The 57,671-nt window shown below is 71.6% G+C and carries 45 protein-coding genes and 1 pseudogene (2 of these 46 only partly in view); 20 read left to right on the top strand and 26 right to left on the bottom strand.

Going from position 1 to position 57,671, the window contains the following annotated elements; translation table 11 throughout:
* From QSK30_RS19055 to QSK30_RS19070, 4 genes are all read left to right on the top strand, one after another.
* Positions 1 to 1,131, top strand: partial view of a class I SAM-dependent methyltransferase gene (locus QSK30_RS19055; RefSeq protein ID WP_285504524.1) — the 3' portion only. Its footprint begins 192 nt before the window's first position; only the last 1,131 of its 1,323 coding nucleotides appear in the window; the start codon falls outside the window, past its left edge; the stop codon is at positions 1,129 to 1,131.
* A complete protein-coding gene (locus QSK30_RS19060) occupies positions 1,128 to 1,913 on the top strand; it encodes a DUF1295 domain-containing protein (RefSeq protein ID WP_285504525.1) in 786 nt (261 codons plus the stop codon). The genes QSK30_RS19055 and QSK30_RS19060 overlap by 4 nt, the downstream gene beginning before the upstream one ends.
* Positions 1,910 to 2,374 carry a peroxiredoxin gene (locus QSK30_RS19065; protein ID WP_285504526.1) on the top strand — a complete coding sequence of 155 codons (465 nt, stop codon included), beginning with the start codon at positions 1,910 to 1,912 and terminating at the stop codon, positions 2,372 to 2,374. The genes QSK30_RS19060 and QSK30_RS19065 overlap by 4 nt, the downstream gene beginning before the upstream one ends.
* A 76-nt stretch (positions 2,375 to 2,450) precedes the next feature.
* Positions 2,451 to 3,080, top strand: a complete 630-nt coding sequence (locus QSK30_RS19070) for a hypothetical protein (RefSeq protein ID WP_285504528.1) — start codon at positions 2,451 to 2,453, stop codon at positions 3,078 to 3,080.
* Positions 3,081 to 3,306: 226 nt separating this feature from the next.
* Here QSK30_RS19070 and QSK30_RS19075 read toward each other — a convergent pair whose 3' ends face one another.
* From QSK30_RS19075 to QSK30_RS19105, 7 genes are all read right to left on the bottom strand, one after another.
* A complete protein-coding gene (locus QSK30_RS19075; protein ID WP_502871852.1) occupies positions 3,307 to 4,032 on the bottom strand; it encodes a peptidylprolyl isomerase in 726 nt (241 codons plus the stop codon).
* A gap of 107 nt (positions 4,033 to 4,139) precedes the next feature.
* Entirely contained in the window at positions 4,140 to 5,444 is a 1,305-nt protein-coding gene (locus QSK30_RS19080) for an LCP family protein (protein WP_285504529.1), read from the bottom strand.
* A 164-nt stretch (positions 5,445 to 5,608) separates the two neighbouring features.
* Positions 5,609 to 6,676, bottom strand: a complete 1,068-nt coding sequence (locus QSK30_RS19085; RefSeq protein WP_285504530.1) for a hypothetical protein — start codon at positions 6,674 to 6,676, stop codon at positions 5,609 to 5,611.
* Between the two features lie 334 nt (positions 6,677 to 7,010).
* The gene (locus QSK30_RS19090; RefSeq protein ID WP_502871853.1) at positions 7,011 to 8,267 is read right to left on the bottom strand and encodes a class I SAM-dependent methyltransferase; all 1,257 of its coding nucleotides are present in this window, start codon (positions 8,265 to 8,267) and stop codon (positions 7,011 to 7,013) included.
* Complete coding sequence (locus QSK30_RS19095) at positions 8,264 to 8,986, bottom strand: DUF1365 domain-containing protein (RefSeq protein WP_285504531.1); 723 nt, start codon at positions 8,984 to 8,986, stop codon at positions 8,264 to 8,266. The genes QSK30_RS19090 and QSK30_RS19095 overlap by 4 nt, the downstream gene beginning before the upstream one ends.
* Positions 8,983 to 10,257 carry an NAD(P)/FAD-dependent oxidoreductase gene (locus tag QSK30_RS19100; protein WP_285504533.1) on the bottom strand — a complete coding sequence of 425 codons (1,275 nt, stop codon included), beginning with the start codon at positions 10,255 to 10,257 and terminating at the stop codon, positions 8,983 to 8,985. The genes QSK30_RS19095 and QSK30_RS19100 overlap by 4 nt, the downstream gene beginning before the upstream one ends.
* 10 nt (positions 10,258 to 10,267) lie before the next feature.
* Positions 10,268 to 10,978, bottom strand: coding sequence for an alpha/beta hydrolase (locus QSK30_RS19105; protein WP_285504534.1), 711 nt, complete (start codon positions 10,976 to 10,978; stop codon positions 10,268 to 10,270).
* A 78-nt stretch (positions 10,979 to 11,056) separates the two neighbouring features.
* On the opposite strand from QSK30_RS19105, the gene QSK30_RS19110 reads away from it, so the two are divergent.
* The 3 genes from QSK30_RS19110 to QSK30_RS19120 are packed head-to-tail and all read left to right on the top strand — an operon-like array spanning position 11,057 to position 13,197.
* Positions 11,057 to 11,881, top strand: a complete 825-nt coding sequence (locus tag QSK30_RS19110) for an alpha/beta fold hydrolase (RefSeq protein WP_285504536.1) — start codon at positions 11,057 to 11,059, stop codon at positions 11,879 to 11,881.
* A gap of 19 nt (positions 11,882 to 11,900) precedes the next feature.
* On the top strand, positions 11,901 to 12,449 hold the full coding sequence (locus tag QSK30_RS19115) for a nucleotidyltransferase family protein (RefSeq protein WP_285504537.1): 549 nt from the start codon (positions 11,901 to 11,903) through the stop codon (positions 12,447 to 12,449).
* 22 nt (positions 12,450 to 12,471) lie between these two features.
* On the top strand, positions 12,472 to 13,197 hold the full coding sequence (locus QSK30_RS19120; protein ID WP_285504539.1) for a sugar isomerase domain-containing protein: 726 nt from the start codon (positions 12,472 to 12,474) through the stop codon (positions 13,195 to 13,197).
* Between the two features lie 92 nt (positions 13,198 to 13,289).
* Here the strand turns inward: QSK30_RS19120 and QSK30_RS19125 are convergent, their stop codons facing one another.
* A complete protein-coding gene (locus tag QSK30_RS19125; protein WP_285504540.1) occupies positions 13,290 to 13,988 on the bottom strand; it encodes an ABC transporter permease in 699 nt (232 codons plus the stop codon).
* The gene (locus tag QSK30_RS19130; protein WP_285504542.1) at positions 13,985 to 14,902 is read right to left on the bottom strand and encodes an ABC transporter ATP-binding protein; all 918 of its coding nucleotides are present in this window, start codon (positions 14,900 to 14,902) and stop codon (positions 13,985 to 13,987) included. Before QSK30_RS19130 ends, QSK30_RS19125 begins: the two co-directional genes overlap by 4 nt.
* A 151-nt stretch (positions 14,903 to 15,053) precedes the next feature.
* Between QSK30_RS19130 and QSK30_RS19135 the strand changes: the two genes are divergently transcribed.
* Both QSK30_RS19135 and QSK30_RS19140 read left to right on the top strand, forming a co-directional pair.
* Positions 15,054 to 16,205 (top strand): sensor histidine kinase, encoded by a 1,152-nt coding sequence (locus QSK30_RS19135; protein ID WP_285504544.1) that lies wholly within the window; start codon positions 15,054 to 15,056, stop codon positions 16,203 to 16,205.
* Entirely contained in the window at positions 16,202 to 16,798 is a 597-nt protein-coding gene (locus QSK30_RS19140) for a response regulator transcription factor (protein ID WP_285504545.1), read from the top strand. Before QSK30_RS19135 ends, QSK30_RS19140 begins: the two co-directional genes overlap by 4 nt.
* Positions 16,799 to 17,497: 699 nt before the next feature.
* Here QSK30_RS19140 and QSK30_RS19145 read toward each other — a convergent pair.
* Positions 17,498 to 18,691 carry a serine hydrolase domain-containing protein gene (locus tag QSK30_RS19145; RefSeq protein ID WP_285504547.1) on the bottom strand — a complete coding sequence of 398 codons (1,194 nt, stop codon included), beginning with the start codon at positions 18,689 to 18,691 and terminating at the stop codon, positions 17,498 to 17,500.
* Between the two features lie 401 nt (positions 18,692 to 19,092).
* Here QSK30_RS19145 and QSK30_RS19150 point away from each other — a divergent pair, with 401 nt between their 5' ends.
* Genes QSK30_RS19150 through QSK30_RS19175 form a run of 6 tightly spaced genes read left to right on the top strand, consistent with a single transcriptional unit; the run spans position 19,093 to position 26,338 of the window.
* Positions 19,093 to 20,763: an ABC transporter substrate-binding protein gene (locus QSK30_RS19150; RefSeq protein ID WP_285504549.1), complete on the top strand. Its 1,671-nt coding sequence runs from the start codon at positions 19,093 to 19,095 to the stop codon at positions 20,761 to 20,763.
* A 5-nt stretch (positions 20,764 to 20,768) separates the two neighbouring features.
* Entirely contained in the window at positions 20,769 to 21,725 is a 957-nt protein-coding gene (locus tag QSK30_RS19155; protein WP_285504550.1) for an ABC transporter permease, read from the top strand.
* A complete protein-coding gene (locus QSK30_RS19160; RefSeq protein WP_285504552.1) occupies positions 21,722 to 22,582 on the top strand; it encodes an ABC transporter permease in 861 nt (286 codons plus the stop codon). Before QSK30_RS19155 ends, QSK30_RS19160 begins: the two co-directional genes overlap by 4 nt.
* Positions 22,579 to 23,568, top strand: coding sequence for an ABC transporter ATP-binding protein (locus QSK30_RS19165; protein ID WP_285504553.1), 990 nt, complete (start codon positions 22,579 to 22,581; stop codon positions 23,566 to 23,568). The genes QSK30_RS19160 and QSK30_RS19165 overlap by 4 nt, the downstream gene beginning before the upstream one ends.
* Entirely contained in the window at positions 23,565 to 24,563 is a 999-nt protein-coding gene (locus QSK30_RS19170; protein ID WP_285504555.1) for an ABC transporter ATP-binding protein, read from the top strand. Before QSK30_RS19165 ends, QSK30_RS19170 begins: the two co-directional genes overlap by 4 nt.
* Positions 24,560 to 26,338: a gamma-glutamyltransferase family protein gene (locus tag QSK30_RS19175; RefSeq protein WP_285504557.1), complete on the top strand. Its 1,779-nt coding sequence runs from the start codon at positions 24,560 to 24,562 to the stop codon at positions 26,336 to 26,338. Before QSK30_RS19170 ends, QSK30_RS19175 begins: the two co-directional genes overlap by 4 nt.
* 16 nt (positions 26,339 to 26,354) lie before the next feature.
* Here QSK30_RS19175 and QSK30_RS19180 read toward each other — a convergent pair whose 3' ends face one another.
* Positions 26,355 to 27,017 carry a GntR family transcriptional regulator gene (locus QSK30_RS19180; RefSeq protein ID WP_285504559.1) on the bottom strand — a complete coding sequence of 221 codons (663 nt, stop codon included), beginning with the start codon at positions 27,015 to 27,017 and terminating at the stop codon, positions 26,355 to 26,357.
* Between the two features lie 58 nt (positions 27,018 to 27,075).
* On the opposite strand from QSK30_RS19180, the gene QSK30_RS19185 reads away from it, so the two are divergent.
* The 4 genes and pseudogenes from QSK30_RS19185 (at position 27,076) to QSK30_RS19195 (ending at position 28,696) form a co-directional block, all read left to right on the top strand.
* Positions 27,076 to 27,777, top strand: a complete 702-nt coding sequence (locus QSK30_RS19185; RefSeq protein ID WP_285504561.1) for a DUF1275 family protein — start codon at positions 27,076 to 27,078, stop codon at positions 27,775 to 27,777.
* A gap of 84 nt (positions 27,778 to 27,861) precedes the next feature.
* On the top strand, positions 27,862 to 28,053 hold the full coding sequence (locus QSK30_RS19190) for a hypothetical protein (protein WP_285504563.1): 192 nt from the start codon (positions 27,862 to 27,864) through the stop codon (positions 28,051 to 28,053).
* 90 nt (positions 28,054 to 28,143) lie between these two features.
* Positions 28,144 to 28,458 (top strand): annotated as a pseudogene (locus QSK30_RS36925) (transposase); the annotation flags it as partial.
* 25 nt (positions 28,459 to 28,483) lie between these two features.
* Positions 28,484 to 28,696: a hypothetical protein gene (locus tag QSK30_RS19195; protein ID WP_285504564.1), complete on the top strand. Its 213-nt coding sequence runs from the start codon at positions 28,484 to 28,486 to the stop codon at positions 28,694 to 28,696.
* Between the two features lie 618 nt (positions 28,697 to 29,314).
* On the opposite strand, the gene QSK30_RS19200 is transcribed toward QSK30_RS19195, so the two are convergent.
* The 5 genes from QSK30_RS19200 to QSK30_RS19220 all read right to left on the bottom strand — a co-directional run bounded on the left by QSK30_RS19200 (position 29,315) and on the right by QSK30_RS19220 (position 33,070).
* On the bottom strand, positions 29,315 to 30,073 hold the full coding sequence (locus tag QSK30_RS19200; protein ID WP_285504566.1) for an FAD:protein FMN transferase: 759 nt from the start codon (positions 30,071 to 30,073) through the stop codon (positions 29,315 to 29,317).
* Positions 30,070 to 30,489, bottom strand: a complete 420-nt coding sequence (locus QSK30_RS19205; RefSeq protein ID WP_285504568.1) for an FMN-binding protein — start codon at positions 30,487 to 30,489, stop codon at positions 30,070 to 30,072. Before QSK30_RS19205 ends, QSK30_RS19200 begins: the two co-directional genes overlap by 4 nt.
* Before the next feature lie 4 nt (positions 30,490 to 30,493).
* Entirely contained in the window at positions 30,494 to 31,888 is a 1,395-nt protein-coding gene (locus QSK30_RS19210) for a ferredoxin reductase family protein (RefSeq protein WP_285504570.1), read from the bottom strand.
* Positions 31,885 to 32,241 (bottom strand): hypothetical protein, encoded by a 357-nt coding sequence (locus tag QSK30_RS19215; protein WP_285504571.1) that lies wholly within the window; start codon positions 32,239 to 32,241, stop codon positions 31,885 to 31,887. Before QSK30_RS19215 ends, QSK30_RS19210 begins: the two co-directional genes overlap by 4 nt.
* A 481-nt stretch (positions 32,242 to 32,722) precedes the next feature.
* Positions 32,723 to 33,070 (bottom strand): winged helix-turn-helix transcriptional regulator, encoded by a 348-nt coding sequence (locus QSK30_RS19220; protein WP_285504573.1) that lies wholly within the window; start codon positions 33,068 to 33,070, stop codon positions 32,723 to 32,725.
* 53 nt (positions 33,071 to 33,123) lie between these two features.
* On the opposite strand from QSK30_RS19220, the gene QSK30_RS19225 reads away from it, so the two are divergent.
* Entirely contained in the window at positions 33,124 to 33,876 is a 753-nt protein-coding gene (locus tag QSK30_RS19225) for a group II truncated hemoglobin (protein WP_285504574.1), read from the top strand.
* A gap of 401 nt (positions 33,877 to 34,277) precedes the next feature.
* Here QSK30_RS19225 and QSK30_RS19230 read toward each other — a convergent pair whose 3' ends face one another.
* From QSK30_RS19230 to QSK30_RS19275, 10 genes are all read right to left on the bottom strand, one after another.
* On the bottom strand, positions 34,278 to 34,745 hold the full coding sequence (locus QSK30_RS19230; protein ID WP_285504576.1) for a response regulator: 468 nt from the start codon (positions 34,743 to 34,745) through the stop codon (positions 34,278 to 34,280).
* A gap of 795 nt (positions 34,746 to 35,540) precedes the next feature.
* The gene (locus QSK30_RS19235) at positions 35,541 to 35,819 is read right to left on the bottom strand and encodes a hypothetical protein (protein ID WP_285504577.1); all 279 of its coding nucleotides are present in this window, start codon (positions 35,817 to 35,819) and stop codon (positions 35,541 to 35,543) included.
* 199 nt (positions 35,820 to 36,018) lie between these two features.
* Complete coding sequence (locus tag QSK30_RS19240; RefSeq protein ID WP_285504579.1) at positions 36,019 to 36,318, bottom strand: hypothetical protein; 300 nt, start codon at positions 36,316 to 36,318, stop codon at positions 36,019 to 36,021.
* 460 nt (positions 36,319 to 36,778) lie between these two features.
* Complete coding sequence (locus QSK30_RS19245) at positions 36,779 to 37,126, bottom strand: hypothetical protein (protein ID WP_285504581.1); 348 nt, start codon at positions 37,124 to 37,126, stop codon at positions 36,779 to 36,781.
* A 155-nt stretch (positions 37,127 to 37,281) separates the two neighbouring features.
* Positions 37,282 to 37,812, bottom strand: coding sequence for a hypothetical protein (locus tag QSK30_RS19250; RefSeq protein WP_285504583.1), 531 nt, complete (start codon positions 37,810 to 37,812; stop codon positions 37,282 to 37,284).
* 122 nt (positions 37,813 to 37,934) lie between these two features.
* On the bottom strand, positions 37,935 to 38,366 hold the full coding sequence (locus QSK30_RS19255; RefSeq protein WP_285504584.1) for a DUF6042 family protein: 432 nt from the start codon (positions 38,364 to 38,366) through the stop codon (positions 37,935 to 37,937).
* A gap of 219 nt (positions 38,367 to 38,585) precedes the next feature.
* Positions 38,586 to 40,292 (bottom strand): hypothetical protein, encoded by a 1,707-nt coding sequence (locus QSK30_RS19260; protein ID WP_285504586.1) that lies wholly within the window; start codon positions 40,290 to 40,292, stop codon positions 38,586 to 38,588.
* A gap of 596 nt (positions 40,293 to 40,888) precedes the next feature.
* Positions 40,889 to 41,875, bottom strand: a complete 987-nt coding sequence (locus QSK30_RS19265) for a 3-oxoacyl-ACP synthase (RefSeq protein ID WP_285504588.1) — start codon at positions 41,873 to 41,875, stop codon at positions 40,889 to 40,891.
* Positions 41,872 to 48,663, bottom strand: a complete 6,792-nt coding sequence (locus QSK30_RS19270) for a non-ribosomal peptide synthetase (RefSeq protein WP_285504590.1) — start codon at positions 48,661 to 48,663, stop codon at positions 41,872 to 41,874. The genes QSK30_RS19265 and QSK30_RS19270 overlap by 4 nt, the downstream gene beginning before the upstream one ends.
* Before the next feature lie 18 nt (positions 48,664 to 48,681).
* Positions 48,682 to 57,671, bottom strand: partial view of a non-ribosomal peptide synthetase gene (locus tag QSK30_RS19275; protein WP_285504592.1) — the 3' portion only. It continues 97 nt past the right edge of the window; only the last 8,990 of its 9,087 coding nucleotides appear in the window; its start codon lies beyond the right edge, outside the window — the gene reads right to left on this strand; its stop codon occupies positions 48,682 to 48,684.

Genomic DNA, 57,671 nt, shown 5'->3' on the forward strand with positions numbered 1-57,671 from the left:
CTGCTGTGGGACCCGAACGAGCTGGGCCTGGCGCGCGCGTACGTCAGCGGCGACCTCGACGTCGAGGGCGACCTGGGCGAGGCGTTGGCCCTGTTCTGGGAGCTGACCAGGGAGAACAAGATCAGCCGCCCGAAGCTGGCCCTGCGGGACAAGGCGGGGCTCTTCGCCAAGGCCGTCCGGCTCGGCGTGGTCGGCCCACGACCGCGGCCACCCGCCGAGGAGGCGCGGCTGTCCGGCCAGGAGCACACCAAGGCCCGCGACCGCGCCGCCATCGCGCACCACTACGACCTGTCCAACGCCTTCTACGAGCGCGTGCTCGACCCGCAGATGGCTTACTCGTGCGGCTACTGGACCTCCGCGGATCCCGAGTACACCGTCGAGGACGCCCAGCGCGACAAGCTCGACCTGGTGTGCGCCAAGCTCGGCCTGCGGCCCGGGATGCGGATGCTCGACGCGGGCTGCGGGTGGGGCTCGCTCTCGGTGCACGCGGCGAAGTACTACGGCGTGCACGTCACCGGCATCACCCTGTCCAAGGAGCAGCGCAAGTTCATCCTCGACCGGGTGAAGGCCGAGGGCCTCACCGACCAGGTCGAGGTGCGGCTGCAGGACTACCGCGAGCTCGACGACCCGCCGTTCGACGCCATCGGCACCCTGGAGATGGGCGAGCACGTGGGCGCGGGCAACTACCCGGTGTACGCGGCGACGCTGTACCGGATGCTCAAGCCCGAGGGCCGCCTGCTGCTGCAGCAGATGTCACGCGGCGCGGTCGCCCAGGGCGGCGGGGCGTTCATCGAGACCTACATCGCCCCGGACATGAACATGCGCCCGGTCGGCCAGACCATCGACCTGCTGACCGACGCCGGGCTCGAGGTCCGCGACGTCGAGGCGCTGCGCGAGCACTACGTGTGGACCATCGAGGCCTGGGCGCGCACGCTCGAGCGCAACCGCGACGAGCTGGTCGCGCTGGCGGGCGAGCAGCAGTTCCGGGTGTGGCGGCTCTACATGGTGGGCAGCGCGGGCGCGTTCCGGGAGAACCGGATGGGCGTCGACCAGATCCTCGCGGTCCGACCGACCGCGACCGGTTCGTCCGGCCTGCCGCGCACCCGCGCCGAACTGCTGGAGAAGGCGTGAGCCTGCTGCTCAACCTGGCGGCCACCCTGGTGGCGGTCGTGGTGGTGCTCGCCATCACCTTCGCGATCAGCGTGCGGCGCGGCAAGTTCGACACCATCGACACGGTGTGGGGCCTGGGCTTCGCGGTCATCGCGATCGTCACCTTTGCACTGTCCACAGGAGACTTGGCGGTCCGCCTGGTCGCGACGGTGCTGCCGGTCGTGTGGGGCGTCCGGTTGGCCGTGCACCTGCACCGGCGCAACCGGGGCAAGCCGGAGGACCGGCGCTACGTCAAGATCCTCGCCGACGCCAAGGGCAGCCCGCTGGCGCACATGGCCCGGGTCGTGTTCCTCCCCCAGGGCGCGATCATGTGGTTCGTGTCGCTGCCGGTGCAGGTGGCGCAGTACTCGACGTTCGGACCGATCGCCTACGCGGGTATCGCGGTGTGGCTGACCGGCTTCGTCTTCGAGTCGGTGGGTGACTGGCAGCTCAGCCGGTTCAGCGCCGACCCGGCGAACAAGGGCACGGTCCTCGACACTGGCCTGTGGCGCTACACCCGCCACCCCAACTACTTCGGCGACGCCTGTGTGTGGTGGGGGCTCTACCTGGTCGCTTGCTCGTCGTGGCTGGGCGCGGCCACCGTCCTGTCGCCGGTGCTGATGACCTTCATGCTGGCCAAGGGCACCGGCAAACCCCTGACCGAGAAGCACCTGTCGTCGAGCCGTCCCGGCTACGCCGACTACGTGGCGCGGACCAGCGGGTTCTTCCCGCTGCCGCCGAGGAAACGAGGAGCACCCGCATGAAGCCAGGAGACCACGTCGAGGACTTCACCCTCAAGGACGAGACGGGCGCCGACCGCAGCCTGTCCGAGTTCTTGGCGACCGGCCCGGTCGTGCTGTTCTTCTACCCGGCCGCGATGACCGGCGGCTGCACTGCGGAGAGCTGCCACTTCCGCGACCTGGCGGCGGAGTTCGCCGCGGTCGGCGCCCACCGGATCGGCATCAGCCCGGACGCGGTGGACAAGCAGGCGCAGTTCTCCACGATGCACTCGTTCGACTACCCGCTCCTGTCGGACCCCGACGGCGCGGTGGCCAAGAAGTTCGAGGTGCGGCGCAAGTTCGGCCCGCTGCTGACCAAGCGCAAGACCTTCGTCATCGACACCGACGGCACCGTGCTCGAGGCGGTCAAGAGCGAGCTGCGCTTCAACGTGCACGCCGACCGCGCGCTGGAAGTGTTGCGGGAGAAGCAGTCCAAGACGGCTTAGGCCCACGGCCTGCCGGGTGCCCAGGCGCCCCGGCAGGCCGCTAGTCTGCGCGCGTTCCCCGAGTCTGGAGGATGTCGTGTCGGACAGCTTCATGGTCGCCGCCCGGATCGAGCTGAGCCGGGCGGCCTTCGACGTCTGGCTCAGCTCGGTGCCCGGCCCCGAGGTGATCACCAACCCCGACCGGATGTTCGACGGCTGGTACTGGGACGGCGACCAGCCCGCGGCCTGGTCGGACCTGCCCACCGGCCGGACACCACGCGAGTTCTTCGCCGACCAGGTCGACGCCGCCGACTCCGGCACGGCCACCCTGCTCCGCTATCGCGACGGCGCCCTGGAGGCGTACCTGTTCTTCCTCGGCTACGACAAGGAAAGCGTGCACACGGCCCTGCTGATGCTCGCGGGCGCGGGCGTGCACGCCGCCGCGGAGCAGACCGTCCTGTTCTGGGCGGAGACCAGCGGCAGCCTGCTCACGCCGGACGGGGCGTGGCTGTCGGTGCTGTCGGCCGGCCGGGACGGGGCGCGCTTCGTGCGCGAGCGGGATCTGACGGGAGTGGTCGCGAGCCTGCGTCCCGTCGAGCAGGGCTTCTTCGACCTCGTGGACCGGCTCGCGGAGGAAGAGGAAGAGCACGACCCGGACGAGCCGTTCCCCGCCCGCGCCGCCCACGACCCCGGCTACCTCGACCCGGCGGTCCTGGCAACATCCTGAGCCCCGCCGCATCGGCCGCCCGCTCCAGGGAACGAACCACCCCGCCGGCGACGGGGAGTAACGCCACCAGCACCGCTTCGCCTGTGACCGGTATCGGCCGGTCTGGCCGCTTGTCGCCACTCATCCGGTCAAGTCCTGACAACGCGGAAGTGCCAGGGGTGTGGGTTCCCGGGACAGACAAGGGGCCGCGTCCCGGTGCGGAACGCGGCCCCCTTGGCGGTGTGGGTCAGCAGGCCACGCGGACCCGGAGGATCTTGGTAGTCTTCACCGGGGTGCCGTCGACCGGTGCCGGGTCCTCGGCCGTGGGCACGATGCCCGCCGCGGCGACCTTGTCCAGGGTCGCCAGGCCCGCGGTGTCCACGCTGCCGAACACCGTGTAGTTGGCCAGCAGCCGGGAATCGCCGTATACCAGGAAGAACTGGCTCCCGTTGGTGGCCGGGCCCGCGTTCGCCATGGCCAGCAGGCCGCGGGCGTAGAGCTTGCGGGTGCCGGTGGTGTCGCCCGGCCACGGCGGCAGGTCGGTCGGCAGCTCGTCCTTGTACTTGTAGCCGGGGCCGCCCTCGCCGTTGCCCTTGGGGTCGCCGCACTGCAGGACCTTGAGGGTCGGGTAGGCGGTCAGCCGGTGGCAGGTGGTCAGGTCGTAGAACCGGTGCTCGGCCAGGTGCAGGAAGCTCTGCACCGTGCACGGCGCCTTCGCGCGGTCGAGGGTGAGCCCGATGCGGCCCTGGGACGTGGGCAGCTCCACCTTCACCGTGCCGCGGTTCGGGGTGTGCCGGGGATCGCGGGGCAGGCCGACCGGCCGGGCCGCCGGGTCCTCGGGGGTCTCCGTGTACTGGCACGGGCCCTTCGTCACCTTCGGCGGGTTGTCGGCGGACGCGACGCCCGGGACGGCGACCGCGGCACCGGCGACCAGCGCGGCGGTGACCAAACCCCGGATGAGCAGGGACTTCACTGTTCCTCCTTGCCGGCGACCGGGTCTCGGTCGCCGACGGCGAGACTAGGGCAACAGCGCGTCACCACACCAGGTCCGGGCAGGCCACCGCCGTGCCGCCGAACGGTCTACTTGGGCGCCGCGACGATCACGTCCGCGGGCACCGCGACGTCGGTACGCAGGGCGTCGAAGAGCCGCTTGGCCTTCGCGTCGTCCCACACGATCACCGAGCCGATGTTTTTCACAGACTTGGCGCCACCGAACGGGACCGTGGTGGTGGTCAGCCCGTCGCCCGCGCCCATGGCCAGCGCGAGGCTGGGCAGGTTGTGCAGGTGGTCGCCCTCGTCGACGGTGACCGCGGCGGGCGCGGCACCCAGCAGCGGGAACAGCCGGAACGGGTTGACCAGGGTGCCGAAGCTGGTGGCCTTGTCGGTGAGCGCGCCGATGAACTCGCGCTGGCGGATCACCCGGTCGAGATCGGCCCGCGGCCCCTTGCGGGTGCGGACGTAACCGAGCGCGTTGGCGCCGTCGAGCTCCTGGCAACCGGCCTGGAGGTTGATGCCCGCGAGCGGATCGTCGATCGGGTTGGGCAGGCACATCTCGACCCCGCCGACGGCGTCGACCACGTCGGCGAAGCCGCCGAAGCCGATCTCCACGTAGTGGTCCAGGCGCAGCCCGGTGTTGAGCTCCACGGTCTTGGCCAGCAGCGGCGCGCCACCGAAGGCGAAGGAGGCGTTGAGCTTGTTCTTGCCCTTGCCCGGGATGTCCACGTAGGAGTCGCGCAGCAGCGAGACCAGGGTGGGCTTGGTGCTGTTGTCCGGCAGGTGCATCAGCATGATCGTGTCGGTGCGCTTGCCCTTGGCGTCACCGGTGGCCAGCCGCGCCTCGTCCTCGGCGGAGAGGTCCTCGCGGCTGTCGGAGCCGACGATCAGCCAGTTGGTGCCCGAGCCCGCGGCGGGCCTGCCCTCGTAGTCGGTGAGGGCGGCGACCCGGTTCAGCGAGGTCTCCAGGTAGATCCACAGACCGGCCACCAGACCCACGATGACGATGAGGACGGTCAGCGCGATCCGCTTGCCCCGGCGCTTGCGGCGCGGCGGCGGCGGACCGCCGAAACCGCGCGGGTCCCGCGGATCGCCCTGGCGCGGGTCGCGCTGCCGGGGGTCGTTGGCCCGGGGGTCGTTGGCCCGGGGGTCGCCGTGCCGGAACTCGCCTTGCCGCGGGTCACCTTGCCGAGGGTCACCTTGCCGAGGATCACCGCGACGCGGATCGCCCTGCCGGGGGTCGCCGCGACGGGGATCGCCCTGCCGGGGACCGCCCTGCCGGGGGTCGTTGGGCCGCTGGTCCCGCGACCGGCCGAACTGCTCCTGGTGCGGCTGCGCCATCTTCCGCGTCGGGTTGTACCCGGGCCGCTCGGGACCCTGTCCGTAGCTCATCCGAGTCCCCCAGCCTGACGCCTCACGAACACCGTGTCCCTCCACCGGGCCTGCTCCCGGATTGTCCCACTCCACCGGAAAGGACGCGGCACCACGGATCAGGTTGCCACGCCACCACCGCCCGCGGTCACAAGTTGATCAAGCGAGACCCCGGGCACATCCCGTCACGTGCCGGACTCGCCCACTCGCGCGCCAGACAGTACACGCGCCACCCTGGCTGTCGGAGCACTCACGAATGACGCTTCCCACGAGAACCCCGGGTGGCGCCCCAGCCGGGCCGGGACGAAAACTCTCGGACGCATCTCGGAATCATTTCTGACAGCACTGAAACACAGTCGAAGCGTGCAATCGCCAGCACCCATCACCATGCCCTTGAGATTCAGGAGAACTCGACCCACGAGTTCGACCGCGTTGAACACGATCGCAGCTTCCCGCACCACAGCCCGATCGAAGTTCACATTACCCAGACTGCGCCCGTCGGACGTCTGACAGAAAATGCTGCCACCGAAGTAGACTCGGCCGCCCTCGAACACACTGCCCCTGAAGAACAGGTTGAAATTGTTGAAGACACTGCCTCCCCAGTGGACCACAGCAGCGAACCTGGCCTGGTCGAAACACATGATGCCACCGTCACATCGCGCCTGGAAGAATGAAACGTCCCCCTCGAACGTGCAGTTTTCGAAACCGAACCACCCGTAGTTCCTACCCTCCGGCCTGCGATGCATCCCCGTGAAGACCGCATCGGAAAAGTTCACCTCGCCCCTGAAGTTCCCCCCGGCGAGACTGAACTGGTCGAAGGTGCCACCCCTGAAGTCGAAATCCATACCGGACCAACTCGCCGGATCGTCCGGATCGACCGTGTGCGCGCGGATCAGGTCGAAGATGGTCGCGCGGACGAGCGATTCGTCGTCGTGCCCGGCCGACGACCTGTACGGGGTCCGCAGGTAAGCGCAGAGCAGATCGACGCACATCTCCCTCGCCTCGCCCCAGTCATCGGCGAGACGACCCATCGCGTACACACCCGCCAAGCGCACCGCGCCCCGCTCGTGGCCCAGTTGAACCGCGGCATCCTGATAGCGCTTGTTGAACTGCTCGGCATCCGCGCGGAAGCTCGACGCCTCGTCGATCCGCTGCTTGCGATACGCATACACCACGGCGAACACGCCTGCCGCCAAGGTTCCCACCGTGACGGTAGTCCTGGCGAGGTCGTAGAGCCGCTCCGGCGTGACCACACCAGCGCGCAATGGGAGTAGCCGAACCCCGGAAAGCCATCCCAACAAGATACCGATAGCGACAACACACACTACGAAAAGCGCAAGTGCGAGCAGCGCGGTTAACAACAGACCTGGCAACCTCGGCGTGTAGTGTCCGCCACGACCGGATCGATTTCGTTTTGCCGTCGCGGTTCCGGCTCCGCGCCCTCCGTACCCCATGGCGCGAGACTATCGAGCCATTCGCCGCCCTTGGCGCGGACTCGACTGCCGATACCCGTTCGCACCAATGCCGGTATGGGGTTCGCGCGCTTGGTCGCCGAGCTGTGGCGACCAAGCGCGCTCTATGACGTGGTCAGCGGCCGATGGACAGCTGGCGCACGCCCAGGTAGCCGGAGCGGAAGCCGGCCTCGCAGTAGCCGAGGTAGAACTCCCACATGCGGCGGAACGTCTCGTCGAAGCCGAGCGCCGACACCGCGGGCCACTGGGCCAGGAAGCGCAGGCGCCACTGGCGCAGCGTCTCGGCGTAGTCGTGGCCGAAGTCCTGGAAGGCGTGCACCCGCATGCCGGTGTGCGTGGCCAGGCTCTGCTCGATCGCCTCCGGTGACGGGATGATCCCGCCCGGGAAGACGTACTTGTGGATCCAGGTGTACCCGCCGCGGGTGGCCAGCAGCCGGTCGTGCGCGATGGTGATCGACTGGAGGCCGAACCGGCCGCCCGGCTTGAGCAGGCGGTCCACCGCGCTGAAGTAGGTCGGCCAGTACTCCTCGCCCACCGCCTCGATCATCTCGACGCTGACCACCGCGTCGTAGCTGCCCTGGGCCTCGCGGTAGTCGCGCAGCAGCACCTGGACCCGGTCGGCCAGGCCCTCGGCGGCGATCCGCTGCTCCGCCAACGCCTTCTGCTCGGCGGAGATGGTCAGCGAGGTCACCCGCGCGCCGCGCTTGGCGGCCTGGATGGCGAGCGCGCCCCAGCCGGTGCCGATCTCCAGGACGTGGCTCTCCGGGCCCACCCTGGCGTGGTCCAGGACGCTGTCGATCTTGTGCAGCTGGGCGGTCCGCAGGTCGGTCACGCCGGGCTCGAAGATCGCCGAGGAGTAGGTCATCGTCTCGTCCAGGAACAGCGCGAACAGCTCGTTGGACAGGTCGTAGTGCCGCTGGATGTTCTGCCGCGACCCGCTGAGGGTGTTCTCCTCGGTCGAGGGCTGGCGCCGGTCGACCCAGCGGCGGAACGCCTGCAGGCGCGGCGGGATCAGCGTGCTCATCCGGGCGGAGAACTCGGTGAGCAGCTCGGCCAGGGAGTTCGTCGACCAGTCGCCGACCATGTACGCCTCGCCGAAGCCGATCTTGGCGTCGACGCCGAGGCGGTGGAAGAACGCCTCCGGGCGGTGGATCCGCATGACCGGCGAGGTCGGGCCGCCCACGCCGAGGCGGCGGCCGCCGGGGAGCACCACGCGGACCGGCAGGGTGCGCACGGCGTTGGCGAACAGCGCCCGCGCGATGCGGGCCCGGGCCGCGTTGCGCGGCGGGGTGGACAGGTCACCCCAGTCCGCGGCGGACTGGACGGGGCGGTCGGCGCCGACACCGTCGGGCCGCAGGGATGTCTCGGTCACTGGACTCCTTCTTGCCGAACGTGTCGGGGGCGGCGGACCACCGGGATCCGGCGCAGCCACAGGGCGATCCCGTGGACGCGGATCAGCGCGGTGACCCGCTGGGTCATCAGGGGGCGACGCAGCACCATCCGGGCCACCGCCGCCGGGGTGGCGGGCGCGCGGGTGCCGGTCAGCGTCGCGGTGAACGGGGTCTTGCCGTCCTGCCGCAGGGTGACCGTGAGCGAGAGCCGGTCGCCGGGGCGCGGCATCCGCATCAGGTAGTGCCCGCCCATCTCGAGGAACGGCGAGACGTAGAACTCCTTGTCCGTGCTCGCCCGCCCCTCGGAATCTGTTCGGAGCAGGTAGCAGTGGCGCTCGCCGTAGGTGTTGTGGACCTCGGCGACGACGCACCGCACCGCACCGTCCGCGTCGTGCACCCAGTAGACGGTGATCGGGTTGAAAACGTGGCCCAGCACGCGCGCGTTGGCCAGCATCAGCACCTGGCCGGTCACCTCGATCCCCTGACCGGCCAGCCAGCGGGCCAGGTTGTCCTTGATGGACAGTGCGGGGTCGCCGAGGTGGTCGCGGGACTCGAACCGGGCGAACGGGCGCAGGTACCACGGCAGCCGCGGCGGCTCGTCGAGGTCGACCAGCCACATGTAGACCGGGTGCGAGAACGAATGGTCGATCCGCTCCATCCGCGCGTGCCGGACGGTGGCGTCGTAGAGGGCGGCTGTCATGTGGACCAGCCAGACCCGAGCGCCGCGGCCGCGCGGACCCCGGAAGCGCAACCGTCCTCGTGGAACCCCCAGCCGTGGTAGGCGCCCGCGTAGGCGACCCGGCCGTCGTTCAGCTCGGGCAGCCGCCGCTGCGCGGCGAGCGACTCGGGGGTGTAGATCGGGTGCTCGTAGACCATCCGGCGCAGGACGCGGCCGCGGGCGACGAGCTCCTCGGCGTTGAGCGTCACCACGTAGTCCTCCGGCTCGGCCAGGCCCATCAGCCGGTTCATGTGGTAGCTGACCTTGACCGGGCCGTCGGCGGAGTCGCAGGCGGGCTTGAGGTAGTTCCACGACGCCCGGGCCCGCGGCGAGCGCGGCAGGATCGAGGCGTCGGTGTGCAACAGCGTCTCGTTGGTCGAGTAGTCGAACGCGCCGAGCACGTCGCGCTCGGCCGCGGTGGGCTCGACGAGCAGCCGCAACGCCTGGTCGGGGTGGGTGGCCACGACCGCGTGGTCGACCCGGTGCGCCTGGTCGGCGTCGTCGCGGACCTCGAGGTGGTCCGGGTGGCGGACCAGCGCGCGGACCGGAGTGGACACCGCGACCGCGCTCAGGCCCTTGGCCGCGCGCTCCACATAGGTCCGTGAGCCGCCCACGACGGTGCGCCACTGCGGCGACCCGCTGATCGAGAGCAGCCCGTGGTGGTCGAGGAACTCGAACAGGTACCGCGCCGGGTACCGCATGCTCAGCTCCGCGCCCGAGGACCACACCGCGGACACCACCGGGATGAGGAAGTGGTCCACGAAGTACTTCGAGTACCCGCCCACCACGACGAACGCCCGCAGCGTGATCTCGCCCGGGTCCTCGCGCAGCACCCGCTTGGCGTGCAGGTGGAACCGCTTCACCTCGGCCAGCATCCGCAGGAAGCCCGGCCGCCGCAGACTGCGCGCCTGCGCGAACACCCCGAGGGCGCCGCGCGCCCCGGCGTACTCCAGGCCGCAGCCCTCGCAGCGCACGCTCATCGACATCTCCGACTCGCGGGTCTCGACCCCGAGCTCGCCGAAGAGCCGCAGCAGGTTCGGGTAGGTCCGCTCGTTGTGCACGATGAACCCGCTGTCCACCTGGGCCGTGCCCCCGTCGGGGGTGGGCAGGTCGTGGGTGTGGGCGTGGCCGCCGAGCCGGTCGTCGGCCTCGAACAGCGTCACGTCGTAGCGGCGTTGCAGCAGGTAGGCGGCGGTGAGCCCGGAGACCCCGCTGCCGATGACAGCCACCCGCCGTCTGTCGCCACCCGTCACTGGTCCTCCTCTAGAGCGGAACCCGCAGCCCTTCCGGTGCGGGCTGTCCCATGGCGTTCGTAATGACGGGGTCGATCGGTTGGGTGTCGAGCACGCCCAGGACGAACCCGGTGACCAGCCTGGTCCACTTGTCCGCTTTGCGCAGCATGGCGTGCCGCTCGCCCGCCACGTCGAAGCGGACGACCCGGTCGGTGACCGCTTTCGCGCGCTCGGCGAAGCTGTAGGACAGCCGCGGATCGGTCGTCCGGTCGAGCAAACCGTGCGCTATCAGCAAGGTCCGGCCGGCCAGCTGCCGCACCGGCTCGCCCGCGGCCGTCCACGGCGCGAGCGCGCAAACCGCGATCACCGAGGGGTCACCGGCGACCCGCAGCGCCACCCGGCCGCCCATGGAGTGCCCGACCAGGACCACCGGGACGTCGCCGTGCGTGGCGCGGATCTCCCCGAGCGCCCACTCCGCGTCGCGCACCGGGTCGAGGTCCGGGGCGTTCCAGCCGCGGTAGCGGTCCTTGAGGACCCACACCGAGACGCCCTGCCCCTTGCTCTTGCGCGCGATGTCCTTGGCGAAGGGCAGCATCCGCAGGTAGGCGAGCTGGAACCGGGTAGCGGGTGCGCGGCTGTGCTCCCGCCCGCCGTGCAGCACCAGTACCACCGCGCGCACCTCGTCCGGGCGCTTGGTGCCGTACACCGTGATCTTCGGCGCGGGGCCGGTCGAGTCGTCCACAGTTCAATCTTCGCTCACCAGCGCCCTCCGGCCTGGTCGAGCCGGGCGGTGTCGGTGCGGCTGGGTAGCCTGCGGGCCGTGACCGAGCACCTCCAGATCGCCACCGCGGCGGGCACCTTCGACGCGCTGGCCGCGGGCTCGCCGGGCGACCAGCCGGTCCTGCTGCTGCACGGCTTCCCGCAGGCGGCCACGGCGTGGGAGCACCAGGTCGCCGTGCTCGGCCACGCGGGTCTGCGCGCGGTGGCCTTCGACCAGCGCGGCTACTCCCCCGGCGTGCGCCCGCCCGACCCGGTCGACTACCAGGTCGACGCGCTGGTCGGCGACGTGCTGGCGGTGGCCGACGCGCTCGGCTGGGCGGAGTTCGACCTGGTCGGCCACGACTGGGGCGCGGTCGTCGGCTGGCACCTCGCCGCCGAGCACCCCGACCGGGTGCGCGGGCTCACCGCCGTGTCCGCGCCGCACCCGGCCGCGCTGGCCGCCGCGCGGCGCACCGACGAGGAGCAGGCCCAGCGCTCGCAGCACATCCCGGTGCTCAAGGAGCGCTCGGCGGAGCGGCGGCTGCTGGCCGACAACGCCGCCGCCCTGCGCCAGTTGTTCGAGTGGCGGATCCCACCCTCTTCGGTGGAGGAGTACGTCACCCGGCTGCGGGAGCCGGGGGCGCTGACCGCGGCGCTCAACTGGTTCCGCGCGGAGCGGTGGAACGTCGTCCCGGACGCGGTCGCGGTGCCCACGATGTACGTGTGGGGCACCGAGGACGTCGCGATCGGCTCCACCGCCGCCTTCGGCTGCGCCGAATGGGTGAATGGTCCATACCGGTTCGAGCTGGTCGAGGACGCTTCGCACTGGCTCCCAGAGGAGGCTCCCGACCTGCTCACGGGCCTCTTGCTCGATCAACTGCGGTAGTCCCCTCTAGGCTCTCGCCATGGCGGTTCCCGACGTGGCGGGCCTGCTGCTCGCCGCGGGCGGTGGCAGCCGGTTCGGCCTGCCCAAGGCACTGGCGCCCTACCGGGGCGCGCTGCTGGTCGAGCACGCCCTGGGCGCGCTGGCCGACCTCGCGCACACCGTGGTCGTGCTGGGCGCGGGCGCCGAGCGGGTGCCGCCGCTGCGCGCCACGGTGGTGATCAACCCGGACTGGGCCACCGGCATGGGTTCGTCGCTGCGCGTCGGCCTCGCCGCGCTCGGCGACCAGACCGCCGTGGTGGTCCTCCCGGTCGACACCCCCGGCATCACCGCCGCCGCGGTGAACCGGCTCGCCGCGCTGGCCACCCCGGACGCGCTCGTCCGGGCCACCTACGCCGGGGTCCCCGGCCACCCCGTCCTGCTCGGTCGCGCGCACTGGGCGGGGGTCGCCGCGCTGGCCGAGGGCGACACCGGCGCGCGGCCCTACCTGGCCCGGCACCCGGTCACCGGCGTCGCGTGCGACGACGTGGCCGACGGCGCCGACGCGGACCGTCCCGAAGAGCTCCACTAACGACGCACAACCTGGAGGCACCATGGCAGAAGACGTCTACGGCGGGCAGGTCCTGGCCCACTTGGCGAAGGTGGGCGAGCACAACGCGGACGCGCTGGACGACGTGTCCGACCTCGTGCTGGCGTGCGTGCGCGCCGACGGCCTGGTCCTCACCGCGGGCGCGGGCCACTCGCTCGCCGCGGTGGCCGAGACGTTTTTCCGCGCGGGCGGCCTGGCCTGCGTGCGACCGCTGTTCACCGAGGAGCTGCAGGTGTTCGGCGGGGCCCGGCGGGCCACCGCGGCCGAGCGGCGACCGGGCCTGGCCCGGTCGGTGTTCGGCCTGGTGCCGCTGTCCGGGCACGAGGTGCTCTTCGTCTTCTCCAACTCGGGCATCAACCACTACCCGGTGGAGCTGGCGGTGACCGCGCTGGCGGCGGGCTGCCCGGTCGTGGCGGTCACCTCGCCCGCGGCCTCGGCGGAGACCCCGGCGCGGGCCGGGACGAAGCTGTCGGTCAACGCCACGATCATCCTCGACACGCTGACCGGCCCGGGTGACGTGAGCTACCCGGCCGAGCACCCGGTCACCGCCTCGCTGTCCACGTTGAGCAACGCCTACCTGTGGAACCAGGTGCTGGCGCGGGTCTTCGACAAGGCGGCGGCCGCGGGCGTCGAGGTCCCGCTGTGGCAGAGCTCCAACAGCGAGGGCGGCGACGCGGCCAACGCCTCGCTGCTCGACCGCTACGGCGACCGGGTCCCGCAGCTCGGCTAGTCCGCCCCGGTGGCGGCCTCCAGACCCCCGGTCCTGGAGGCCGCCACCCGGCTCCCCCGGTGCTCGACCACGAGCACCGCGCCCAACACCCGCTAGCCGCGCGGGTCCCAGCGCAGGTTCCGGATCCCCAGTACCCACCCGGCCACCGCCCAGGCGAGCAGGGCCAGCACCGGCCACCACAGCGGTTGCGTGGACCCGCGCACCAGGTCGGCCACCGCCGCGCCCGGGGCGAACAGCTGCCAGCGCTCGACCGCGGCGGGATCGGTGGTGAACACCCAGATCCCGCCCGCGAGCGTGGCGAAGAAGAACGGCGCCGTGGTGATCTGGGCCGCCTCGGCGCTGCCGGTGAACGCCGTCGTCAGCAGTCCGGCGGCCGCGCTCACCGCGACACCGCCGACGATCGCCAGCAGCAGCGCGAACGGCCGGTCCGGCAACGGCGCGCCCGCCACCTGTGCCAGCACGACCATCAGCCCGGACTGGACCAGCCCCAGCGCCACGAAGGGCGCCAGCACGCCGACGATGATCGCGGCGTCGGGCAGCTCCCCGGAGCGCAGCCGCTTGAGCGTGAGGTCCTGGCGGCGGGCGGCGAACGCGCTCGTCACCCCGACGTAGACGGTCACCCCCTGCGCGGCGAGCAGTTGCAGGGTGAGCGCGAGGTTCCACTCCGGGGCGGTGCCGAAGGCCATGAAACCGCCCAGCAGCAACGGGAACAGCAGGGCCATCGCCGCGGCGGTCCGCGACCGGACGAGCAGCAGCCACTGGGCCCTGGACAAGGCGAGCACGCCGTTCACGCCGCCACCACCGAGTCGCGCACGCCGTGGAACACCTCGGCCAGTGACGCGTGGTGCGCGCGCAGCTGGGCCAGTTGCAGGTCCCGGGCGGCGGCCCACCCGAGCAGCACGTGCAGGTCGTCCTGCAGTGCCCGGGTGCGCAGCTCCACCCGACCGGCCGCGAACGCCTCCGGTTCGAGGGCTCCCGAGAGCGGCGGCAGGTCCGCGGCCTCGAGCCCGAGCGGGCGCACGAACGAGATCCGGGACGACTCGCGCTCGAGCACGTCCACCAGCGTCCCGGACACCGCGAACCGGCCCTCGTGCATGATCGCCAGCCGGTGCGCCAGGTACTCGGCCTCCTCCAGGTAGTGCGTGGTCAGCAGGACGGTCGTGCCGCGGGCGACCAGGCCGCGCACCAGCTCCCAGGTCTGCCGCCGCGACTCCGGGTCCAGCCCGGTGGTCGGCTCGTCGAGGAAGAGCAGTTCCGGGTCGCCCAGCGTCGCCACGGCCAGGTCGAGCCGCCTGCGCTCGCCGCCGGAGAGCCGGGCGGTGCGCACGTCCGCCCGGTGGGCGAGCCCGACCCGGTCCAGCGCGCCGTCCACATCGGACGGACGGGAGGTCAGCGCCGCCCACAGCCGCAGCGTCTCCAGCACGGTCAGCTCGCCCCCGGTGCCGCTGTCCTGCAGCAGGACCCCCATGCGCGGGCGGATTCGCGACCGGTCGGCGTCCGGCCGCAGCCCGAACACCCGGACGTGGCCGTCGGACGGCGCGCGGTGACCCGCCAGCACCTCCAGGGTGGTGGTCTTGCCCGCGCCGTTGGTGCCGAGCAGGGCGAACAGCTCGCCCGCCCCGACCTCGACGTCGATCCCGCGCACCGCCTCGAACTCCCCGTGGCGGCAGCGCAGCCCCCGCACCGCGATCACTGGTTGTGTCATGGCACCCAGCCTGGTGCCGGGCCGGGCCTGCCGGTAGGCACACGGATCAGCACCACCCGGGTGATCGACACCGGTCCAGGTGACAAATGTCAGGCCGACGGGTGTGGACCCGCACCTGCGCGCACGGTGACCACCCTCGTACATTCACACCGTGACCCGATCCTCGCGCGCGCCGCTCGACCGGGTGCGCTACTACACGTGGGGAACGCTGGGCACGACCGCCGGGGTCCTGGTCCTCGTCCTGTCCCTGGAGCTGCTGAGCAGCCCGGTCGCCCCACTGCCGACGGCGCTGCTGGGTCTGAGCGCGGCCGTCGTGGTCACCCAGTACGTGCGGATCAGCGCGCACAGCATGCCCGGGCTCGGCGTCGACCGGCTGCGGCGCTGGGAGGTCGAGGCCACGGTCGCGGTCGCGCTGGGCGCGTGGGCGCTGTCGGTGGCGGTCATCCCCAGGACGGTGTCCTGGGCGATGCTGCCCAGCAGCGTCCTGGGCGCGCTGGCCGCGCACCGGACCGGGTGGCGCCGCTGGGGCCTGGTCCTGGGCGGCGGGCTGGTGGTCGCGCTCGTCGGCGCCGCGGTCCTGCCGCACGACGGCGACCTGGCCGGGTTGACCACGCGCCTGGTCATCTGCGCGCTGATGCCGTTGTTCTTCGGCGTGAGCAACTTCCTGCAGGTCTGGCTGTGGTCGGTGGTGCGCCAGCTCGACGACGCCCGGCAGGTTGCCGCCGAGCTGGCCGTCGCCGAGGAGCGGCTGCGCTTCGCCGCCGACCTGCACGACATCCAGGGCCACCACCTGCAGGCCATCGCGCTCAAGGGCGAGCTGGCCGAGCGGCTGATCGGGCACGACGACGACGCGGCCCGCGCCCAGGCCGCGGAGGTGAGCGAGCTGGCCAGGACGGCGCTGCGCGAGACCCGCGCGGTGGTCTACGGCTACCGGCGCACCAGCCTGTCCACCGAGATCGGCAACGCCGTGGACATCCTGCGCGCGGCGGGGATCAGCACCACTGTCGACGGCAGCGCGGCCGACGTGCCGCCGCCGCTGCAACCGCTCTTCGGCGCGCTGGTGCGCGAGGGGACGACCAACATCCTGCGGCACAGCTCGGCAGGCGAGTGCGCGCTCGTGGTGCGCGTGGCGAAGGGCCGGGTCCTGGTGGAACTGCGCAACGACGGCGTGGCCGGCGTCGCGGGCGAGCGCGGCAGCGGGTTGGCGGGCCTGCGCGAGCGGTTCGCCACCGTCGGCGGCCTGGTGCGCGCCGACGGCGGCGACGGCGTGTTCCGCCTCGTCGGCGAGGCGGCGGCCCGGTGATCCGGGTGGTGCTGGCCGACGACGAGGACCTGATCCGCGGCGCGCTGGCGGCCCTGCTCGAGCTGGAGGCCGACATCACGGTCGTCGCCCAGGTCAGCGACGGGGACGCGGCGGTGGCCGCGGTCGCCGAGCACGCGCCGGACATCGCGGTGCTGGACCTGGAGATGCCCCGGCGGGACGGCGTCGCGGCCGCCGCGGCCATCGGCCCGGGAACCCCCGTGGTACTAGTGACCCGACACGCCCGCCCCGGCGTCCTCAAACGCGCCCTGGCCGCGGGGGTACGCGGCTTCGTGCCCAAGACGACACCCGCCTCCCGACTCGCCTCAATCCTACGCGACGTGCACGCAGGCGGCCGCTACGTCGACTCGGAGATCGCCGCCAGCGCGCTGACCGAGGACAACTGCCCGCTCACCACCCGCGAACTCGAAGTCCTGCGCCTGACCAGGGCAGGCGGCTCGGTGCTCGACATCGCGAGCAACATCCACCTGGCCCACGGGACGGTACGCAACTACCTGTCCTCGGCCATGGCCAAGCTGCACGTCACCTCCCGCCACGACGCCGCCCGCATCGCCTGGGAAGAAGGCTGGATCTGAGCTCACGGACGGCTCAAGTGGACGGCGGTTCGAGTGGACTACCAGGCTGCTGTAGTCGGCCATGGCGATCACGAGCACCTGATCGCCGGCAGCCACCCTGCACTGGCGTAGGACCGCGGCGGGAAGGGCCAGGCGCGTCCTCGGGTCCAACGCCAAGGGCACCGTATGATCGCGGACGAGCTGGACGCACGATCGACCGAGAACGGCCGCGATCCTGTCCCCTGGTTCCCACCCGAGGTGGTGGACCAGCGAGCGTTGCGCGAGACGTTCCCCCGCGACCTTGACCCCCGTTCGGGGGTCTTGTCTCCGGTCCGGGATATGTGACGAAGACACAAAACCGGGAATAGACGACTCTCTTTGCCCTGGCACAAATGATCGGCTGATCAGCCGACGACCACGCGGCAACCGCCGTGGCGCGTCCCCAGCACCCACAACGCCCGCAGACACCTACCGGCAGGCGCTGGGTGATCCACCTGCCCGAGCCGCCCGAGCAGGGGCGCGCCGGTGACCGGGGCCCGCCCGAAACCGCCCAGGACGGCGGCCAGGTCGGGCTGGAGCGACGATCATGACCAGGCCGAGGCCGGCGCGGTTGAGGCGTGACGGTGACTGACCGTAATCGCCATACAGAGCCACTGACGTTACACCGCGGCGAACGGAGCCGTCTGCTGCCGTCAAGCTCGTCGACTTGCGGGACGCTGTCTAGCCGCAGAGCGCCTTCGCCGCGAGCGCTGTGGTCGCCGCGGCGATGCGCTGGATGGCGTCCCCGTCGGCGCGGTCCAGTACACCGTGGTTCACCGAGAACTCGACTCGTCGGGTGCCGTCCGCCGTGCTGTACATGTACGACGTCTGGCTCTGCGTGCCGCCGGTGTGACCGTAAGCCGTGCAACCGGGGGCGAACTCGTTCGCGAACAGCCCGAGCCCGATGGAGGCCCCCGGCGCGCCTGTCGGCATCCACGTGCGCATCTCGTCGAGCAGACGGGGTTTGAGCAGCTTGCCGCCGAGCAGTGCCGAGACGAACCTGTCGAGGTCCGCGGTGGTGGAGATGATCTCCCCTGCCGCACCCGCCCAGGACGGGTTGATCCTGGTGATGTCGACGACCTTCCGCTTGCCGTTCTGCTGGAACGTCAGGTAGCCGTGCGCGTGCGGGCCGGGGATGCCGGTCCTCGTGCCGGGCAGGATCGTGTCGTTCATCCTGAGCGGCTTGAGGATCCGGCTCTCGACCTGGGTCGCGTAGTCGGTACCGGTCCGGTTCTCGATCAGCAGCCCGAGCAGCGTGTAGTTCGTGTTGGAGTAGGCGTGCTTCGCGCCCGGCTCGAAGCGGGCGGGCTTGGCCAGCGCGAACGTCACCAGTTCCTCGGCGCGGTAGGTGCGGAACAGATTGTCCAGGTACGCCTGATCCCACATGGGGATCCCGGGATCCGGGGTGCCGTCGGCCCGCACGTCGCCGGTGTAGTTGAACAGACCGCTGGTGTGCTGCAACAACATGCGGACTGTGATGCGGCGGTCGAGGCCGTACCGGGGCAGGTACGAGGAGATCGGCGCGTCCAGCGAGATCCTCCCCTCGCCGACCAACTGCAACACCGTGGTGGCCACGAAGGTCTTGGTGATGCTGCCCGCGCGGAAACGCCCGGTGGGTACGGGTCTGGCTGACCTGCCGAGTTCCGCGGCTCCCGCACTGGTGACCCACTCCCCTCGCCGGTCGTTCACCCGGAGCACCACGCCGCCGCCACCGCTGGCTCCCGCCAGCTCATCCAAGGCCGCACCCACGCCTGCCCGACCCTGCCGCTCCTGGACCGAGGCCCCGGCGTCCGCGACCGCCGTCGGCGACACCACGCCGATCAACCCCGCTGCCACGAGCACCGCCCCACACGCACGTCGCGTTCTCTTGTTCATCAATGTCTTCCTCTGGATCTCGACTACCCGGTGACGGAAACGTTAGGAAGTCCGCGGTCCGGTGTGAATCCAGCAGGGGCCCGTGCCGGGGGTAGCGCGCGCCCTACCCCCGAGGTAGGGCCGGCCATCGGGATGCTTGGCTCGACGCCGTGCCAGACGTGGCGGTCCAGCGCGGATCCCAGGTGGCGTTCGTTGACGATCAGCAGCCGGTCGCCGGGTTCCCGCCGGAGGGTTCCGACTAACCGCTCAGCGTGACGTGCGCCCGCAGGCGACGTGGCCGAGTCTCCACGACCTCGTTACCGGAACCGGCTCTGGGTTGCCACTCTTCGAAACTGGAACCCTTGCGAGAATCTCGTATACAACATACGCTCCGCCGCACTCGACTCCCGACAGGAGACACCATGCGCACACGGGCCCTCCTACCTGGTCTTTCAGCTCGCCCGCTGGGCAAACACCTGCTCGCCACCGCGCTGGTCGCCGCGGCTCTGACGGCAGGGTGCTCGGCCGTCGACCCTGCCGGAGGTGGTCAGCCGGGGGCTGCCGCGACGGATAGTGACACCTTCGGCGAGCCCGCGGCTCCCGACGAGGTGAAGTCGGGCGGCACGCTGGTCATGGCGTTGTCCGCGGAGCCGGATCAGCTCGACCCGACGCTCTCGCGCAGCCTGTACTCGCGCTATGTCTTCAACGCCATGTGCGAGAAGCTCTACGACGTCGACGCCCAGGCCAAGATCGTGCCCCAGCTGGCGACCGCGCTGCCCACCGCGTCCGACGGCGGCAAGACCGTGACCATCCCGGTCCGCACCGGCGTGAAGTTCGCGGACGGCACCGCTTTCGACGCGGCCGCGGTGAAGGCCGCGATCGAGCGCCACCTCACGCTGGCCGGGTCCGGGCGCAAGAGCGAACTCGGTCCGATCACCTCGGTCGAGGCCCCCGACGCCACCACCGTGGTCATCCGGTTGGCCAAACCGTTCGCACCGCTGACCGCCGCGCTCGCCGACCGCGCGGGCATGGTGCCCAGCCCGACGGCGACGGCCAAGCTGGGCAAGGACTTCGCCACGGCCCCGGTGTGCGTCGGGGCGTTCAAGTTCGGCAAGCGGGTGCCGCAGAACTCCATCGACCTGGTGCGCGACCCGAACTACTACGACGCCGCCAAGATCCGGTTGGACGGCCTGTCCTACCGGATCATCACCGACGCCAACATCCGCTCGGCGAACCTGCGCTCGGGTGACGTGCAGGTGGCCGACACGCTCTCGGCGAGCGACGTGCCCACCCTGCGCGGGGAGAAGGACCTGACGGTCCTGCAGTCGCAGTCGCTGGGCTACCAGGCCGTGAGCTTCAACGTGGGCAACGTCGACGGCGTCGGCAAGCCCGCCAAGCCGGTTGACGGTCCACTCGGGACGAAACCCCAGGTGCGCAAGGCCTTCGAGTACGCGATCGACCGCGCGGGGCTGGTCAAGGTGATCTTCAACGACCTCAACACCGTCGCCTGCTCGCCGATCTCGCCCAAGAGCGAGTTCTCCTCCCCCGCCGCGCAGGCGTGCAGCCCGCACGACCCGGCCAAGGCCAAGCAGCTGCTGTCCGAGGCGGGGGTGCCGACGCCGTTCCCGGTGGAGATGATCACCGCGAACAACCCGGACAGCCTGCGGCTCGCCCAGGCCCTGCAGTCGATGGTCAAGGACGGCGGGTTCGACCTCAAGATCAAGCCGGTGGAGTACGCCTCGCTGCTCGACCAGCAGGACCGCGGCGACTTCCAGCTGCTGCAGCTGGGCTGGTCCGGCCGGGTGGACCCGGACGCGAACATCACCAACTTCGTCGGCACGGGCGGCAGCCAGAACGTCGCGGGCTACAACGACAAGGACCTAGACGCGCTGCTCGAGCGCGCCCGGCAGTCGCAGGACCTCGCCGAGCGCCGCGACCTCTACGGCCAGGCGGTGACGAAGGTCCAGGCCGACTCCCCGCTGGTCTACCTCTACCGCCAGCGCAACCTCACCGGCGTGGCCAACTCGGTCAAGGGTGTCCGGGTCTTCCCCGACGGTGTGATCCGGGTGGCCGCGGCCGGGTTCGCGAAGTAGCCGACATGCGTGGCTACCTGTTCACCCGCGCCTGGCAGTCGCTGCTCACGCTGTTCCTGGCGACTGCAGTGGTGTTCCTCGGGATCCGGGCACTGCCCGGTGACCCCGCGCTCGCACTGGCCGGGGAGGACCGCTCCCCCGAGGCGCTGGCCGCGATCCGCGCCGAGTACGGCCTCGACCAGTCGGTGTTCGTCCAATTCGGACGGTTCGCCTGGAACGCGGTGCGCGGCGACCTCGGGACCTCGACCCGGACCGGCGTCGAGGTGACCGCGATGCTCGGCACGGCGCTGCCGGTCACGATCGAACTGGCCCTGCTGGCCATCCTCCTGGCCACCGTGCTCGGCGTGGGCGCGGGCACGGTGGCCGCCGTGCGGCGCGGGCGGCCCGCGGAGTGGCTGGCCAACGGGCTGGCACTCATCGGGCTGTCCGTGCCGCACTTCTGGCTGGGACTGGTCGCGATCCTGTACCTGTCGGTCTCGACCGGGCTGTTCCCGGCCTCCGGTTTCGTGCCGTTCCTCGACGACCCGGTCGCGAACCTGCACCACATCGTGCTGCCCGTGGTCATCCTGGGCACCGGGCTCTCGGCGGTGATCATGCGCCAGACCCGGTCGTCGATGCTCGACGCGCTCGGCACCGACTACGTGCGCACCGCCAAGGCGAAAGGTCTGCGGCCGCGCGCGGTCATCGGGAGGCACGCGCTGCGCAACAGCCTGATCGTGGTGGTCACGATCGTCGGGCTGCAGTTGGGCGCGCTCATCTCCGGCGCGGTGGTGACCGAGCAGATCTTCGGCCTGCCCGGGTTCGGGAAGATGACGATCGACGCGGTGTTCCAGCGCGACTACCCGGTGATCCAGGCCGTCGTGCTGGTCACCGCGACCGCCTACATCGGGATCAACTTCCTGGTCGACCTGCTGTACTCGCTGATCGACCCGCGGATCAGGGTCGGCGGTGCGGCGGCATGACCACGACGACCACCGTCCCCGATCGTGGACGGCTCCTGCGCAGGCTGCGCCGCAACCCGCTCGCCGTGGTCAGCTTCGTCGTCCTCACCCTGGCGGTCCTGGTGGCGGTCCTGTCGCCGTGGCTCGCCCCCTACGCGCCGGAAGCCACCGACTTCGGCCGCACCTTCACACCACCCGGCACCCCCGGCCACCCGCTGGGCACCGACGACCTGGGCCGCGACGTGCTGTCGCGCATCATGCTGGGGATGCGCGCGTCGCTGACCGTCGGTGTGCTGGCGGTCGCCACGGCCCTGGTGATCGGTGTGCCGCTGGGGCTCGCCGCCGGGTACTTCCGGGCCTGCGACGCGGTCATCTCCCGGCTGGCCGACCTCATGCTGGCCTTCCCGTTCCTCATCCTGGCCGTGGGCCTGGCCGCGATCCGCGGCGCGAGCCTGGCCAACGCCGCGGTGGCCATCGGGATCGCACAGATCCCCGGGATCATCCGGGTGGTCCGCTCGGACACGCTGCGGCTCAAGTCCCTGGACTTCGTCGCCGCCTCGGTGGTCGACGGCGCGGGCGACCTGTGGATCCTGCGCAGGCACGTGCTGCCCAACGCCACCTCGGTCGTGCTGGTGCAGGCGACCGTGGCGATCCCGGCGGCCATCCTGGGTGAGGCCGTGCTCTCGTTCCTCGGCCTGGGCATCCAGCCGCCGGACCCGAGCCTGGGCACGATGCTGGCCACCGCGCAGCAGTTCGCCGCGCGGGCGCCGTGGTCGGCGATCCTGCCCGGCCTGGCGATCATGCTGCTGGCACTGGCGTTCAACGTCTTCGGCGACAGCCTGCGCGACGCACTCGATCCCAAGGGGAGCACCAGATGAGCGTGTTGACGGTACGCGACCTGTCCGTGGTGTTCCGCACCGAAACCGGCCCGCTGTCCGTTGTGGACAAAGTCGACCTGTCGCTGGACGCGGGCGAGATCGTGGGTGTGGTCGGCGAATCCGGGTGCGGCAAGAGCGTGACCGCGATGAGCCTGACGGGTCTGCTCCCGTCGAGCGCGAACGTCACCGGTTCGGCGGTCCTCGACGGCACCGAGTTGATCGGCGCCCCGGAATCGGTGCTGCGGCGGGTGCGGGGCCGCGAGGTCGCCTACATCTTCCAGGAGCCGATGAGCTCGCTGAACCCGGTGCTGACCGTGGGACGGCAGATCGGCGAGGTGCTGCGGGTCCACGAGGGCCTCAAGCGCCGGGACGCGCGGGCGCGCGCGGTGGAACTCCTCGCGCTGGTCGGGATCCCCTCGCCTGCGCACCGCGTCGACAACTACCCGCACCAGCTCTCCGGCGGCATGCGGCAACGCGTGATGATCGCCATGGCAGTCGCTTGTGGACCGAAGGTGCTCGTGGCCGACGAACCGACCACCGCGCTCGACGTGACCGTGCAGGCGGGGATCCTGGACGTGCTGCGGGACCTGCGCGAACGGCTGGGCACCAGCGTGCTGGTGATCACCCACGACCTGGGCGTGATCGCCGACATCGCCGACCGGGTGCTGGTCATGTACGCGGGCCGGATCGTCGAGCGCGCGGGCGTGCACGACCTGTTCGCCGCGCCCCGCCACCACTACACCGCGGGCCTCCTCGCGGCCTCGCCCGTGCCCGGTGAACACGCGGGAACGCACCGGCTGCGGGAGATCCCGGGACTGGTGCCGGTGCTGGTGACCCAGCCGGACGCGTGCACCTTCGCCGAGCGGTGCGCCGCGGCCGAGGACGACTGCCGGGTCCAGGAACCCCGGCTCGACCCGCCCGGCGGGTCGGGCCACGGCGCGGCCTGCTGGCACCCGGTCCGGCAGCGGCGGGGGGCGGCATCGTGACGGCACCGGCTTTGGAGCTGGTCGACCTGGTCATGCACTTCGGCGCGGTGCGGGCGGTCGACGGGGTCTCGCTGACAATCCAGCCCGGCCAGGTGATGGCGCTGGTGGGCGAGAGCGGCTCGGGCAAGTCGACCGTCGGCCGCTGCGTCGTGCGCCTGCTGGAGCCCACCGCGGGCACGGTCCGCGTCGCAGGGCCCGACATCACCCACCTGTCCCGACGGCGACTGCGCGCGCACCGCGAGGACGTCTCCATCGTCTTCCAGGACCCGGCGGGCTCGCTGGACCCGCGGATGGTCGTCGGCGACATCGTCGGCGAGCCGCTGCGTCTGGGCGGGGTCTCCCGCCGGGACCGCGACGAGCGGGTGCGAGCCGAGCTGGGACGGGTCGGGCTGCGGGCGGAGGTCGCGCGGCGGTTCCCGCACGAACTGTCCGGCGGGCAGCGGCAGCGGGTCAGCATCGCCCGCGCGCTGATCTCCTCCCCCACCCTGCTCGTCGCCGACGAACCGACCAGCGCGCTGGACGTCTCGGTGCAGGCCGCCGTGCTCAACCTGTTGGCCGACCTGCAACGCGACCTGGGGTTCGCCTGCCTGTTCATCACCCACGACCTGTCCGCCGTGGAATACCTCGCCGACGAGATCGCCGTGATGTACCTCGGGCAACTGGTCGAGCAGGGGTCGCGCGAGCGGGTCTTCGCCCAGCCGGCGCACCCGTACACCCAGGCCCTACTGGCCGCCGCCCCGGTGGCCGACCCGTCGCGCCAGCGCGCCCGCACCCGGGTGCTGCTCGGCGACGACCTGCCCTCCGCGCTGGACCCGCCGTCGGGCTGCCGGTTCCACACCCGGTGCCCGCTGGCCTTCGACCGGTGCCTTGCCGAGGTGCCGGAACCGGTGGACCTCGGGGACGGCACCGCGGCCTGCCACCTCGTCCAGCCCGACGGGACCGGTCCCGACCTCCGCACGACGCCGACCACCGCACGGACCGAGAGGCACGCATGACCTTCACGACCCGCCCCACCCTGCGCGGCACCTTCGGCATGGTCTCCTCCACGCACTGGCTGGCCTCCCAGTCGGCCATGCGGATGCTCGAGCGCGGCGGCAACGCCTTCGACGCCGCGGTCGCCGCCGGATTCGTGCTCCACGTCGTCGAACCGCACCTCAACGGCCCCGGCGGCGAGGTACCCGCGATCGTGGCCACCGCGGCCGACCCGCGGCCGGTGGTGCTCGCGGGCCAGGGCCCGGCGCCCGCGGCGGCCACGATCGAGCACTTCACCGACCTGGGCATGGCGCTGATCCCCGGCAGCGGCCCGCTCGCCGCCGCCGTACCGGGCGCGGTCGACGCGTGGCTGCTGCTCCTGCGCGATCACGGGACGATGTCACTGGAGCAGGTCCTCGAACCCGCGATCGGCTACGCGGGCGCCGGACACCCGCTCACCGCGGCGGTCAGCGCGACGGTGGCGACCGTGCGCGAACTGTTCACCGAGGACTGGCACACGTCCGCGGAGCTGTGGCTGCCGGGCGGGCAGCCGCCCGAGCCCGGCGCGCTGTTCGCCAACCCCGACTACGGCCGGACGTTGCGCAGGCTAGTGGACGAGAGCCGCGGTCCCGACCGCGAAGCCGGGATCGACGCGGCACGCGAGGCGTGGCGGGCGGGGTTCGTCGCGGAGGCCGTGGACAGGTTCGCGCGACAGCCGTTCCGCGACTCCAGCGGCGCCCGCAACGCCGGGGTGATCACCGGCGCGGACCTGGCCGGGTTCTCGGCCACCTGGGAGGACCCGGTCACGCTGGACTGGCACGGCCACACCGTCGCCAAGGTGTCGGCGTGGAGCCAAGGACCCACGATGCTCCAGACCCTCGCGACACTCGACGCGGTGGGCGACCCGGCGGCGCTCGACCCGTCGACCACGCGCGGCGTGCACGTGATCGCCGAGGCGATGAAACTGGCGTTCGCCGATCGGGACGCCTGGTACGCCGACAGCCCGGACGTTCCCTTGGCGGCTCTGCTGTCGGCCGGGTACGCCGCCGAACGCGCCGCGCTGATCACCGACCGCGCCAGCCACGAGGTGCGGCCCGGCAGCCCGGACGGCCGGGAACCGCGACTGGCCCGGCACTTGCGCACCCGGCCCGCCGACCTGCCGACCGACCCGACGACCGGTGAGCCGACGGTGCGGGCGAACGGGGTGACGCGCGGCGACACCTGCCACGTGGACGTGGTCGACCGGTGGGGCAACATGATCTCCGCGACGCCCAGCGGTGGCTGGTTGCAGAGTTCCCCGGTGATCCCCGAGCTGGGATTCCCGCTGGGCAGCAGGCTCCAGATGTTCTGGCTGGAGGACGGGTTGCCGGGCAGCCTGCGACCGGGGGCGCGACCACGCACGACGTTGACGCCGACGATGGTTCTCCGGGAGGGGTTGCCCGTCCTGGCGTGCGGCTCACCGGGGGGCGATCAGCAGGAGCAGTGGCAGTTGCTGTTCCTGCTGCGGCACCTCGCGGGCGGTCAGGACCTGCAGGAGGCGATCGACGCCCCCACCTGGCACACCACCAGTTTGCCGAACTCCTTCTACCCGCGCGACATCGAGCCCGGAGTGCTCGTGGTGGAGGACCGGCTGGACCCGGCCGTGGTGGCCGCGCTGTCCGCCCAAGGCCACCGGATCCAGCTGTCGGACCCGTGGAGCCTGGGCCGGATGTGCGCGGTCACCCGCGACCCCGGCACCGGGGTGCTGGCCGCGGGCGCGAACCCGCGCGGGATGCAGGGGTACGCGTGCGGCCGGTGAGGCGCACGGCCGGGGATCACTCCCAGCCGTGCTCGGCGCCCGCCATCGCCGCGACCGACGCGGCGTCCACATGGGACTTGGCGGCCGCCTCGGCGGCGTCCGGGTCGCCCGCCTCGATCGCGTCGACCAACCGGATGTGCTCCACCCAGGAGTGCGGCGCGCGGTCCGGGGCACCCATCCGGAAGACCCACTGGACCTGCAGGTACAAGGCGGTGGCGATGGAGGAGAGCCACTTGTTCCCGCTGATGTCGATCACGCGGGTGTGCAGCAGGGTGTTCAGCTCGGCGACCCGGCCGAAGTCCTCCCGGTCGGTCGCCTCCCGCGCGGACTCCAACAGCGCCCGCAGGCCCGCGATGTCGGCGGGGGTGGCCCGCTGCGCGGCGAGCCGGGCGGCCAGCGTCTCCAACCGCTCGCGGACGGCGAACATGTCCGCGACGGCGGCGGTGTCCGGGACGGCCACCACGGCGCCGCGGCGCGGGACCATGACAACGAATCCCTCGGCCTGCACCACCCGCAGGGCCTCGCGCACCGGGTTGCGGGACACGCCGAAGTCCTCGGCCAGCCGGTCCTCGGTGAGCCGCTCGCCGGGTGGGTAGTCGCCGTTGACGATGCGCTGGCGCAACGCGACCAGGACCTGGTCGCGCAATGGCATGTGCTGCGCCCCGATCGTGGTGTCCACCGCACTCCCCTGTCCGCCGCCCGTACTCCCGTTTAGCGTATACGAAAGACAATCCGCCATGTCCATCACCCGGTCCACTCGACGTCCCGCCGACGATCGCGCCCTGCGCGAGCGGCACGCGCTGGTCGTCGCCCTGACCTTCGTCACCGGGGCCGCCGACGCGACCGGCTTCCTCGCCCTCGGTGGCGCGTTCTCCAGCGTCATGACCGGCAACATGGTCCTGCTTGGACTGTCCACCGGCACCGCGGACGCGGAACTCGCGCGCAACGCGGGCAGCGCGATCGCCGCCTACGTCCTGGGCGTGCTGGTGGGCGCCTGGGTGGCAGGCACGGCGACGGACAAGGACCCCGTGTGGCCCAGACAGGTCACCGCGGCGCTGGGTCTGGAACTGGCCGCGCTGACCGTGTTCGCGGTGCTGTGGGAACTCACCCAGGGCGAGCGCTCGCCCGGCCTGCGGCTGACCCTCCTGGCGATCGCGGCGGCTGCCCTGGGCATCCAGGGCAGCGCGGTGCAGCGCTTCGGCGTACCCGGACTGTCCTCGACCTACCTGACCGGCACGCTCACCACACTGATCGGCGGAGTCGCCGCCCGCCGACCGAGACACGAGCTGCTGCCCAACGCCCGGGTGCTGACCGCGTTGATCGTGGGGGCCGGGGCGGGGGCGGTGGTGGTGGACCACGCGCCCCGGTGGTCGCCAGCGCTGCTGGTCGTCCCAATGGCGGTGATCTCGTTGCTGGGGTGGCGACTCCGGACGCGGTAACCGCACCCGGTGCCGTTGGCGGATCCGGCGATTCCGCTCATATTCGTTGCCAGTGCGGCAAACTCTCTCGCTCACCCAGCGTGAATGACCGGGAACGATGACCGCGCGGTACTACGGCGCGGACGTACGCGCGTCGACCGGGCCCGCGCCGCCGAGCACCCGGTCGGTGCCGAGCTGATCCACCCCAGCAAGCGCCTGGCCGCCGCCAAGGCAGCGACCACCTGCCCGCCTACGCCGAACCGCCGACCCTCGCGGATGGACAGGTCCGGGCGGTGACCGCGTGGGCGCGACGCGGCGGGTGGACGGTTACGGCGGCGACCAGCCGCGCTGACCCGCCCTGCCGGGTTCCTCAAGCCACTGTTCGCCCTGGACTCGGTGGACGCGAACTGCTCGACTGGTCGCGGGTCGTGGTGGACGCCGCCGCGACCCGGGCGAAAAAGGGGGCTCTGTAACCGGTCCGAGTTCGGTGGACGGGGCAAGAATAGGTCGAAGATCCACGTCCTGGTCGACCGGACGGGCCTGCCGCTGGTGGTCGGGGTGTCCGCGGCCAACCTCAACGACCACCTCGCCCTGCCCACCCTGCTCCACGCGGTCCCGCGGGTGCGCACACCGAGGAGGGGACACCGGTTCCGCCCGGACAAACTCCACGCCGACAAGGCCTACGACGTCCGCGAACTCCGCAAAATGGCTGATCGACCGGGGCATCATGGTCCGCACCAGCCGCAAGAGCATCGACACCTCCACCAGGCTGGGCCGGCACCGCCGGGTCGTCGAACGCACCCCCCTGTCCTGGCTCACCAACCACTACCGCCGCATCGGCACCCGATGGGAACACCACGGACACCACTACCTCGGCTTCCCCACCCTCACCGCCGCCCTCACCTGCTTCAAAAAACCAACCACATGCGACGAGGTCTAAGCCGCCGGCGACGCGGCGATCGCACCCGCACCGAGTACTCGACGGGCACGTCGTGGCGCTTCTCGTGGACGGTGGAGCAGACGACGACGTGACTGGTCTTGGAGTACAGGTGCAGGAAGTCCCAGCCGTGCCGTCGAGAGTGGTCAAGTCGAGCCCTGATCAGCAGAGGGACCGGTGGCCGGTGTCCGCAACTGCCGATCACGATGACGTTCACGGTAGGTCGGACGCTCCGACCGGCACCGGTGGGGCGACGAGGTAGCGCTCGCGTCGAGCGCGGCGATGCACTCACTGCCTGCGGCGGCGACAGCTCTTTCCGGCGTATTGGAACGACGCCTTCGGGCCAGAACGTCGGACGACGAAGCCGGAGCCGATCACCAGGGTGGCGAGCGGTGGGCCACCACGGAGCTCGGCGGTCGGCATGCGCCGGGACGGCCGCGTCGTGTGGGCTCCGTTCCGCCGAAGTCAGGGAGGTGGACGACTGGGACGAAGCGGTCGACGAGGTCTCGCCAGGCGGTGTCGAGGGCGTTTCCGGTGGACCAGGTGGGCGTTGAACGACACGGAGCTCAGCTTGGGTCACAGGGCCGCCGGTCGCGGTCGGGCCGTGGTGTGCCAGGGCGTTCAGGCTGATGGTTCGGGTATCAGGGTGGTGGTGCCGTTCTGCCACACCAGCAGTGCGGCGTGGATGGGGCGGGTCCTGAGCCAGGCTGTCGCCTTGGGGCCGTTGGCGTAGGCGGCTGTGGCGTCGATGTCGGTGTGGGTGAGGGTCGCGCCGACCACGGTGACCGAGGCGATGGCGGTGGGTGTGCGGCCGGTGCGGGCGTCGGTGATGTGGTTGCCGCGGTGGGTGGCCCCGGAGGTCGCGACCGCGCCGTCGTGGATCGGGACGACGGCGATCACCGCCTGGGGGTTGTGCGGGTGCTCTATGCCGATGTGCCAGGGGCGGGTGTGTGGGTCGAGGGTGCGGCAGATGAGGTCGCCGCCGGTGTTGAGGCAGTAGTCGGTGTCCGGGAGGGCGCGGAGGTGGCGTGCGGCGCGGTCGGCGGCCCAGCCCTTCACCACCCCGCTGGGGTCGAGGGTGCGGTGCCCGTCGGGGCCTGGGCGGTGGATGCTGAACGCGCCGTCGGAGTCGTGTTCGGCTTCGTGGCCCAGGGCGAGTACCTGGGTGACCTCGGGTGGGCACTCGGCGGGGGTGAGTTCGCCGCGGTTGAGGCGGGAGATGTGTGAGTCGGGGCGGTAGGTGCTGAACACGCGGTCCGCCGCGCGCAGGTCGGCCATCACCGCGGCCCAGGCCGCGCGGGCCCTCCGGTCGTCGGTGTGCCTGCCGCGCAGGGCGAGGCTCACGGGCATGTTCATGACGTGCTCGACGTAGCGCTTCACAGTCCGGCTCCGTCCAGGGCTGACTGCAGCGACTGCAGGTAGCCGTCGCTGGTCACGGTGGCGCCGCTGACCATGTCGATGTCGGCGGACTGGGCTTCGAGCGTCTCCTGCACCAGGATGGGCAGGGCGCGGGCGTTGATCTGCTTGTCCTTGCCGTTGCTGTCCGGGTACTCCACGACGTCCACGGCGGTGATCTGTCCACTGGAGACGGTCAGGCGGACCTGCACCGGGCCCCAGCGGGTGTCCGCGGCGTCCCCGGTGACGGTGTCACCGCCTGCGGTGGTGCCGCTGCCGGTTGTCTGGCGGACTTCCGCGGACTTCGCCGAGGACTGCGCGCCCGAGGTCGAGGTGTGGTAGCCGAACAGGAGCACGACCACGGTCATGGTGCTCAAGGCCCACAGGACTATTCGTCTCATGTCGTCACCACGCGAAGTTCTCGATGTGGAGCCGCTCGGCGGGAACGCCCGCGGCCAAGGCGGTGGCGCGCACTAGCGCCGTCCATTGTTCAGGACCGCACACGTACACCTCGCGCGCGGCGATGTCCGGTACCAGTGCGCGCAGGGCGGACACGTCGTCCACCGGCGCGATCCCGTCGCCAAGCCAGGAATCGCCGCCGCGGCGGTGCCCGGGCAGGTCGACCACGCGCAGTCGGCGTTCCGCCACCAGCACCGCGAACTCCCGGGCGAACAGCGGCTGGGAGGTGAAGCGGTGCAGCACCGCCACGTCGCCGGTCATCTCCTCGGCGAGCGCGCGCAGCGGGGTGATGCCGACCCCGGCACCCACGAGCAGCACCCGGTCGGACGTGCGGGCCCGCTGGGTCAGCCTGCCGTAGGGGCCTTCGAACAGCGCCCGGGTGCCCGGGGCCAGACCGGCGAGCGCCGCGCTGCCGTCGCCGAGGGCTTTGACGGTGATCCGCAGGCTGCGTCCGTCGGGGGCGGCGGAGAGCGAGTACGGGTTGGCGCGGGTCCACCCGGGCCTGCCGGGGAAGCGCCAGCCGAGGAACTGGCCCGCGCGGGCGGGTAGCCGGTGCAGGTCGCGGCCGGTGAGGTAGACCGAGAACACGCCGTCCGACTCCGGTACCACCGTGGTCACGCGAAGGTCGTGGCGCAGGTTGCGGACCACCGGCAGGCCGACGCGCCAGATCAGCACGGCTCCGACCGCGGCGATCCACAGCGCCCACCAGAACACCGTCGCCGCGGTCGAGGTCAGGAACTCCTGCCCGGTCCACAGCTGGTGCGGCAGGGCCAGTCCGACGCCGAGGTAGGCGTAGAGGTGCAGCAGGTGCCAGGACTCGTAGCGCAGCCGTCGTCTGGCCGCGCGGACGCTGCTCACCGCGGTCAGCACCAGGCACACCGTCCCCGCCAGCGCGAGCAGCACGCCGGGGTAGTCGGTGACCAGGTCCCAGAACGCGGTGGGCACCGCGGTCAACTCACCCGCCGCGTAGCCCCAGGTGATCACGACGATGTGCGCCAGCACCAGGTTCAGCGAGGTGAACCCGAGTATCCGGTGGTGGCGGATCACCGCGTCCTGGCCGAAAGCGCGCTCCACCACCGGGATCCGGGCCATCGCCAGCACCTGGGCGAGCAGCAGCGCCGAGCCGAGCAGCCCGGCCAGGCGCCCGACCGAGAGCAGGCCCGCCGTCCACGACGTCAGCCCGGTGATCCCGCCACCCGCCACCCACCAGTAGGTGACCAGCAGCAGCCCCAGCCACAGCGCCGACCCGGTCGCCAGGCGCACGGCGCGGTCGACGCGGGCGCCGGTGAACGAGGGCGTTCCGGTCGCCGACCCAATCGTCCGCCCCGCCGTGGTCGTCACGTGCCGATCCCGGTGCCGCCTCGGGTTCCGGGCCCGCCCGCGCCGCTTCGGCCACCGAGGTCGCCGGGACCGTCCGGTCCGGTTCCACCCGGCACGACCTGGGAGGTGCCGAGGTCGGTCGGGTCGGTGGACCCGATGGTCACCGAGGCGATGCCCACGCCCGCGGTCCCGCCGACGAGCACCCCCGCCACGACGGCGGCGGCCACCACGACGCGCCGCACCTCACCCCGCGGTCCTCGCGCGGGTCCGCCCGCCTCGATCGGGACGACCGGGATCGTCACCGGGGGGACGTCGTTGCCCAGGGGTGGTGGCTCCCAGCGGGATCCGCTGACCGGTGTCTGTCGCTGCTGCACGGCGATCCTTCCGTCGAAGACGAAGCCCATGGTGGGGCGCCTGTCTGAGAACGCGGACAGTGCTCCCTGTGCGGGCACTGTGAGGAATGGATCACCAACCCCAGAGACCGCCCGGGTGACCTCGGGTTCCGGTCACAGGTGGTTCACAGCGCGTTCTGCGGATACACCCCGGTGGGCACGCTGTGCTGGGCAGACGCGGAACTGCCAAGAGCGTGGACCACGCCCGACCCGAGCTGCGATCTGTGCGTTCAATGCGCAGATACCCGCTGTTGACCTCAACTGCCCTGCTGGCGGCGCCATCAAGGGTCATCTTCAATCCCCTCAACCACAGCGAGACCACACAGTGGACGCATCGGGATCCGCCCCGCCTCCATCACGAGTCGCCCCGCTGCCCCATCCCCGCCGGCCGCACAGGACCAACTCAGTGGTCGGATGCAGTCGACGTCATTGGGTGGCGGGGCCGGTCCTGTCGGGTCGGTGGTCAGCAGACCGGCTCGATCGGGATGCCCTGGTGCTCGGCTCGGCGTCGACCCCAGTCGTAGAGGACCCGTAGTGCCGGGGTGAGTTCGGCGGCCTCGGGGGTCAGCCGGTAGGTGACTGCGGGCGGGGTGCCGCCGTCGGAGGTGCGTTCCACCAGGTCCGCGTCCTCGAGTTCGCGCAGCCGGGTGGTGAGGACCTTCTCGCTGACCTCGGGCATCCGTCTGCGCAGCTCGCCGTAGCGGTGTTCGCCGTCCTTGAGGTGGGCCAGCACGACCACGGCCCACTTGCCGCCGATCACCTCGACGGCGAACTCGACCGGGCAGTAGTACCTCGTCCTGCGCACGTTCACGCACCACAAGGTACGTACTTGCCCGCGCCGACCCAAGGTGCTCGACTGCGCGGGTGACGATCGAGTACATCCGATACCGGGTACCCGCCGACCGGGCGGCGGGGTTCGAAGACGCCTACCGCCGCGCGGCCGTGCATCTGGCCGCCGCGCCCGAGTGCCGCGACATCGAACTCAGCCGCTGCGAGGAGGAGCCGGGACGCTACGTGGTCCGGTTGACCTGGACCTCCACCCGCGACCACCTCGAGGGCTTTCGCCGAGGCCCGCACTTCCCGCCGTTCCTCGCCGAGGTCCGCGAGTTCGTCGCTGACATCGAGGAGATGCGCCACTACACACCGATCGACATCGGCGGCTCGGTGCCGACCCTGTACGAGTGGGCGGGCGGCGCGAACGCGCTGGAGAAGCTGTTCCAGGCGTTCTACCAGCGCGTCCCCCAGGACGAACTGCTCGCACCGCTGTTCGCCGACATGAACCCCGACCACGCCAAACATGTCGCGACCTGGCTCGGCGAGGTCTTCGGCGGACCGCGCACGTACTCCGAGAAGCACGGCGGGCACGCGCACATGGTCGCCGAACACCTGGGCCGGGGCATCAACGAGCAACAGCGCCGACGGTGGATCACCCTCCTGCAGGACACCGCCGACGAGGTCGGCCTACCGGATGACCCGGAGTTCCGGTCCGCGTTCGTCGGCTACCTCGAGTGGGGCACCCGCATGGCGGTGATCCTCTCCCGCCCGGGCGCCGAGCCGAACCCGAACGAACCGGTGCCCACCTGGGGCTGGGGCAACGTCCGCCCCTGGCAAGGCTGACGAAGACGCCACGCGGTCACCCCACCTCCATCCGCTTCACCTCGCCGTCGCCGTCGGCGGCAAATCACCTGGGAGTCCACCAACGCCGCCTTGCCCAACGACAAGTCGTTGAGCTCCGGCTCGCGCATCTCACCCCGTATCGCGTCATGGTCTGGACCATGATCTGCTCAGCAGTGTCTCGGAACCGCCCGTGTCGACAACATCAGGCGTGTCGGCCACGAGCACGGATCGAGGAGTCGTATACGCGTCGTTACCGCCGCCGCGTTCTCGAAAGCGGCGTTACGTCGCACTGTAGCTATCGGACGGACCTGTACTCACCTACCAGGTTGTCTGACCTGCCCACCATGACCTCGCCCGTATACGCACTCCGTGGTGGCTCGGCGGGATTCAGTACCAACAGGTCAAGCGGGCAGGCGCACGGTGGCGGCGAAGAACTCGTCGACCTTGCCGACCGCGGCGAGGAACTCGTCGAGATCCGCACGTTTGGTGACGTAGGCGTTGGCGTGCAACGAATAGCTGCTCAGCACGTCCTCGTCGGCGGCTGAGGTGGTAAGCACGACGACCGGGATCGTGATCAGCTCCGGGTCAGCCTTGATCTCGGCCAGCACCTCGCGCCCGTCCATCCTCGGCATGTTGAGGTCCAGCAGGATCAGTCGCGGCCGGGGCGCGTCACCGTAACCGTCGGTCCGGCGCAGGAACGCGACCGCTTCGATGCCGTCGTTCACCACATGCAGTTCGGTGTTCGTGCTGCGTGACTCGATCGCCTCGCGGATCATGATCACATCGCCCTCGTCGTCCTCGACGAGCAGCACGTTGAACGGCACCGCCGCGTCGGTCGAGCTACCCCGCGCCGTCGTCTGGTCCGCCATGCCTGCTCCTCTGCGTCGCGGTAGGCGTGCCAGCCGGCTGAATGGTGCCATGTTCCATCCGACGGGCGTGCGACCTCAACGTGAGCACGATTCGCGTTGATACCGCCGAGGTCGAGTTGGGTGATGAACCGGATACGATCGTCCAGCCGTGGAGGTATCCGTGGCCGCGGCACTGTCGAGGTTGCGCGCCAAGCGCGTCCACCACCGCCGCAACCCTCGCCCCGTACGCTGCGATGCTGATGGTCGAGTCGACTGGGTACCGGTCGATCAAGGGCTCCGCCCGGCCACTCATCGCCGCGAGCACCGCAGTGCTGCTGGCGTTCCTGGCCGCCCGGCTAGTCCTCCGACACCGCGATCGGACTCGGCACCGCCGTGTCGGCCGGACCGCTGATCGGGACGTGGTCGATCTTCGGCGAGAGCGGCAAAGCAGATCGAGGTCGATGCGGTCCTCGTCCTGATCGTCAACGGCTCCGGCCAGGACGTCATGGCTGCTCAGCCGGTTCATCGAGACCACTCTCGGCGCCACCGTGGACACCCATGATCAACATTACCGTCCTGCCAACCACCCGCGAACACGGGGATGCGCGACACCTGACCTCACCGCGGAACTGCACGCGGTCCTGTCCGGACTCGCCGATGCCCTGCGCGCGGCTGCCAGCTCACCGTCGCCGTAGCCGTAGGTCGCCGCCTGCAGGCTATAGAAGCTGACGTGTCGGATCTCTTCGGCGCGCAACACGCAACCTCGGTCGTCCTCTCACGTGTGCTAACAGCGTGCCCGATGGCCTTGAATCAACACTACGGATGGGCGAATCTGATCGTCTTGGCGCAATAGGTGCGGCGGACGTTAACATCGGTGACCGACACGGTGATGAAGACGGTGCCGTTCACCACGGCGAAGACGTTCAAGGGGTGCGAAGGGTCGACGAACACCTCACGGGTCTCAGTCGCGTCGTCGTCGTCAAAGGCCAGGAATGCCTTGCCCGCGTTGCCAGGCAGGATATCGGTCAGGCCGGGACCTGTGACGCGGACTGTCCAGGCGTTGACAGGCTGACCAGTGCGCGCGTAGGCCTGCACCCGCTCCCCGCAGTCCGGCGGCGGTGGGGGTGGCGGCAGCAGTAGATCAGCGGACGCCGAGGCGGGGGTCGAGATCAGGACAGCGGCTACCAACGCGATTATCCCAGCACAGAAGGCGCGCATGTGTCTCCCCAGGTCGATGCGATCGCCCCCGCAGCGTATCCACCCCCTGGCCAGCCAGATACCGCCGACCAGGGGATCAAGCTCCTTGCCGCCCAGCCGAGAACTGCATCGCCTTGGTCATGGCCTGCGTGATCGCGCTCTCGCAATCAGCGAGAACAGCCAATTCATCCTCCCCTGACTTGTCAGTCAACCGAGCGCGGAGATTTGTCGCCACTTCCCGCGCCAGGGTGCACATGCTCACCAGGATCTGCGCATTGTGGTCAATCGCCCGGCCGTCCAGCACCTCCGGCCACCCCTGCGGCCACACCAGTTCCGTCAGCCCCCGCATGTGCCGCCGCACGGCCACCTCATGCTCCGAGCGCGCCATCTCCACCATCGACCCCTTCCATGAACATGCCCGAACCCCAAGGCTAACCACAGACAAGACTCGAACAAGTACTCAGTCCGCACAAGTCCAACACGAGCAGGAGAATCGACCGACCGGCTGAGACAGCAACACTCACGAACCCGGGACCGGCCGGCGCCCTCCCGCCCACCAACTGCGCAAGACCGGCGGCCTGGCCGAGCAGGCCGCAGGAGCTGGGCTACGGCGAAGTGGACGGGGTCCGCACCTCGTAGTGGCTCGTCGCCGACATCTCCTACAACGAATGGTCCGGCGAACCCGTGCGCCAACGCCTGCAAAAGCGCACCGGGTGCCGATGCACCCGGCACCCCAGACCTACAAGGGCATGATCGGCGGCATGACCGAGCTCACGGCGCTGACCAATTCGCGGATGGTCGTCACCGGCTAGCCAGCTTCCACAGTGGACTTGAAGAACACCAGCGGATGGCGCGGGTCAGACCCCGACCTTGTCGTGGGCAGCGTTGCCTTCGGACCCCTTGTCGTCCTGGGAGCCACTGTCCAGGCAGCGGCCCGTGATCAGCTTGACGAACTTGTCGACGAGGCCCGCAGACGCCTTAATGACCTGCGCGAACCCAGCCAGAGCGCCGAACAGGGCGGCACCGTAGGTCCATCCGGGGATGCCTGCGGCACTCAGCTTGACCATGACCTCGCCAATGTCCTTGACGGCGAGCGTGCCGACGATTCCAAGCACACCCGCGAGAGAAAGGCCGAGGACGAGAAGACGGCGTCCCTGGCGGTCCCACTTGCCCTCTACAGAGCGATTGTTGATGTTGGTCTGCATCGGACGATCTTCGCGCCTAGGGAAGCCACCGTCGACGGGACCAATGGGTAATCACCCGATGGTGGCCGGATTGGCATGTCGGCACGACGTTCAGTATGGGAGCCCACCAGTCGGAAACCCAGCTCGGCACCGGGGGAACAACGGCAGGGGCACAGTCAGCCGCCCGGCCGAAAGATGGCACCGCCGGGTAGCGGACTGTGGTGAACAGGTCGGCTACGCGTTGGCGAACTGGTCCGGCGCCGCAGCCATTTCGGCGAGCTGGGTGTCGGTACGCCCGCGCAGCAACCCGGCCTTCTCCAGTTCGATGAGCGAGTTGACCATCGCCCCGACCGACGTCGGGCCAGGGTGGCCAGGCAGGTGGTGAAGGTACTGCCCCCGGGCTTGCTGATCGTGAAGTTCAGGTAACCGATGATGTCGCGGGAGTCGTCGGTGATGCGTGTGTCGTCGGCGATGCCGCGGTAGGCCTGCCAGGGCGCGCCGTCACAGTGGAACCGCATCTCGTCAGCGTCCTCGTCTTGATCGGCGGCGAATGCAGAGTTGGCCCAGTCGATGACGATGCCGACGCGGGCGTGCTCGGCCAGCGCGGCGAGGTCGCGGCGATCCAGTGGCGTGTCCTGGCGCAGCACCACGATGTCGAAGCGGTAGATCAGTCCGTCCAGGCCGGCCCGCACGGTGTTGACCGGCATGTCGCCTCACCGGCCAGCCGCTGCAGCGTGGAGTTCACCCGATCGCGCCCGTGGTGCGCCCGCAGGCTCTTGCGCAGCGCCATCGCCGGGCCGGCGGTTCGAGTGATCCAGCGGACCTCGTCTTACCGTGCGATCCAGTCCGCGGGGATGGGCAGTGCGTCCATCAGGCCCGTGATGTCGAGGGGTACGCGCCACCGGTGTGTGCCGTCGGCGGTGCGGGTGTGCTGGCAGACGCCGATCTCGGCGAGCAGGTCAGCGAGGCCGGCCACCGTGGTCGGCACCGGGCGACCCAGGGCGGTGACCGCCGAGGCGAACGCGGACTGGGCGTGGCGGCGCACCTCGGTGGCTTCAACGTCTCGATCGTCGCGGTCCTGCCATGTCAGGAGGGTGTCCACGCCGTCGGGGAACTGGTTGCTCGCCGGGTGGGTGGCCACCAGACGGGCGAGATCGCCGTCTTGGTCGGTGACGCTGGCGGTGCCGATGACGAACTCCATGTTCATCGCTTCCAGCGGCATCAGCCGCGACCAGGCCGAGTTGCTCCACGCCGTGCGCATGTAGCTGTGGCCGGACGATCATCATCAGGCGCTCGCGGCCCCGGAGGACGAACAGGCGCTGGAATCGTCATCCGCACCGGCGACCCGATGCGCGTCCCCTCGGGCGTCGCGGAACGCGGAGTTCGGGTACGGCCACCGAGGTGGCCGTACCCGACAGCGGTCTCCCGCTGAGGCCGTGTCAACGCCGTGGTGTCCGGCGCCGGACGGGCCCGGGTCAGGTCAGCGCTTGACCAGCGGTGCGAACGCGGCGTGCACGTCGGCGTCCGTCGGCGTGACCTTCTCCTGCACGTCGCCCGACTTCGCGGTGATGAACTCCGGGCAGGTCGCGCCGCCGATCTCCAGTGTGCTGTCGGACAGCACCCGGCCGGTGGCCAACTCGATGGCGCGCACCGGGATCGCGATGCGGTGGAACGAGATGGTGCTGCGCCTGCCGAGTCCGCCGACCTCCTTGTAGGGGCAGGTCTCCGCGACGGAGCCCTGGGCGGACGGGCTCACGCACAGCACGACGGTGGCCTTCGCGACGTCGTCCACGAGCCAGTCGGCGGGCAGGCGCTTGGTGTACTCGCTCGAGCCCGCGACGTACGCGCGGCCCGGCGGACCGTGCGGCGGCGCGGCGGTGTACGGGGTGGCGGCGTCGCAGTACGGAGGCCGGACGCCGGTCGAGACGCCGAGCGCGGACCGCACTGCCTCCAGCTCGATCGCCCACTGGGCCTTCTGCGCGCTTTCCTTGGCGCGCGGTGCGAGTTCGTGGCTCGGGTACTTGGCGACCAGCGTCTTGTACCGGGCGAGGGCGGGTTGGAACGACCCCCGCTCCACGAGGCGGTCGCCGCACGACATCAGCGCCCGCGGTTCCAGGCTGGGCACGACGTCGGCCGCGCGGCCCAGCGCATCGCCGTCTGGCCGGTGGTCGCGCAGCCACTGGGTGACGTCGGCGACCTCGCAAGGCTCGCGACCGGACAGGTCGGCGAGGAAGCCGTCCAGCACGTGGCGGACGACGTTGTCGTACGCCGGTTCGTCCTGCAACAGGCCCGCCAGCCCGCTGAACCCCTCGGACAGCGAGGCGCTCCGACCGCTGAGCCCAGCCTTGAGCGCCGCGGCGGACGCGGCGAGCCGCAAGCACGTCCTCGTGGCGTGCTCGCCGCGCACGACGAGCGGCGGGTCGGCGAGCTGGTGCGCGAAGGACAGCCGCTGCACCTCGGCGACGGTCCGGTCGCAGTCGCCGCCGTCGCGGGCCGCGTCGCTGTCGGACTCGATACCCGCGGCGTCGAGGCGCAGCAGCGTGACGACCAAGAGCACCGGGAGCAGTGCGGCGCCGCCGATCACGCGCTGCCGCCGGGGCCTCGACACGGCGTCGCTCTTGGCCGCGAGCCACCACCCGTGCCAGGCCAGGGCGCCTGCCCACAGCACGAGCACCAGGTGGAAGAACACGTTGCGGACCACGAGCGCGGAGACCAGCAGGTAGCCGACCGTGACCAGGACCGCGAGGACGGCGAGCCAACGCCTGCGCAGCAGGAGGTAGCCGATGGCGAGCAGGGAGGCGTTGCCCAGCGCGGCGGCGAGCGGGTCGACGGCGGGCGGTGGGCTGGGCTCCGGCCGCGGTTGGTGGACCGATGCCGGGTCGATCCGGGCGTACCCGCCGGTCTCCGGCCCGGCGCCGACGCCGTACGCGATCGTCTGGGGCAGCACCGGGATGGGGCCGGTGTCGGGCCCGAAAGGCGCTGCGGGCACCGGTTCGGGCTCTGTGTCGGCAGGCGCGGGCGGCCGCGGGGTGGTGCCCGCGTTCGGCTCCGGGTCCGGCGCCTGCTCCGGACGGCGCTCGGGGCCGAGGACCGGCGCAGGCGTTGGTATCGGCGGGGGTAAGAGCCTCTCGCCGCCCACGTCCTGCGGGGTCTCGTCGTGCGGCTCCGGCGGCGTGGTCTCGTCCACAGTCCTCCCCTTCGTGGCTGGGCCCTGTTGGGCCACAGGACCCCACATGGTGGTGGGTCCGGTCGTTCACGTGGACCGCATTCGCCGGGTCGTGACCGAGAATCCGCCTAATGCCGCGTCGAGCGGTAGGGGATCGCCCCACCCCGTGCGGCCGGGTGGACCAGTGGCCGCGGAAGATCCACCGCACCGGCGGGTCGACCCGAACGTTGCGCCCCGCAACGCGACCCCGGTGCATCCGGGTCGCCTAACACGATCTCGATGGGGACTACGGCATCCGACACGAGCCTGCCTCACGAGTCGACGACGGTGCGCGACGTCAGCCACGACGAGCGACCGCGGTGACGACGGCACCGTCCAACGGAGCACCCATGCACCCGTTGGCCGAAGTCGAGCTCCTGCTCACCGAGGAGCTGCGCTCGTTCCACCCCACCGACATCCGCTTGGGCGGCGTCACGTTCCACGGCATGCGGGTCCATCCCCTAACCGGCGCGCCTGCCGGGCACGACGCGTACCTGGTCAAGGTGAACTACAGGTCTGGACCTGAGCGGCCAGCTCCCGCACGCTGGTTTCCAGCGCCTCGAAGGGGTTCCGCGACCTCACAGGTGGTGTGATCGTGCCGTGGTCGCGCCGAACTCGACCAACATCGCGCTCCACGACGCCGCCGGGCTGACGTTGAACACCACGGCCAGCCCCGATCCCCCGCCCATCGCCGTGTACAGGTTCAGCAACGCGTCGTTGGGCCCGAGGTGTCCGTAGCGGCGCAGGTTCACGGAGCAGGCGTCGGCCAGCTTGAGGTCCAACGCTTCCTGGTAGAACCGGAAAGCCCCGGCCGACAGGTTCTGGCTGACGTAGTGCTCGACATCCCCTGGACGGATCCCGTTGCGCCGCAACAACTGAGCCAGCAACGACTGCAAGCGGTTGCGCGTCTCCACGGCGAGTTCGAAGGAGTACCGCGGCAGGTCGGTGCACTCCTCGCGCCACCGCGCCCAGGCGAGGTCGCGGTAGTCGATCCGGAACAGATCCCAGTACTTGCCGCTGGTCTCCACCAGGATGTCGCGGATGCGGACCGGACCGTCGCGGGCCACCAGGACCGCTTGGCCGCCGTCGCCGTTGACGGTGACGGGGTGGCGGTAGCGGTGCGGGGTGGCCGGTTTGCTGCCGTGCACCACCAGGACGTTCGCCAGGTCGGGATCGGCGGCGAGCAGGCCGCGGGCGGCGAGCAGACCCGGCACGATCGACGTGCAGCCCAACCCGCCGACGGTGAACGACAGCGCGCGGTCCGCGCCGAGGAGCGCCTGCGGCAGGGTCGCCTCGGACGCCACCAGGGCCCGCGGCGCGCGGGACTCGACCACGATCAGCACGTCGACCTCCGCCGCGCTGATCCCCGCCTCGACCAGGACCTGCCGGGCGGCCCGCACACCGAGGTCGGTGGCGGTCAGCGAGTCGTCGACCGGGACGCGGTCGATCCCCAGCGCCAGGCAGGTCTCCCGCTCCGCGCCGGACATCCCGGCGAGTTCGGGCAGGTCCGCCACCGCTACGGTCCGCTCCGGCAGGTACCAGGACGCGGCGCGCAGCGCGGTCACGCCAGTTCCGCGAACGCGCGCGCCACCTCGTCGGCCAGCGGCTCGACGTCGCCGTAGCGGCCGTCGTGCTGCACGGCGATCCGCAGCGCGTCGCCGACCACGTTCGTCGTCAGCACCAGCGGGAAGCACTCCACCAGCGGCTTGGGCACGTCGGCGAACAGGTCGGAGCGGTTGCGCAGCAGGGCGACGCCCGAGTCGAACCGGCTGCCGTCGTGCGAGCTGTGCAGCACCAGCGCGTCGGGTTCTGGCAGCGACCGCAGGTCGGCGACCCGCGGCGAGTGCGGGGTCAGGTGGCGCAGGATGCCGTAGCCGACACCGTCGTTGGGCACCGACCGGACCCGGTCGGATACCTCGGGCAGGCTGTCCAGCACGCCGGCCGCCGGGTCGACCGGCAGCAGCAGCGGGTGCACGGTGGTGAACCAGCCGACGGCGGGCGAGCGGCCGGGCGGCCGGTAGGCGTTCGGTGTGGCCAGGCCCTCGGTCATCACGTACGCGCTGCTGGTGCCGCGCCACCGGGCGAGCGCGCAGGCGAAGGCGGTCATGGCGGCCTCGTCGGCGGCCCGGCCCTGCTTGAGCACCTCCGCCGCGCGGTCGAGGGTGCGGCTGACCAGGGGGCCGGGGGTACCCGCGGTGCCGGGGGTCAGGCCCGCGGGGATGGTGGCGGCCCCGGCGCGCTGGACGCCGGTCCAGTAGGCCAACTCGCCCGCCAGTTCGTCCGAGCCCGCCATGTCGTGCAGGTGCTGGGACCACTCCCGCCAGGTGAGCAGCGGTTCGGGGGTCGGCAGCGGGCGCCCGGCCAGCAGGTCCGAGAGCGCCCGGTCCAGGTCGTCGATCAGCATGACGGTCGCCATGTTGTCGAAGACGAAGTGGTGGATCACGAACACCAGCCAGCCGCCCCGGTTGTGGCCGCGGTCGTAGTAGCGGACCCGCACCGCCGGGCCGCGTTCCAGGTCGATCCGGGACCGCAGCTCGGCGACGTCGGCGACGACCACGGCGCGCTCGCCCGCGTCGTCGGTGCGCGGCAGGACCTGGGTGTCGAAGACGTCCAGGGCGCCCAGCGGGACGCAGTCGATCCGCCAGTCGAGGCTGTTGCGGCGGAAGCGGTAGCGCATCGGCTCGTGCCGGGCCAGGACGTGCTCCACGGCCAGCCGCATGGTCTCGCCGTCGACCCTGGTGGTGGTCTCCAGCGGCTGGACCTCGATGAACCCCTGCGCCCGGTTGGGCATCCGGTCGAGGAAGGCGCGCATGATCGGGGTGAGGTGGATCGGCCCACCGGTGCGCGCCGTGGTCGTCGCGGCGACCCGCGCGGGCCGGGCGGCGCCCGCGGTGGCGACCGGGGCTGGGCGGTCCACTGTGGACGCTGCGGCCAGTTCGCGCAGGGTGTGGTGCTGGAGCAGTTGCTGAGGGGTGAAGTGCACGCCCTCGCGAGCGGCCCGTGCGGCGACCCGGACGCCGAGCACGGAGTCGCCGCCGCGCTCGAAGAAGTTGTCGTCCGGGCTGACCCGGTCGAGCGAGAGCAGGCCCGCGCAGATCCGGGCGAGCACCTCGGCGGCGTCGATGCCGCCGGAGCCGCGCGTGATGTCCACATGAGACACCGCGGACGCGGCAGGCGCGGCGTCCGCGGTGGTCGTGGAAACCGTTGGTACCGTCATCGTCTTCACACCTCTCCGGTCGAGCTTCCCCGTGGCGGTCTTGGGCAGCCGGTCGTGCTCGACGACCTCGGCGGGCACCATGTACCCGGGCAGCGCGGCGGCTGCCCAGGCGGTCAGGTCCGGGACCGGTCCGGTGGTGACGACGTGCGCGACCAGCCGGGTGGCCCCGCCGGGCGTGGTGGTGGCCACCACGACCGCCTCGCGCACCGCCGGGTGGCCGACGAGCACGCGTTCGACCTCGGCCGGTTCGACCCGGTGGCCGCGGACGGCGACCTGGTCGTCGACCCGGCCGCCGAACTCGATGGTGCCGTCCGCGCGCCACCGCCCGAGGTCGCCGGTGCGGTACAGACGCGCCCCCGGTTCACCGGAGAACGGATCGGCCACGAACCGGGTGGCGGTGAGCGAGGGCAGACCGCGGTAGCCGCGGCCGACGACAGCGCCGCCCACCCAGACCTCGCCCTCCTCGGCCAACCGCCCGAGACTGTCCACTATGTACACCGAGGCGCCCGCGAGCGGGCGGCCGATGTCCGGGAGGCCGGGTGAGTCCGACGGGCGGGTCTCCCCCGCGGTCGACACGATCGTGCACTCGGTGGGCCCGTACATGTTGAGCAACCGGAACGGTGTCCCGGCCGGTGGGCGGACCCGCAACTGGTCGCCGCCGGTGGCGAGCACCCGCAGGGCCAGGTCGTCGGGCCGGTCGCCCTCGGTCAGCACGACCTCGGCGAGCTGGGTCGGCAGGAAGGCCGCGGTGATCCGGTGGTCGGCCAGCCAGCGCAGCAACCTGCCCGGTTCCTCCAGCACGGTCGGGACGAAGTGGACAGTCGCGCCGCAGGTGAGCGGCGACCACACTTCCAGCGCGGCGATGTCGAACCCGGGCGAGGCGACCTGCGTCGTGTCGTCCCCGGCGGACAGCCGCACCTGGCCCTGGTACCACCCCACGACGTGGGCGAGGTTGCGGTGCTCGACCTCGCAGCCGTGCGGCCTGCCGGTGGAGCCGGAGGTGTACGCGACGTAGGCCAGGTCCCGTGGACCCGAGCGCGGCGGCGGGTTCTCGTCGTCGTTCGCGGCCGCGGCGGCGATGTCGATGGCGAGCCCGCCCGGACCGAGCACGACCGTCGCGCCGGTCTCGGCCAGGACCTCGGCGATCCGCCGCCCCGGCAGGGCGGGGTCGACCGGGACGTAGGCGGCACCCGCCTTGGCCACCGCCAGCCAGCCCACGACCAGCTCGACGCCGCGCCCGGCGACCACCGGCACCAGCGACCCCGCGCCCACCCCGGCCCCGACCAGGCGCCGGGCGAGCCGGTTGGCCATCCGGTTGACGTCGCGGTAGGTCCACACTCCCCGGTCGGACACCACCGCGGTGCTCTCTGGCGATTCGGCGGCGTGCTCGGCGAAGCGCTCGGACACGAGCCGCTCGTCGGCGCGCGCGGGGCTGCTGTCCGGCAGCCGGTCGAGCCGGGTGTCCGGCGCGGTCAGCACGGCGTCGAGCAGCACCAGGAACCAGTCGGCGAGCCCGCGTACGGTGTCGCGGTCGAACAGCGCGACCGCGTACTCCACGTAGGCGAACATCTCGCCGTCGTCCTGGTCGGTCACCCCGAAGGTCAGGTCGAACTTGGCCGTGCCGGGCGGGATCCCGCCGATCGCGCTGTCGAGGAACCCGCTGATCGCCAGCCCGGCCGGGTCGGAACCGGCACCCGGCGCGTTCTGGTAGGTGTAGGCGACGTCGAACAACGGCTGCCGGGCCGGGTCGCGGCGGCCGCGGAGCGCGGAGACGATCTTCTCCAGTGGCATCTCCTCGTGGTCGAGCACCCCGGCGACGGTGTCGGCGCAGCGGCGCAGCAACTCGGTGAAGGTGAGGTCGCCGGTGACCGCGGTGCGGAAGGGCGGCAGGTTGTTGAAGTAGCCGATCATGCCGTGCGTGTTCGGGTTCGTCCGGCCCGAGGTGCCGACGCCGACCACCACGTCGCGCAGCCCGGCCCAGCGGTGCAGCAGCGCGTCGACCAGGGCGAGCATGGTGACGAACGTCGTGACACCGTGCCGCTTGCTGAACTCGCGGGCGCGCGCGGCGAGCGGGGCCGCGACGGCGAAGGCCACCACGTCGCCCGCGAAGTCGCGGACCGGCGGGCGGGGGCGGTCGGTCGGCAGCTCGGCCGGGCGCAGGTCCGCCAGCTCCGCGCGCCAGAAGTCCAAACCGGACTCCAGCCGCTCGCCGCTGAGCCAGGACCGCTGCCAGGCCGCGTAATCGGCGTACTGCACCGGCAGTTCGGGCAGGTCGGGCGAGTCCCCCTCGACCCGCGCGCGGTAGAACTCGAACAGGTCGCGGAACAACACCGACGGCGACCAGCCGTCGAAGATGATGTGGTGGAAGGTGTACATCAGCACGTGGTCGTCGGCACCGAGCTTGAGCAGCGTGGTGCGCAGCAGCGGCCCGTCGGCGAGGTCGAACGGCCGGACCGCCTCGGCCAGGGCCAGGCGCCCGCCCTCCCGGTGGCGCTGCGCGGTCGGCAGACCGGTCAGGTCGACCACCGGCAGCGCCGGGCCCGCGGGCAGGACGTGCGCGTACGGTTCGCCGTCGTCGCTGCGGATGCTCGTGCGGAGCACCTCGTGCCGGGCGGCCAGGTCGACGAACGCCCCGCGCAGCGCGTCGACGTCGAGGGGGCCGCGCAGCCGCAGGTCGACCGGGATGTTGTAGAGCGGGGTGCCGGGGTTGAGCTGGTCGAGGTACCACAGCTGCTCCTGGCCGAACGACAGCGGCAGCCGCCCGCCGCGCGCGATCGGCGCGATGGTCCGGCCGGTCTGCGTCCGCGCCCCCGACGACCGAAGCCCGTCGACCCGTTCGGCGAGGCTGCGCACGGTGCGGTGGGCGTAGAGGTCGGCGAAGGTCAGCTCCACACCGAGGGCGTCGGCCAACCTGCGCAGCACGCTGATGCCCGCGATGGACGTGCCGCCGAGCGCGAAGTAGTCGGACTCGGCGTCCACCGCGTCGGCCTTGAGCACGTCCTGCCAGACGGTCGCGATCAGCGCCGTGGCGTCGACGTCCGGCAACGGCGCGCGGGGCCGGGGCGGCGGGTCGACGCGGACCGGCGGCGGGGCGGGTGCCTCGACCCAGCACCGGGTGGGTTCGAACGGGTAGGTGGGCGCTTCGACACGGGCGATCCGGGCATCCCGGTAGTGCCGTTCCCAGTCGATCGCGCCACCGCGGGTGTAGATCCGGGCCAGCAGGTCGAGAACGTCACCGCCGCGCACCGCGATCGTCGGGAGATCCGGGGCGATCCGGGCGATCTCCCGGGAGAGCAGGCCGTCGGCACCCACCTCCACGAAGACCGCGCCGTCGCGCCGGAACGACTGGACCACCTCGCGCAGCCGGTCGAGGTCGACGGTCGCCGGTCCCGCGTCCGCGGCGGCCCGCTCGGCGTCCGGTAGGGACAGTTCGTCCTTGGCCACCCGGACCGCGAGGTTCCCGGCGCCGGCGCCGATGAAGTCGTTGTCGGTGATGCCGGCGGCTGAGATCCGTTGATATAGCTCGGTTTGCCTGCGGACGAGCAGGCCGCGCGGGTCGGTGGCGGCCGGTTCGTCCGGCCCGGCTTCGAGGCTTCCGTCGCCGGAGAACAGCAAGGCGATCCGGGGCTCGTGCGGCGCGGCCTCCGTCGGGAGGACGGCGGCCCGCAGCGCTTTCGCCAGCTCCGCCTTGTCCGAGACCACGAACGACAGCCGGTACAGGTAGTCGTCGCGGCCACGGTTCATCGCGTGCGCCACCGACCGCAGCGAATGCGTTGTGGTGTCGAGGAAGTCGGCCAACCGCGTCCGGTAGCGGTCGAGCGCGGCGGCCGACTTCGCCGACACCGTCACCAGTTCGGGGCCCACCCAGTCGGTCTCGTCGGCGGGGAGCCCGGGTGCCTGTTCCAGGACGGCGTGCACGTTGGTGCCGGTGAGGCCGAACGAGCTCAGGCCCGCGCGCCGGGGGGTGCCCGGCCAGGCGCCCGCCGCCGGGTCGACGTACACCGGCCCGCTGAAGTCGATCATCGGGTTCGGCGCCCGGAAGTGCGGGTGCGGGTACCGGACCCCGTGCCGCAGCCCGGACACCGCCCGGACCAGGCCGAGGACCCCCGCCGCGCCGCCCAGGTGCCCGAGGTTGGCCTTCACCGAACCGAGCGAGCAGTGCGGGGTGCTGACCCCGGCGTCCAGGAACGCCCGGCGCAGCGCGTCGACCTCGACGACGTCGCCGAGCGGGGTGGCCGAGCCGTGGCACTCGACGTAGCCGAGCGTGCGCGGGTCGACGTCCGCGTCCCGCCACGCCTCGGTGATCACCTCCGCCTGCGCGACCTGGCTGGGCGCGCCCATGCTGGCCGCGCGGTAGCCGTTGTGGTTGACCGCGGCGCCCCGGATGACGGCGAGGACGTTGTCCCGGTCGGCGAGCGCGCGCGAGAGCGGCTTGAGCAGCACGACCGCGCCGCCCTCGCCGCCGACGGTGCCGTCGGCGTCCTCGTCGAACGGCCTGCACACCCCGGTCGGCGATTCCAGCCCGCGCACCGGCACCCGGTCGCGCTGGGGCGTCAACACCGGCTGGACGCAGATCCCGCCCGCGAGCGCGAGATCGGCCTCACCGTTGCGCAGGGCCCGCACGGCGTGCACGACCGCGGTGAGACTGCTGCTGCACGCGGTGTCGACCACGAACGCGGGACCGACCAGGTCCAGCAGGTAGGACACCCGCGCGGCCAGGGCCGCGGTCGCGTCACCGAGCATTCCCAGCGGATCACCGCCCTCTACCAGTGTGTTGTAGTCCGAACTGGCCTCGCCGAGGATGACCGCCGTCCGCGACCCCCGCAGTTCCCCCGGGGCGTAACCGGCGTTCTCCACCGCCTCGTGCGCCAGTTGCAGCACCAGCCGCTGGTGCGGGTCGGTCAGCTCGGCCTCGCGCAGCGAGACGCCGAAGAAGGCGTGGTCGAACAGGTCCACCCGGTCGAGGTAGCCCATCGGCACGTACTCGGTGCCCGGTGAGCCGCCGGTGTAGCGCAGCCGCTGCGGGCTGGGCTGGCCGACCGGGTGGTAGCCGGCCAGCAGCCGCTCGTGCAGCCCGGCCAGGCCCTCGACCCCGGGCAGCAGGGCAGCCGCCCCGATGATCGCCACTTCGTCCACAACGAACCCCGGTTCCTCTCACAGGCCGTAGCTGCGCCGGACGTGACCGCCCGCGCCGCGCCGTTGGTCCACCAGGCGGGCCATCGCCTCGATGGTCGGGTGCTCGAACAGCAGCACGATCGGGACTTCCCGCTCGCACAGCCGTTCCAGCCGGTCACGCAGGTCCATCAACTTCATCGACGACCCACCGGCGTCGAAGAACTTCTCGCGCACGTCGAACCCGGTCCGCTCCAACAGGTCCGCCCAGTGCCGTTCGACCGCGCGCTCGGTCTCGGTCCGCGACGGGCGGGCCACCGGCTCCGGCGCGGGGGCCGAGCCCGCCTGCCGGGCGAGCGCCGGGCGGTCGACCTTGCCGCTCGCGGTCACCGGCAGCGTGTCCAGGACGGTGATCCGCCGCGGCACCAGGGTTTCCGGGAAGTGCCCGCGCAGCCAGTCGCGCAGCTCGTCGAGCCGGGCGGGTGACGAGGTCGTCACGTACGCGGGCAGTCCGGACTCGTTGAGCACGACGGCCTCGACGACCGCCGGGTGTTCGGCGAGCACGTGCTCGATCTCGTCGAGTTCCACCCGCACGCCGTTCACCTTGACCTGGCGGTCGGCGCGGCCGCGGAAGTCGAGCAGCCCGTCGGCGGTGCGCCGGGCGAGGTCTCCGGTGCGGTACAGCCTGCCGCCCGGCTCGGTGGTGAACGGATCGGCGACGAAGCGGCCTGCGGTGCGCGCGGGCGCTCCCCAGTACCCCAGCGCGACCGCCGGTCCGCCGATGTACAGCTCGCCGGTGACGCCGGTGGGGACCGGGCGCAGGTAGCGGTCGAGCAGGTGGACCTGGGCGTGGTCGACCGCGCGGCCGATCGGCGGCGGGGTCGGCGCGGCCCAGCCGGTGGTGTCGAACGCGGTCGCCACCACCGTCGCCTCGACCGGCCCGTAGGCGTTGACCAGCGTGAACGGCACCGGGCCCGCGGGCAGCCTGGTGAGCCGCTCACCGCCCACCAGCAGGTGGCGCAGCCGGGTCGCGGCGGTGAGCGAGCCCGCCGTGATCACGCGCTCGGCGAGCACGGTCGGCAGGAAGCACTGCGTGAGGCCTTCCTCGATGATCCAGCGGGCGAGCGCGCGCGGGTCGTGCCGCAGTTCCGGAACCGCGACGCAGAGGGTGGCGCCCCGGCACAGGGCCGACCAGATCTCCCACACCGAGGCGTCGAACGCGAGACCCGCGCACTGGCCGGTGGCCTCGCCCGGTGCACCGCCGAAGGCCGCACCGTGCCAACCGACCAGGTCCACGACGCCGCCGTGGGTGATCAGCACACCCTTGGGACGGCCGGTGGAGCCGGAGGTGTAGACGCAGCACAGCGGATCACCCGGTCCCGGCCGAGGCCAGGATCGGTTGGCGCTGGGGGGAAAGGTGGTGTCGGCGGTCAGCACGGCGACGGCGCCGCTGTCCTCCACAATGGACTTCAGTCGGTCGGCCGGGACGTCCGGCTCGACGGTGGTGTAGGGCGCGCCGATCATCGCGAGGGCGAGCACGCTGGTCACCACCCGTTCACCGGGCGGGAGCACGACGCAGACCCGGTCACCCCGGCGGACGCCGGTGCCGATGAGCCGGGCGGCCAACTCGCGGGCGTTCGCGACCAGTTCCCGGTAGGTCACCGTCCGGCCGTCCGCCCGGACCGCGGGCAGGTCGGGGTGTCGGCGCGCGGCGCGTTCGACCAGGTCGACGACAGTGGTCCGGCGGGCGGGCACGAGGCCGCGCAGCGGGGTGTCCTGAGTGGACGCTATGCCGTCCAGCAGACCCAGCAGGTGGTCGCCGAGTGCGGTGATCGTGGCCGGGTCGAACAGATCGGTGCTGTAGCACAGGTCGACGGCCAGCCCGCCCGCGTGCTCGCGGAACTCGACGGTGAGGTCGAACTGGGCGGCCGGGTTGACGGCCTCCACTTCCGCCACCCGCAGACCGGGCAGGGCCGGGAGGTTCTCGACGGTGTTCTGCAGCACCACCAGGACCTGCACCAGCGGGGTGCGGCGGGTGTCCCGGGGCGCGTCGACCGCGGCCACCACCTGCTCGAACGGCGCACCCGCGTGGTCGAACGCCGCCAGTACCGTCGCGCGCACTCGGGCCAGCAGGTCGGCGAAGGGCAGTGTCTCGTCGACCCGGGAGCGGACGACCACCGTGTTGACGAAGAAGCCGATCAGGTGCTCCAGCTCGGCACGGCCCCGTCCGGCGACGACCGTGCCGACCGCGATGTCGTCCTGACCGGAATACCGCGCCAGAACCACCTTCGTGGCCGCCAGGAGCACGGTGAACAGGGTCGTGTCGCGTTGGGCGGCCAGGGTTCGGAGTCGGGTCGCGAGCGCGACCGGTACTCCAAATCGCTCATACGCACCAGCCGATGTCCGCACCGCCGGACGCGGGCGGTCGGCGGGGAGTTCCAGAGCCGCGACGCCGTCCAACTGGGCGCCCCAGTAGGCCAGGTCGGCGTCGACGTCGATCGAGTGCTGCCAGTGCGCGAAATCGACGTACTGCACCTCCAGCGGCGGCAGTTCGGCGGCGGTGCAGTGGGCGACCAGTTCCCTGCTCAACACGCCCATGGACCAGCCGTCGGCCGCGATGTGGTGCAGTGCCAGGTGCAGCACGTGGTCCTGACTGCCTACACGGAACAAGGAGGCGCGGAACACCGGCCCGCGGCGTAGGTCGAACGGGCGGGCCTCTTCGGCCGCCAGGCGCCGGTCCAGATCGGTCTCGGTCAGATCGGTGACCGGGAGCGGGATCGGTGCGGGCGGGTGGATGACCGGCACACCGGGGTCGGCGAACGTCGTCCGCAGGACCTCGTGTCGAGCCGCGATCGCGGTCAGCGCCGCCGCCAGCACCCCGACGTCCAACTCCCCCACCAGGCGGAGCGTGTGCGACGAGTTGTACTCCGCGCTGTGCGGCGCGAGGTTGTGCAGGAACCACAACCGTTGTTGGCCATGGGAGAGGCGCAGCGCACCATCGCGCGGCACTGGAGGAATCAGATCGCCTGCCTGGGTGCCGTCCGAGACGAGATCCGCCAGCGCCGCGATCGTGGGGTGGTCGAACACCGCACGGGGTGAGAGGTAGACGCCCAACTCGGCGCGAACCCGTGCGGTGAGGCGGATGCTGAGGATGGAATCACCACCGAGGGCGAAGAAGTCCGCGTGCACGCCCGGTGGTTCGACCCCCAGCAGGTCCGCCCAGATCCTCGTCAGCGTGCGCTGAGTCGGGGTGTGGGGCTCGATGTGGGGAGCAGGTTCGTTGTGCGGCAATGGAAGAGTGAGTGACGACACCGAGGTTTGTACACGCGGTAATCGGTCGAGTGGCGACCAGGGGTCGGCGAGGCCATCGGTGAGCAGTGACACCAGGTGGTCCGCCATCCGCGCGACCGTGGCCTCGTCGAACAACGCCGGGTCGTAGGCCAGCCGCACCGCCAGATCCGCGCCCGTGGTGGTCACCACGACGTTCAGCGGCACGTTGGTGGTCTCGATCGAGTCGACCTCGGTCACCGTGACGCCGTGGAACGCGCCTCGGTCGTACGGGTAGTTCTCGAAGACCACGATGCTGTCGAACACCGGTGACCCGGCGGGCAGATCGGTGAACGACCGCATCCGCGCGAGCGGCACGTGGTCGAAGGGCCGTGCCTCCACCTGGGCCTCTTGGAGCGAACGCAGCCAGGGGGCGAGTTCCCGCGCGGGGTCGACCGCCACCCGCACCGGGATCGTGGTGACGAACATCCCGATCACCGACTCGACACCGGACAGGTCGGCGGGCCGCCCGGACACCGTCGCGCCGAAGCAGATGTCCGGGACACCGCCGAACTGGGACAACAACACCGCCCACATGCCCTGGACCACCGTGTTGACCGTGAGCCGGTGCGCCCTGGCGAACTCGACGGGGACCGCCGACGGGAACCGCACATCGAGCACGGCGTGCGCCCTGGTCCGGTGCCTGCCGTCGGGCAGCCGGTCGAACGGAAGCGGCGTGGGGGTGTGGAAGCCGGAGAGAACCGTGCGCCAGTGGTCCTCCGCAGGCACACTGTCCTGTTCGGACAGCCAGCGCAGGTAGTCGGCGAACGGCGGCCGCGCGGGGACCTCGACCCCGGCGTACCGGGCGAGCACGTCGGACAGGACCGAGACCACGCTCCACCCGTCGAGCAGCAGGTGGTGGAACGTCCACACCACCCGCGCGGTGTCGTCGTCGATCCGGCCCAGCGCGAGCCGCGTCAGGGGCGTGTCGGTCAACTCGACGTCCGCCGGGTCGTCGCTGTCGCGCACGACCGGCAGGGTGAGGTCGGAGCGCACCACCTGCAACGGGCCGTCGGCCGTCCACACGAGGCACGTCCGCAGTTCCGGCGTGCGGTCGAAGGTCCGCAGCCAGGCCCGCTCCAGCGCGTCGAGGTCGGTGACCCCGCCGAGCTCCAGGTGGACGCGTTCGACGTAGATCCCGGATCCCGGGTCGGTCAGCGTGTGGAACACCATGCCGCCCTGCATGGGCGTCAGCGGATATCCGTCCCGGATCGCCCGGCCGTCGCCCACCAGCAGGTCCACGCCCGCCTGGTCGAGACCGGTCAACGGGAAGTCCGACGGCGTGGCGCCCCCGGCGCCGGGTTCGGCGCAGTGCTCGACGATCGCGCGCACGGCGTCGAGCACCTGGTCGGCGAGATCGGTGATCGTGCGTTCGTCGTGCCGGTTGGCCGAGTACGACCACGCGAACTCAAGTTCACCGCCCGCCACCGTCGCGGTGATGTCGATCAGGTGGCCGCGGTCGCCCGCGGCGGCGCGGTCGAGGGTGATCGCCTCGGGCGGGCGGCGGAACAACCCACCGGTCGCGCCACCGAGTTGCCCCAGGTAGTTGAAGCAGACCGACGGCTCGGCGTCGAGTGGCGCCGCGCGCAAGTACCGCAGCACACCGTGGCCGAAGCCCCGATCCGGGATCGCGCGCAGCTGTTCCTTGACCGACTTGAGCACACCACCCCAACCCGGGCCGGGGATGTCCAGGACCACCGGGAAGGTCGTGGTGAACCAGCCGACCGTGCCGGAGAGGTCGATCTCGGGCAGATCACTCCGGGGCAGCACGTCCTCACGGCCGTGGCCCTCCAGGGTGATCGACACCCGCGACCGGCCGGTCCACGCGGCCAGCACCACACCCAGCGCGCTGAGCAGGATGTCGTTGACCTGCGTGCGGTAGACGGCGGGCACGGCGTGCAGCAGCGCGGTGGTGGTGTCGGTGTCGAGCCGCACGGTGATCTCGCGCTCCGAGGCCACCGTGTTCTCACCGGTGAAGTCGGTGGGCACCTGGTCGCGCACTCGCGCGTCGACGTCGGTCCAGTAGTCCAGTTCGTGGTCGAAGGCACCCGTGCCCGCATGGTCGCGCAAGCGAATCGCCCAGTCCACATAGGACGTTGTCCGGGGTCCGAGGTCGATCGGTTCGCCGGACCGCGCCAGCCCGTAGGCCGACTCCAGATCGGCGAGCAGGATTCGCCAGGACACGCCGTCGACGACCAGGTGGTGGGCGGCCAGCACCAGTCGCTTGCCCACGATCCGCGCGCTGAACAGGGCGCCCGCGCCCAGGTCGTCCTCGGCGTCGAGGTGCTGGCGCCACTGGCCGTCCGCCCGCTCGAACCGCGTGCGCAGCGCGTCGTGGCGGGCCAGGACGGCCGCGATGGCGGTCGTGAGCGCGTCCTCGTCGACGTCGTCGGCCAGGTCGGCGGCCAGGCGCTGGTGGTAGTGCTCCGGCTTGGCCGTGACGGTCTCGAAGAACCACCGCTGGATCGGTGTCGTCGGCGCCGGGCCGGTCGCGTGGGCGTGGTCGACGGCTCGCTCGACGCTCACCAGCGGTGCCAGGCGGGCGATCGTCTGCCGGAGGAAGATGTCCTTGGACGTCAGCCGCAGGCCCGCGGCCCGCGCCCGGGACACCACCTGGATGCACAGGATGGAGTCGCCGCCGAGGTCGAAGAAGTTGTCGTCGACACCGACCCGGCGCACCCCGAGCACCGCCGACCACACCCGGCACAGCGTCCGCTCGACCGCGGTCCTCGGCGCCACCCGCGCCGGCTGGCCGGTGAGCACGTGGTCCGGGGCCTTCTCGGCCCACTGGGCGAGCCGCGGTCGCTCGATGTCGTCCGGGAGCGTGGACAGCGCGCGGTGCGGGTCGGTGGCGATCCCGTCCAGCAGCACCAGCAGGTGCCGGGCCAGCCGGGTGACCGTGTCGGCGGCGAAGAGATCCGTGTCGTACTCGACCACACCGGCCAACGCGCCGTCGCGCGGCTGGAACTCCCAGGTCAGGTCGAACATCGCGGTCCGCGCCGGGAGGTCGGCCTGCTCGGTGCGCAGGCCCGCCAGGCGTGGCGGTGCCGGTTCGTTCTGCAGCACCAGCATCACCGGGATGAGCGGCACCCGGCCCGCGTCCCGGTCCGGGCGGACCGCGTCCACCACCCGGTCGAAGGGCGCCGCGTCGTGGGCGAACGCGTCCAGGACCGTCACCCGAACCCGTTCCAGGAAGTCCACAAAGGACAGGTCGGTGTCCACCCGGGAGCGGAGCACGACGGTGTTGACGAAGAACCCGAGCATCCGCTCCGACTCCGGCCGGTCGCGCCCGGACGTCACCGTGCCGAGCGCGATGTCCCGGGCGCCGGTGTGCTGGGCGAGCAGGACCTGGATCGACGCGGCGAGGGCCGTGAACAGCGTCGCACCGCACGCCCTGGCCAGTTCGGCGAGGTGCTCGGCCAGCGGCGCCGGGATCTCGAACCGGTGCACGGCGCCCGCGGCGGCCCGCACTGGCGGTCGGGGGTGGTCGGTGGGCAGCGGCACCGGGACCAGCCCGGTGAGCTGGCGCTCCCAGTAGCGGAGCTGCGGCGCCCAGTCCCCTCCCGCCTGCCACACCGCGAAGTCCGCGTACTGCAGGGGAAGCGGCGGGAGCTCGACGGACTCGCCGAGGACGTCCGCCGAGTACAGCGCGCCGAGTTCCTCGGCGATGAGGTCCATCGACCAGCCGTCGGTGATGATGTGGTGCTGGTTGAGCACCACCACGTGGTCCTCGTCGGCCGACACGGCCACGGACACCCGCAGCAACGGGCCGCGCCGCAGGTCGAACGGCCGCCGCAGGTCCTCGTGCAGGCCATCTTGGTCGACCAGCACGACGGGCACCGGGTAGGCCGCACCGATCACCTGCGCCGCGTCGGCGAACGTGGTGCGCAGTGGTTCGTGCCGGACCACGAGCGCGTCCAGGGCCCGGCCCAGCGCGGCGAGGTCGAGCGGCCCCCGGACCCGGAAGGCCAGTGGGGTGTTGTACTCGGTGCCGCCCGGTTGGAACTGGTCGAGGAACCACAGCCGCTTCTGCGCGGCCGACATCGGCAAGGCACGGTCGCGGGGAACGGCGGCGATGTCGGCCGCGGGCGCGGCGGGCCGCTCGGCGAGGTCGGCGACGGTCCGGTGGTCGAGCAGGTCGCGCACCGGCGCGGCGATCCCGTGCCGCCGCAGCTGGGCGGCCACCCGGATCGCCAGGATCGAATCGCCGCCGAGCGCCACGAAGTCGTCGTGCACCCCGACCTCGTCGACACCGAGCAGGTCACGCCAGACCCCGGCTACCAGCTCCTCGGTCGGATTCCTCGGCGCCACCGCGCGATGGCGGTTCGCCGGAATCGCGGACAGCGCTCGGCGGTCCACTTTCCCGTTGGGCGTCAGCGGCATCCGGTCGAGCACGACGTACCTGGCGGGTACCAGGTGGGCGGGCAGCCGATCGGCCAGGAACGCTCGCGAGTCCACCTCCCGCGGGGTCACCAGGTAGGCGACGAGGACCAGGTGGCCCTGCTCGTGTTCCTCGGCCAGCACAACGGCTTCGGTGATGTCGGGGTGTCGCAGCAGGGCCGCCTCGACCTCGCGCGGCTCGACCCGGAAACCTCGGATCTTCACCTGGTCGTCGGCCCGGCCGTGGAACTCGACCTGTCCGTCCGCCTGTTCGCGGACCAGGTCGCCCGTGCGGTACATGCGTGATCCGGGTGGACCGAACGGGTCTGCCACGAAACGTTCGGCGGTCAGACCGGGGCGGTGGTGGTACCCCCTCGCGAGCCCCGGGCCGGCCAGGTACAACTCACCAGGTGCCGGGCCCGCCGGTCGCAGCCCGGAGTCCAGCACGGCGATCCGGGTGCCTGCCACCGGCTTCCCGATCAACGGCCGCTCCCCCGGCCTGATCCGCCACGCCAGTGCGTCCACAGTGGATTCGGTCGGACCGTAGTGGTTGTGGCAGATGGCATCGGCGGCGGCCAGGGCCGCGGCCAAGTCGTCGTCGAGCGCCTCGCCGCCCACGGTGATCACCGACGGGCGGTGCCCGGGGCGGTCGAGCAGTCCGGCGCGGACCAGCAGGCGCAGGTACGACGGCGTCTCGTCGAGCACGTCGATCCGCCGGTGGGCGATGTGCGCCAGCATCGCCTCCAGGTCGTCGTGGGTGTCCCGGTCGACGACGTGCAGCTCGTGCCCGGCGAACATCCACAGCAGCGGCGCCCAAGCCGCGTCGAACGACAGCGAGGTGGTGTGCGCGACGCGGAGTCGCCGTCCATCCGCCGCGGGATCGAGGAACTGCGCCCGGTGGCTCAGGAAGAGGTTGGTGAGACTGCCGTGCGAGACGGCGACAGCCTTGGGCGGGCCTGAAGAGCCAGAGGTGTAGATGAGGTATGCCGCGTTCCCCGTTGTCGGACACGGGAGTGCGGTGGCGTCTGGATCGTTGTCGGGTAGGGAATCGTCGAGGAAGACGTGGTGCGCCGAGGACGGCAGTCGGTCGGTCAGGTCGCGCTGGGTGAGGACGATGGCGGCACCGGAGTCGGCGAGCAGGAAGGCCAGCCGCTCTGCCGGGTACACCGGGTCCACCGGCACCAGCACGGCACCGGAGCGCAGCACGGCCAGCAGGCCCACCACCATCCCCAGTCCCCGCGCGGCGCACAGCGCGACCGGGACCTCAGGACCCGCGCCGCGCTCCACCAAGTGCCGAGCGAGCCGGTCCGCCCGTGCCGCCAGTT

This window comes from Actinokineospora sp. NBRC 105648 (assembly GCF_030269645.1).
Classification (GTDB): Bacteria; Actinomycetota; Actinomycetes; order Mycobacteriales; family Pseudonocardiaceae; genus Actinokineospora.

What these genes read in the sequence shown, in the direction of transcription:
- QSK30_RS19120 (WP_285504539.1), top strand. Translation starts at nt 12,472, where the DNA reads ATGGCAGAAGACGTCTACGGCGGGCAGGTCCTGGCCCACTTGGCGAAG.
- QSK30_RS19230 (WP_285504576.1), bottom strand. Translation starts at nt 34,745, where the DNA reads ATGGCGGACCAGACGACGGCGCGGGGTAGCTCGACCGACGCGGCGGTG.
- QSK30_RS19175 (WP_285504557.1), top strand. Translation starts at nt 24,560, where the DNA reads ATGACCTTCACGACCCGCCCCACCCTGCGCGGCACCTTCGGCATGGTC.
- QSK30_RS19150 (WP_285504549.1), top strand. Translation starts at nt 19,093, where the DNA reads ATGCGCACACGGGCCCTCCTACCTGGTCTTTCAGCTCGCCCGCTGGGC.
- QSK30_RS19080 (WP_285504529.1), bottom strand. Translation starts at nt 5,444, where the DNA reads ATGAGCTACGGACAGGGTCCCGAGCGGCCCGGGTACAACCCGACGCGG.
- QSK30_RS19255 (WP_285504584.1), bottom strand. Translation starts at nt 38,366, where the DNA reads ATGCGCACGGCGTGGAGCAACTCGGCCTGGTCGCGGCTGATGCCGCTG.
- QSK30_RS19185 (WP_285504561.1), top strand. Translation starts at nt 27,076, where the DNA reads ATGTCCATCACCCGGTCCACTCGACGTCCCGCCGACGATCGCGCCCTG.
- QSK30_RS19250 (WP_285504583.1), bottom strand. Translation starts at nt 37,812, where the DNA reads ATGCCGGTCAACACCGTGCGGGCCGGCCTGGACGGACTGATCTACCGC.
- QSK30_RS19065 (WP_285504526.1), top strand. Translation starts at nt 1,910, where the DNA reads ATGAAGCCAGGAGACCACGTCGAGGACTTCACCCTCAAGGACGAGACG.
- QSK30_RS19095 (WP_285504531.1), bottom strand. Translation starts at nt 8,986, where the DNA reads ATGACAGCCGCCCTCTACGACGCCACCGTCCGGCACGCGCGGATGGAG.
- QSK30_RS19205 (WP_285504568.1), bottom strand. Translation starts at nt 30,489, where the DNA reads ATGAGACGAATAGTCCTGTGGGCCTTGAGCACCATGACCGTGGTCGTG.
- QSK30_RS19130 (WP_285504542.1), bottom strand. Translation starts at nt 14,902, where the DNA reads ATGACACAACCAGTGATCGCGGTGCGGGGGCTGCGCTGCCGCCACGGG.
- QSK30_RS19165 (WP_285504553.1), top strand. Translation starts at nt 22,579, where the DNA reads ATGAGCGTGTTGACGGTACGCGACCTGTCCGTGGTGTTCCGCACCGAA.
- QSK30_RS19160 (WP_285504552.1), top strand. Translation starts at nt 21,722, where the DNA reads ATGACCACGACGACCACCGTCCCCGATCGTGGACGGCTCCTGCGCAGG.
- QSK30_RS19195 (WP_285504564.1), top strand. Translation starts at nt 28,484, where the DNA reads ATGGTCCGCACCAGCCGCAAGAGCATCGACACCTCCACCAGGCTGGGC.
- QSK30_RS19190 (WP_285504563.1), top strand. Translation starts at nt 27,862, where the DNA reads ATGACCGGGAACGATGACCGCGCGGTACTACGGCGCGGACGTACGCGC.
- QSK30_RS19115 (WP_285504537.1), top strand. Translation starts at nt 11,901, where the DNA reads ATGGCGGTTCCCGACGTGGCGGGCCTGCTGCTCGCCGCGGGCGGTGGC.
- QSK30_RS19240 (WP_285504579.1), bottom strand. Translation starts at nt 36,318, where the DNA reads ATGGTGGAGATGGCGCGCTCGGAGCATGAGGTGGCCGTGCGGCGGCAC.
- QSK30_RS19155 (WP_285504550.1), top strand. Translation starts at nt 20,769, where the DNA reads ATGCGTGGCTACCTGTTCACCCGCGCCTGGCAGTCGCTGCTCACGCTG.
- QSK30_RS19145 (WP_285504547.1), bottom strand. Translation starts at nt 18,691, where the DNA reads ATGAACAAGAGAACGCGACGTGCGTGTGGGGCGGTGCTCGTGGCAGCG.
- QSK30_RS19245 (WP_285504581.1), bottom strand. Translation starts at nt 37,126, where the DNA reads ATGCAGACCAACATCAACAATCGCTCTGTAGAGGGCAAGTGGGACCGC.